This window comes from Streptomyces longisporus (assembly GCF_039532765.1).
Classification (GTDB): domain Bacteria; phylum Actinomycetota; class Actinomycetes; order Streptomycetales; family Streptomycetaceae; genus Streptomyces; species Streptomyces longisporus.
Window position 1 is genome coordinate 1 of record NZ_BAAASG010000011.1, and the last position, 55,746, is coordinate 55,746.

Sequence of the window (55,746 nt, forward strand, 5' to 3'; positions counted from 1 at the left end):
ACGCCGCACCACCCGCGGTCGACCGGCCACGAGAGGAAGGCCGCCCCATTCGCGCACCTCACCTCGAGCCGCTGACCACCGCCCCCGCGATGACTCGCGCGCACTCCAGCGACTCCATGCGCGTGGTGTCCACCTCCACGTCGTACTCCACATCCCGGTGGACCAGTTCCGCCTGCTGCTCCGCCATGCCTCGCACCCGGTCGCCCCGCGCGATCTCCCGGCCCGCGGCGACCGCGGCCTCGCAGCGGACGCCGACCCACAGGACGTCCAGACCGGCCAGGACCTTCCGCCACGCGTCCTGAGACTCGCCGCCGCCGAGGAACACGTCGTCGACGATGACCGGGGCGCCGGCGCGGGCGGTCGCCGCGACGCCCTCCCTCCACGCCGTCTCCAGCCTGCGGAACTCCGGCCCGACATTCACGGCGCCGTCCGGTGCGACGAGCGAGGCCTGCAGGGACGCGGGCATCGAGTCGACCAGTGCGTCGATCGCAAAGGCCAGCCACGGGTCCGGCAGCACCGCCTGCAGACACCGCACGATCCCGGACTTGCCGGAGCTGGAGCCGCCGTTGAGCACGATCACCCGGGTAACCATCGGGTCACCGTAGAGGAACGAGCGGAGCGCTCCCCACCCGTTTTCGGGCTGCCCGTGACCAGGGCGTCGTAGACGATGGTGCCTGCACGGAACCCGGCGGGCGGCAGTGCCGAGGCCGCCCCCACCTCACACCACGCCCCCGACGTGCACTCCGAACCCTCACACTCTCGCCGGGCCGCTGCTGAGGGCAGCGTTCCTCGCGGGAAACAGATGTGATGCTGCCGGGTAACACCGGCATCGCACGCTCCTAGACATGACCTCGAATACGCGTGTGGTGGTGATCGGCGCCGGGCTCGCGGGCGTCCGTCTCGCCCGGCGGCTCGGTGAGCTCGGCACGCCCGTGACACTGATCGGCGAGGAGGAGCACCGCCCGTACAACAGGGTGCTGCTCGCCGAAGTGCTGGCGGGACGGTACAGCCCCGAGGTGATCGCGCTGCCGGCGCCCCCGGAGCTGATCCGCGCCCGGGTCACCGGCATCGACCGCGACGAGCGGACCGTCGCGTGCGCGGACGGCTCGAAGATCGCATACGACACGCTGGTCCTGGCCACCGGCTCCAACCCGGTGCTCCCGCCCCTGCGCGGACTGTTCACCCCGGACCACGTACTGCCCGAGGGCGTGCACGCGTTCCGGACCATGGACGACTGCCTGGGCCTGTCCAAGGCCGTACGGCCGGGCGTGAAGGCGGTCGTCATCGGCGGCGGTCTCCTCGGGGTCTCCGCCGCCCGCGCGCTCGCCCGGCGCGGCGCCCAGGTCGTCCTCGCCCAGCAGGGCGAGCGGCTCATGGAGCGGCAGCTCGACCCGAACGCCTCGAAGCTCGTGCAGCGGCACCTGAGGGACCTCGGCGTCGAGATCCACACCGAGTGCCGGGTGCGCGACGTGCGCTGCGTGGGCGGCGCGGTCCGCTCGGTCGAGATGCACGACGGGTACGCCCTCGACGCGGACCTGGTGGTGCTGGCCTGCGGGGTGCACCCTCGGGTGGGCCTCGCCCAGATCGCCGGTCTGGAGGTGCGCAAGGGCATCGTCGTCGACGACGAGCTGCGCACCTCCGACCCGCACATCCGGGCCATCGGCGACTGCGTCCAGCACGACGGCGAGGTGTACGGGCTGGCCGCACCGGCCCTCGAACAGGCGGAGGTCCTGGCCGAGTTGCTGTCCGGCCGCGCGAGCGCCCGCTACACCGGCACCCGTGCCCTGACCCGGCTCACGCTCGCCGGGCACGACTCCCCCTTCGACCTCGCCGCGTTCGGCGAGACGGAGGCCCGGCCCGGCGACGACGTCGTCCAGCTGGCCGACGCCACCCGTGGCACCTACCGCAAGGTCGTCGTCCGCGACGACCGCCTGGTCGGCGGGGTCCTCGTCGGCGAACTCGGCACCGTCGGCGCACTCGCCCGCGCCTGGGAGGGGGCAGAGCCGCTCCCCGCCGACGGTGCCCCACTGCTCCACCTGCTCACCACTGATGGAGGCTCCTGATGTCCACGGACACCCCCACGATCGTGCTGATCGGCCATGGCATGGTCGGCCAGCGCTTCCTCGAAGCGCTCGCCGCGCGCGGCCTGACCGCCACGCACCGCGTGGTCGTGCTCTGTGAGGAGCCGCGTCCCGCCTACGACCGCGTGGCGCTCACCTCGTACTTCTCGGGCAAGACACCCGAGGAGCTCTCCATGACCGACATGGAGTTCATCAACGACCACGGCATCGAGCTGTACGTCGGCGACCCGGCCGAGACGATCGACCGTGAGGCGAAGAAGGTGACCGCGAAGTCCGGTCAGGTCTTCGAGTACGACACCCTCGTCCTCGCCACCGGCTCGTACCCCTTCGTGCCGCCGGTCCCGGGCAAGGACGCCGAGGGCTGTTTCGTCTACCGCACGATCGAGGACCTGCTCGCGATCGAGGAGTACGCGAAGACGAAGGCGACGACCGGTGCGGTGGTCGGCGGCGGTCTGCTCGGCCTTGAGGCGGCCGGTGCGCTGAAGGGGCTCGGACTCACCTCCCACATCGTCGAGTTCGCGCCGCGTCTGATGCCGGTGCAGGTCGACGAGGGCGGCGGCGCGGCCCTGCTGCGCACCATCGAGCAGATGGGCCTGACCGTCCACACGGGCGTCGGCACCCAGGAGATCGTCGTCGGCGAGGACGGTGCCGTCACCGGCATGAAGCTCTCCGACGGCTCCGAACTCGCCACCGACCTGGTGGTGTTCTCCGCCGGTGTCCGCCCCCGCGACCAGCTGGCCCGCGACTGCGGCCTCACCGTCGGCGAGCGCGGCGGCATCACCGTCGACGAGCAGTGCCGTACGGTCTCCGACCCGCACGTCTTCGCGATCGGCGAGTGCGCGCTGGCCTCCGACGGCCGGGTGTACGGCCTGGTCGCCCCCGGTTACGAGCAGGCCGAGACGGCCGCCGCGACGATCGCCGAGGACGAGACCGAGCAGTTGACGTTCACCGGCGCCGACCTGTCCACCAAGCTGAAGCTGCTCGGCGTGGACGTGGCCTCCTTCGGCGACGCGCACGGCGCCACCGAGGACTGCCTGGACGTCGTCTACTCCGACTCCCGCGCGGGCCTGTACAAGAAGCTGGTCATCGGGCGGGACGGCACGCTGCTCGGCGGCATCCTGGTCGGCGACGCGGAGGCCTACGGCACGCTGAAGGCCTTCACCGGTTCGGTGCCGCCGGTCTCGCCCGAGTCTCTGGTGCTGCCCGCCGGCGCCGGTGAGTCGGTGCAGCTCGGCCCGACCGCGCTGCCGGACGACGCGATCATCTGCTCCTGCAACAACGTCCGCAAGGGCACCATCCGCGCCGCGGTCACCGACCACCAGTGCACCACCGTGCCCGAGGTGAAGAAGTGCACCAAGGCCGGTACCACCTGCGGCAGTTGCGTCAAGGTGCTGGGCCAGCTGGTCACGGCCGAGCTGGAGGCGTCCGGCGTCGAGGTCGACAAGGGCCTGTGCGGCTGCTTCTCGCAGACCCGCGAGGAGCTCTACGAGATCGTCCTCGCCCTGCGCATCAACACCTACCAGGACCTGCTGGACCGCTACGGCCGCGACGAGGCCAGGGGCGGCGACGGCTGCGAGATCTGCAAGCCGGCGGTCGCCTCGATCATCGCCTCCCTCGCCCCGACGATCGGCGCGAGCGGCTATGTCCTGGACGGCGAGCAGGCCTCGCTGCAGGACAGCAACGACCACTTCCTCGCCAACCTGCAGAAGAACGGCTCGTACTCGGTCGTCCCACGCATCCCCGGCGGGGAGATCACCCCCGAGGGCCTCATCGTGATCGGTGAGATCGCCCGCGACTTCGGTCTCTACACGAAGATCACCGGCGGTCAGCGGATCGACATGTTCGGCGCCCGCGTCGAGCAACTCCCGCTGATCTGGGCCCGGTTGGTGGACGCCGGCTTCGAGTCCGGCCACGCGTACGGAAAGGCCCTGCGCACCGTCAAGTCCTGCGTGGGCCAGACCTGGTGCCGCTACGGCGTCCAGGACTCCGTCCGCATGGCGATCGACCTGGAGCTGCGCTACCGGGGCCTCAGGTCGCCGCACAAGCTCAAGTCGGCGGTCTCCGGGTGCGCCCGCGAGTGCGCCGAGGCCCAGTCGAAGGACTTCGGCGTGATCGCCACCGCGGGCGGCTGGAACCTGTACGTCGGCGGCAACGGCGGCGCCACCCCGCGCCACGCGGACCTGCTCGCCCAGGACCTCTCCGACGCCGAACTGGTCCGTCTGATCGACCGTTTCCTGATGTTCTACATCCGCACCGCCGACCGCCTGGAGCGCACCTCGACCTGGCTGGAGCGCATCCCCGGCGGCCTGGACCACGTACGCGACGTGGTGGTGGAGGACTCCCTCGGCATCTGCGAGGAGCTGGAGTCCCTGATGGCGGACCACGTGGCGAACTACGCCGACGAGTGGGCGACCACCATCAACAACCCGGACAAGCTCGCCCGGTTCGTGTCCTTCGTGAACGCGCCCGACACCCCCGACCCGGTCGTGGGCTTCGTCCCGGAGCGCGACCAGATCAAGCCCGACCTGCCGCTGCTGTCCATCGGCATGCGCCCCTCTGAAGACCTCCTGGAAGGAAGCGCCCAGCGATGACCCTGGCACCCGAGACCACCGACCTGAAGGTCGAACTGCAGCTGGACAACGACTGGTTCGCGGTCTGCGAACTCAACCAGCTGGTCCCCGGCCGCGGAGTGGCCGCGCTGCTGCCCGACGGCCGCCAGGCCGCCCTGTTCCGCGACCGCAACGGCGAGCTGTACGCCATCGACAACCGTGACCCCTTCGGCGGCGCGGCGGTCCTCTCCCGTGGCCTGACGGGCACCCACCGGGGCCGCCCGTTCGTCGCCTCGCCCCTGCTCAAGCAGCGGTTCGATCTGCTGTCGGGGCAGTGCCTGGACGACGAGTCGGTGCGGATCGCGACGTACGAGGTGCGGGCGGCGTAAGTTCCCACCCCGGGATTTCTTGACCGTTCGTTCTCGTTGGTTCTAGGCTGCGCCACGTGGCCAGGACCAAGGAGTTCGATCCCGATGCCGCGCTGCAGTCGGCCCTGGAGCTGTTCTGGCGGCGCGGCTACGAGGCGACGTCGATGTCCGACCTGGTGGACCATCTCGGTATCGGCCGCGCCAGCATCTACGCCACCTTCGGCAGCAAACACGAGCTGTATCTGAAGGCGCTGGAGCGCTACGACCGGGCCGGGCTCCCGCCGATCGTGCGGGAGCTGTCCCAGCCGGGTCCCGCCCTGCCCGCCGTACGGGCACTCGTACGGCGCTACGCCACCGAGGCGGCCGACGAGCAACTACGCCTGAACGGCTGCCTGGTCACCAACACGGCGAGCGAACTCGCCCCGCACGATGCGGCGGCCGCCCGGCGCGTCGAGCGCAACTGGGACCATCTGGAAACCGTGCTGCACTCGGCCCTGGTCCGCGCGCAGGCCCGGGGCGAACTGCCCGCCGGCCGCGATCCGCTGGCCCTCGCCCGCATGCTGCTGGTGCTGCTGCAGGGCCTGCGGGTGGTCGGCAAGGCGTCCGCCGATCCGGCCAGGGTCCGGGACGCGGCGGAGCAGGCGCTGGCCCTGCTCGACTGAGACCGCGGGAACGCCCCTTGCTCCGAGGGGCGTTTTCCACGTCCGCATACTGAACCGATCGGTCAAGAAAAGGGGAGCTCATGACCACCACCGCTCACACCACCGGCGGACGCTTCACGGACCGGACCGCGCTGGTCACCGGCGCGGGCTCCGGCATCGGACGGGCGATCGCACTCGCGTTCGCGACGGAGGGCGCCGGGGTCGTCGTAGCAGGACGCCGGAGGGAACCGCTCGACGAGACGGTCCGCCTGATCGAGGACCGGGGCGGCAAGGCGCTGGCGGTCACCGCCGACGTGTCCGCCGCCGCCGACAACCAGGCGCTGGTGGAGGCGGCCGTCGAAGCCTTCGGCTCGCTCGACGTGGCGGTCAACAACGCGGGCGTGTTCCGGGGCGGCGGTCCGCTCGCCGACCTGCCGGAGGCCGACTGGCACAGCCAGCTCGCCATCAACGTCACCGGCACGTTCCTGGCCCTGAGGGCCCAGATCCGCCGGATGCGCACCCAGCCGTCCGGCGGCGCGATCGTGAACGTCGCCTCCACCTTCGGTGCACACGCCCGCATCCCCGGGGCCGCCGCCTACGCCGCCTCCAAGGCCGCCGTCGCCGCGCTCAGCAGGGGCGCCGCCCTGGACCACATCCGGGACGGCGTCCGCATCAACGTCGTCAGCCCCGGCGCCACCGACACCCCCATGTCCCTGCGCCCCGGCGAGACGGAGACGGCCCGCACCGAACGGGTTCGCACCACCCTCCCCCTCGGCCGCCTCTCCGCCACACAGGAAGTGGCCGCCGCCGTCCTCTACCTGGCCTCCGACGACGCGGCATCGGTGGTGGGCACGGACCTGGTGGTGGACAGCGGGGCGACGGCCTGAAGGGTGGGGTCATTGGATCGCCTTGTCCAGCGCCCCCACCGAGAGGATGGAGGGACAGTTGGCCGACCGGCCCACGGGCATGACCTCCGTGGCGCGCCCGCTTTCTGTGCGCTGCTCCCCCGTTCGTGGACACGTCGGGACACGGAGGGTCAGCGCCGGGCAAAGGGCGCGCGGGGTCGGTCGCGTGGATCGACGCGTACTGCCGTGACCTGCAAGGATTCCCTTCACCAGGCCGTCGGCATCGCCTCCCGGTACACCGTCGCATCGAGCGCGGAGGCCCGCAACACGACGGCTCGCAGGTCGCGCCCGGTCACCCCTTCAACGCGTCGTACGCCACCCCGGTGAGCCGCTCGGACGCGGCCCAAAGCCGTTCTCCCGCCGCGTCGTTGAGCGTCCACGGCGCCCGCCAGGACGGGGCGGGCGCCCCGCGCCACATCATGAACGACGGTCCGGTGAAGGAGTCCGGCCGCACATCCGGCGCCGTCGCCGCGTACAGGACGGGCAGCGCGCCGGCCTCCGCGGACTGGGCGAAGACCCGGTTGCCGAGCTCCATCACCCGCCCGAGGAGCCTGCGCCCCTCCATGCGGGGCGCGGCGCCCTGCAGGTTGGTGGCCGCGTACCCGGGATGGGCCGCGGCCGCCACCACGTCCGTGCCGTGTGCCGCAAGCCGGCGGGCGAACTCGTGGACGAAGAGCAGATTGGCGGTCTTGGACCGGGCGTACGCGATCCAACGCCGGTAGCGGCGCTCACTGTTGAGGTCGTCGATGTCGATGTTGGCCACCGCGTGCATCTCACTGGAGACGCTCACGACGCGGGCGCCGGCGGTGGCGAGCAGCGTGGGCAGCAGCAGCCCGGTGAGCGCGAAGTGCCCGAGGTGGTTGACCCCGAACTGCGTCTCGAACCCGTCCGCCGTGGTCCCGTACGGCAGCGCCATCACCCCGGCGTTGTTCACCAGCAGGTCGAGGTAGTCGTAGCGGTAGGACGCCGCGAACTCCCGTACGGAGCCCAGGTCCCCGAGATCCAGCCGCGCGAACTCCGCGATCGCTCCCGGCACTTCACCCACGATCCGGTCCGCCGCCGCGTTTCCCCGTGCCTCGCTCCGGCAGGCGAGGACCACCCGCGCCCCCTTGCGCGCCAGTTCCCGCGCGACGACGTAGCCGAGCCCGCTGTTGGCCCCGGTGACGACGGCGATGCGCCCGCGCTGGTCGGGGACGGCCTTCTCGTTCCAGCCGGGCATGGGCGGGCTCCCTCCGGGTGCGGGTGCTTCCCAGCGTAGGAGAGGGGTCCGGGCATGTCGCCCGAGGGGTTGGTCGGCCGCCCGGTACAACTTTTTCCGCTGGGCACTCATCCAACAGAACGCACACATCCACCCATTCGCCCGACGGAGGCGGATATGCCATGTTTGTTCACTCTCAGCGACGATCCCGACGCGGCATAGCCGCCCTGCTGTCCGCCGGCCTCCTGGGGCTCGCGGGCGCCGGAGCGGCCTGGAGCGCGACGGCAGGGACGGCGACGGCGGCGCAGGGACTGCGTACCTGCGCCGTGAGCGACCTGTACGTCTCCATGGGGCGCAAGGAGGGCGCGGCGGGCTCGGTGTACTGGCCGATCCGGTTCACCAACACCAGTGCGACGAGCTGCACCCTGCGCGGTTATCCAGGCGTCAGCGCCCTGGACCCGGCACACCGGCAGATCGGCCCGGCGGCCACGCACAGCGGCCGGCCCTTCACCACCGTCGTCCTCGCCCCCGCCCACTCCGTCTCCGCGGTCATCCGTACGACCAACGGACCCATCGGCGGGCCCTGTCTGCGCACCGGCACCTATCTGCGGGTCTACCCACCGGCCTCGTTCCGGGCGGTCCTCGTCCCGGCTTCCTGGACGATCTGCTCGCACCTCTTCCAGGTCGGACCGGTGAACACCCAGGGCGCCCTCTGAGCAGCCCGAAGGGGCGGCACCCCCGCACAAGGTGCCGCCCCTCTTGGTGATCCGGAGCCGCCGCCCATCGGTATTGAGGGTCGGGGACGGGCGGCGGCTCCGGGGCTTTTCCGTGGCCGTAGGCCCTACCGGTGGTCGCTGCCCGCCGACTGCGTGGCGGCGCGTCCCGCCTCCAGGCGGGCCACCGGGATCCGGAACGGCGAGCAGGAGACGTAGTCGAGACCCACCTCGTGGAAGAAGTGGACGGACTCCGGGTCACCGCCGTGCTCGCCGCAGACGCCGAGCTTCAGGTCGGGACGGGTCTCGCGGCCCGCCTTCACCGCGGCGGCGACCAGTGAGCCCACGCCGTCCTTGTCGATCGTCTCGAAGGGCGACACCCCGAAGATGCCCTTCTCCAGGTAGGCGGTGAAGAACGAGGCCTCCACGTCGTCCCGGGAGAAGCCCCACACCGTCTGAGTGAGGTCGTTGGTGCCGAAGGAGAAGAACTCCGCCGCCTCCGCGATCTGACCGGCCGTGAGGGCCGCGCGCGGGAGCTCGATCATCGTGCCGATGGCCAGCTTGAGCTGGGTGCCCGTCGCCGCCTCGACCTCCGCGATGACCTGGTCGGCCTCCTCGCGGACGATCTCCAGCTCCTGGACCGTGCCGACGAGCGGGATCATGATCTCGGCACGCGGGTCGCCCTTGGCGTTCTTGCGCTCGGCCGCGGCCTCGGCGATCGCCCGTACCTGCATGGTGAACAGACCGGGGATGACCAGGCCGAGGCGTACGCCGCGCAGGCCCAGCATCGGGTTCTGCTCGTGCAGGCGGTGGACCGCCTGCAGCAGCCGCAGCTCGTTCTCGTGCGGGTCCTTGCGGGACTCGGCGAGGGCGACGCGGACCGACAGCTCGGTGATGTCCGGCAGGAACTCGTGCAGCGGCGGGTCCAGGAGGCGGACCGTGACGGGCAGGCCGTCCATCGCCGAGAACAGCTCCACGAAGTCCTGCTTCTGCAGCGGCAGCAGCTCCTTCAGGGACTCCTCGCGCTCGGCGTCGGTGTCGGCCAGGATCAGCTTCTCCACCAGCTCACGCCGGTCGCCGAGGAACATGTGCTCGGTACGGCACAGACCGATGCCCTGGGCGCCGAAGCGACGGGCGCGCAGCGCGTCCTCGGCGTTGTCCGCGTTGGCGCGCACCCGCAGCCGGCGCTTGCGGTCGGCGAACGCCATGATCCGGTGCACGGCCTCGACGAGTTCGTCGGCGTCGTTGGCGCCGGCGTGCATCCGGCCCTCGAAGTACTCGACGACCGGGGAGGGCACGACCGGGACCTCGCCCAGGTAGACCTTGCCGCTGGAGCCGTCGATGGAGATGAGGTCGCCCTCCTCCACGACACGTCCGCCGGGCACGGTCATCCGCCGCCGCTTGGTGTCGACCTCCAGCTCCTCGGCACCGCAGACACAGGTCTTGCCCATGCCGCGCGCGACGACGGCCGCGTGGGAGGTCTTGCCGCCGCGCGAGGTCAGGATGCCCTCGGCCGCGATCATGCCGTCGAGGTCGTCGGGGTTGGTCTCCCGGCGGACCAGGATGACCTTCTCGCCCGAACGCGACCACTTCACCGCGGTGTACGAGTCGAAGACGGCCTTGCCGACCGCCGCACCCGGCGAGGCCGCGATGCCCCGGCCGACCTGCTCGACCTTCGCGTCCTCGTCGAACTTCGGGAACATCAGCTGGGCGAGCTGGGCGCCGTTGACGCGCTGCAGGGCCTCGGTCTCGTCGATCAGCCCCTGGTCCACGAGCTGCGTGGCGATACGGAAGGCCGCACCCGCCGTGCGCTTGCCGACGCGGGTCTGCAGCATCCACAGCTGGCCGCGCTCGATGGTGAACTCGATGTCGCAGAGATCCTTGTAGTGGTTCTCCAGGGTCTCCATGATCTGCATCAGCTGGTCGTACGACTTCTTGTCGATCTGCTCCAGCTCGGCGAGCGGCACGGTGTTGCGGATGCCCGCGACCACGTCCTCGCCCTGCGCGTTCTGCAGGTAGTCGCCGTAGACGCCCTGGTGGCCGGAGGCGGGGTCGCGGGTGAAGGCGACGCCGGTGCCGGAGTCCGGGCCGAGGTTGCCGAAGACCATCGAACAGACGTTGACGGCGGTGCCCAGGTCGTGCGGGATGCGCTCCTGGCGGCGGTAGAGCTTGGCGCGGTCGCCGTTCCAGGAGTCGAAGACCGCCTTGATGGCGAGGTCCATCTGCTCGCGCGGGTCCTGCGGGAAGTCCCGGCCGGCCTCGGTCTTGACGATCTTCTTGAACTTGGTGACCAGCTTCTTGAGGTCGGCCGCCTCCAGCTCGGTGTCGACGGTGACCTTCTTGGCCGCCTTCGCCGCCTCCAGCGCGTCCTCGAAGAGGTCGCCCTCGACGCCGAGGACCGTCTTGCCGAACATCTGGATGAGGCGCCGGTAGGAGTCCCAGGCGAACCGCTCGTCGCCGGCCTGCTCGGCGAGGCCCTTCACGGACTTGTCGGAGAGCCCGATGTTGAGGACCGTGTCCATCATTCCGGGCATCGAGAACTTGGCGCCGGAACGGACCGAGACGAGCAGCGGGTTGTCGGCCTGGCCGAGCTTCTTGCCCATCTTCTCTTCCAGGGCCACGAGGTGTGCACTCACCTCGTCACGCAGTGCCGCCGGCTCCTCGCCGCTGTCGAGGTAGACCTTGCAGGCTTCCGTCGTGATGGTGAAGCCGGGAGGAACGGGGAGTCCCAGGTTGGTCATCTCGGCGAGGTTCGCGCCCTTGCCACCCAGGAGGTCCTTGAGGTCCTTGTTTCCCTCGGTGAAGTCGTAAACGAACTTCGCTACGTGGGGTTCTTTGTTTTCCGACACGGTCTCGTCTCCCTCGAGGACGCGGTGGCTGCCCTGACGGCGAGGAACATACCCAGATCAAAGGCGTCTGGGTACGTCTACTCGCGTGTCATGCGCCCGTAACCAGTCGTCCGCCAGCGGATCTAAAGTCAAAGCTTGGCAAGCGGTGACGGGCAGATGTTTTCACTTCTTGAACGCAAGACCGCCCATGAGCCCGGTATTCCGCTCAGATGAGCGGGCAACCTGCACGTCTGATTTCGATCGATGAACGATCAAGGGGTGGCACCGAGTGCCACCCCTTGGAGAAGTGCAGCCGCTCAAGATCCGCTCATCTGAGCGCAACCCTTATCAAGGGTGGCAAGAATCACGCTCCCACAGAGTGCCGGATTTCACCATGCGGACGCCTTCCGGGACGGAAACCGGGACCGAACGCGGACGTCACACGCCCATCGCCAGCAGCCGTTCCTCCGCCCGCTGCGGCGCGTACAGGTACTCCACGACCAGCGCACCCGCCCCCACCAGCCCGGCGCGCTCGCCGAGCCGCGAGGTGACGACGTCCAGATGAGCCGTGGAGCGCGGCAGCGCCCGCTGGTACAGCAGCTCCCGTACGCCGGTGAGGAATGCAGTTCCGGCCAGATCTCCCGCGATCATCAAGACCCCGGGGTTGAGCAGCGTCACGACGGTCGCCAGCACGTCCCCGACCTGCCGCCCCGCCTCCCGCGCGAGCCCGACCGCCTCCGGGTGCCCGGCCGCCAGCAGATCCCGCACATCCGAGCCGGACGCCGCAGGCACCCCGGCCTCCGCGAGCCGCCGCGCCACGGCGCCGCCACTCGCCACGGCCGCCAGACAGCCGTACGAGCCGCACCGGCACAGCGCCTCCGCGCCCACCCGGATGTGCCCGATGTCGCCGGCGCCCCCGTCGATGCCGCGGTAGATCGAGCCGTCGACCACGACCCCGGCGCCGATACCGGTCGACACCTTGACCAGCACGAACGCCGAGCAGTCGGGATGTCCGGTGCGCTGTTCGCCGTACGCCATGAGGTTCGCGTCGTTGTCCACCAGCACCGGCACCGGCCCTGCGCCCGTGTGCTCGGTGAAGGATCGGGCGAGGCGGCCCCTTATGTCGTAGCCGTCCCAGCCCGGCATCATCGGCGGCTGCACGACCCGCCCGGTCTCGCTGTCGACGGGCCCCGGCACCGCGAGTCCGATCCCGCAGACCGACTGTGCCCGCCGCCCGGCCTTCTCCAGCGACTCGGCGAACCAGCGGCCGAGTTCACCGAGTACGGCGTCCGGGCCGTCCTCGATGAGGAGGGTGCCGGAGTGCTCGGAGAGGATCTCGCCGGTCAGGGTGAGGACGGCGGCGCGGGCGTGGCGGGTGTCGAGGTCGGCGGCGAGGACCACGGCGTGCTCGTCGTCGAACTCCAGGGTGATGGAGGGGCGGCCGCCGAGCGGCGAGTCGACGGGGCCGCCGGCGCCCTCGCGCAGCCAGCCCGCGCGGAAGAGCCGGTCGAGGCGCTGGCCGACGGTGGCGCGGGACAGTCCGGTGGCCTGCTGGAGCGCGCCGCGTGTGGTCGCACGCCCGCTTCGCACCAGTTCGAGCAGATCTCCGGCGCTGGCCTGGCTCCGTCCGGTCATGCACACCCCCTTGTGTTTCTCAAGCTTGCATTACATCCTGGGTTTTGCGTGTTAAATAGACGTAACCCTACGGTAGCCACGACCGAACCGGTCGACCGCACGTCTTTCGGGGAGCCCCGAGTGGATCGCACTGCCCAACTCGCCAGCCGTGCCGCACAGCACCCCATTGCATACGATCCACCCGCCGCGCCGGGTTCGCTGCACGTCAGGGCCGCCCGGGTGCTGGCGGACAACTGGACGGGAGCGTCCACGGTCCCCTCGCGCAGCCTGTATCCCCACCAGTGGTCCTGGGACTCGGCCTTCATCGCGATCGGCCTCAGGCACCTGTCGCCGTTACGGGCGCAGACGGAACTGGAGACGCTGCTGGCCGCCCAGTGGGAGGACGGGCGCATCCCGCACATCGTCTTCAACCCCTCCGTGCCCCTCGACGCGTACTTCCCGAGCCCCGACTTCTGGCGCTCCTCGACCGCGGGGCGCGCTGCGGGCGCCCCGCGCACCGTACAGACCTCCGGCATCGTGCAGCCACCGGTGCACGCGCTGGCGGTCTGGCTGGTGCACTGCGCCGACCCGGGGCTGTCCCGGGCGCGCGGCTTCCTCACCCGGATGTATCCCCGGCTGGCGGCCTGGCACCGCTATCTGCTGCACCGGCGCGACCTCGGCGGCGGCGGCCTGGCGTCCGTCGTGCACCCCTGGGAGCAGGGCATGGACAACAGCCCCTGCTGGGACGCGCCCCTGGCCCGCATCACACCCGCCCCGGCCCGCTCCTTCCGCCGCGCCGACCTCGACCACGGCGCCGCCGAGGACCGGCCGACGGATCTGGACTACGGGCGGTACGTACGGCTGGCGACGGACTACCGGGACCGTGGTTACGCCGACCAGGGCGCCGAGTTCGCGGTCGAGGACCCGTCCTTCAACGCCCTGCTCATCGCCTCCGAGCACGCCCTGGCCCGGATCGCGCACGAGCTGGGCGCGCCGGGCACGGCCCGCCACACACGCGCGGAGCGGCTGACGGGCGCGCTGCTGGACAGGCTCTGGGACCCGGCGGAGGGCATGTTCTTCTGCCGGGACGTGCGCGGCGGGCAGCTGATCCGGGAGCGGAGCGTCTCGGGCCTCGTACCGCTCCTGCTGCCCACGCTTCCGCGGGGGACGACCGCCGCCCTCGTCCGCACGGCCTGCGGCCCGCACTTCGGCCTCGGCGCCGCGGCCCGCCTCGTCCCCTCCTACGACCTGCTCGGCGAGGCCTTCGACCCGCACCGCTACTGGCGGGGCCCGGCCTGGTTCAACACGAGCTGGCTGCTGGAGCGCGGGCTGCGCACACACGGCGAGCAGTCGCTGGCCGACGCGCTGCGGGAGGCCGTCCTGGACATCGCCGGCAGCTCCGGGTTCGCCGAGTACGTCGACCCGTTCACCGGCGAGGCGTGCGGCGCGAGGGGGTTCGGCTGGACCGCCGCGCTCGCGCTGGATCTGCTCCACGAGCGCCCGGGACACGGCGTGTCCCGCACGGGCACCGGCACGTTCGACACAAGTGACGTCGGCAGAGGTGACGTCGACCGAAGCGACTTCGGCAGCAGCGACTTCGGCAGCAGCGGCTGCGACGGAAGTGACTTCGCCAGGAGCGACGAGGAAGTCAGGGGAGGCGACCGGGCATGACGGACCGGCATCATCTGCTCGTGCACGGCGGGACGTTCGCGGCCGTCGGCGACAGCGGGGACATCAGCGGGGTGCGGGGGTCGGGCTCCCCCGACGGGTTGTTCGTGCGCGACGCCCGGCATCTGAGCCGCTGGCAGCTGACGGTCGACGGCGCGGTGCCGGAGTCGCTCACACCGGTCGCCGACGGCGACACGGCGCGCTGCGTCCTGGTCCCGCGCGGCGGCCGCCAGGAGCCGCCCGCGTACACGATCTTCCGCGAACAGGCCGTCGGCGACAGCGCGTTCGTCGAGTCCCTGCGGGTGACCAGCAACCGCCCGGTGCCGACCACCATCCGCCTCGCGGTCACCGCGGACGCCGACTTCACCGACCAGTTCGAGCTGCGCTCCGACCACCGCACCTACACCAAGATCGGCGCCACCCGCTCCCGCCAGGTCCTCGACGACGGCGTGGAGTTCAGCTACCAGCGCGGCGAATGGCGTTCCTGTACGACGGTGACGGCCGAGCCCGCCCCGGACGGCGTCGAGGAGACGGGCACGGGCGCCCGGCGCCTCGTCTGGACCCTGGAACTCGAGCCGCACGGCACGGCGGAACTGGCGCTGCGGGTGGCCGCCCGTCCGCACGGAGCGGTGCCGGGCCCCCGTATCCCCGACTCGCCCGCCGCCGCCAACGCCCAACTCCTCGCGCTGGAGGGCGAGTTCGCGGAGGGCGTGCCCTTCCCGACCGGCTGGCCCGAGCTGGCGGCGGCCTGCGCACGCGGTCTCGCGGACCTGGCCTCGCTGCAGGTCACGGCGGCCGGCCCGGACGGTGAGGAGCTGCGCGTACCGGCGGCCGGCGCCCCCTGGTTCCTCACCCTGCTGGGCCGCGACGCCCTGCTCACCTCCCTGTTCGCCCTCCCCTACCGCCCGCAGCTGGCCGCCGCCACGCTGCCCGCCCTCGCCGCCACCCAGGCGACCGAGACCGGTGCGGACTCCGTCTCCCAGCCCGGCAAGATCGTGCACGAGGTACGGCACGGGGAGCTGGCGCACTTCGGACAGGTGCCGTACGGGCGCTACTACGGGTCGGTGGACGCGACCCCGCTGTTCCTCGTGCTGCTCGGTGCCTACGTCGAGCAGACCGGGGACCTGGCACTCGCGCGCCGGCTGGAACCCCACGCGCGTGCGGCGATCGGCTGGATGCTGGATCACGGCGGGCTCACCTCCCGCGGCTACCTCGTCTACCGCGCCGACCAGGGCGGCCTCGCCAACCAGAACTGGAAGGACTCCCCCGGCGCGATCTGCTCCGCCGACGGGACCCGGGCGACCGGTGCCGTGATGGCGGCGGGCGCGCAGGGGTACGCCTACGACGCGCTGCGCCGCACGGCCTGGGTCGCGCGCACGGTCTGGGAGGACGAGGTGTACGCGGCCCTCCTGGAGCAGGCGGCCGGTGATCTGCGGGACCGTTTCCAGCGGGACTTCTGGATGCCGGACCGGTCCTTCCCGGCGCTGGCGCTGGACGGCGAGGGCAACCAGGTGGACGCGCTGGCCTCGGACGCCGGGCATCTGCTGTGGTCGGGGCTGCTGGACAAGGAGTACGGGGAGCTGGTGGGCCGGCGGCTGCTGGAGCCGGACTTCTTCTCGGGGTGGGGGGTGCGGACGCTGGCCGCGGGCCAGGCGGCGTACCACCCGCTGTCGTACCACCGGGGTTCGGTGTGGCCGCACGACAACGCGCTGATCGCGTTGGGGCTGGCGCGGTACGGGTTGCATGACGAGGCCCGTACGGTGGCCCACGCTCTGGTCGACGCGGCGACGGCCGCGGGGCATCGGCTGCCGGAGGTCATTGCCGGGTATGGGCGGGATACGCATGCGGAGCCGGTGCCGTATCCGCACGCGTGTGTGCGGGAGTCTCGTTCTGCGGCGGCCCCATTGGCGCTGCTCACTGCCGTGGGGGGCGCGTAAGAGCTCGGTCGGGTCGGTTGTGCGGCGGGTGCGGGGAAGTGCGCGACCAACCACGACGGCGCCGCAGCCCGACGTCACCCCGCCGCCGCACCCCGCGGAGCGCACCGCATTGACCAGGCGTTTGCCCGGTGTTTGCCTCGTCCCCCTGAACAGGCGGACGAGGCGGCCCGTACGAGATGGCGGCGGGCCAAGCGGGTCCTGAAGCTGATCCGTGTGCCTCCCCAGCGTGGCCCGCCGCCTTGTCACGGGCCACGCGCGGAAGGACCTTCGGGTGCAGCCGGACACCGTCGAGAACGTCACAGAGGGCATGTCACCCGAGGTCGAGCCGGAAGTGCCGGAGCGGACGGCGCCTGTGCGCGTCACGCTGCGGGCGCGTCTGGCCGCCCGGCGGGAGCGGCACCCCACCGCCGTACGCAACGTCCGGTGGGCCGTCACGGTGCTCGCCGCCGTGCTCGTCCTCGGTGCGCTGCTGCTGCCGAACCGGTTGACCGCGCTGCACGTCGACCGGTTCCTGCGCATACCGGTGGAGGCGATCATCGGGGCCGCCGTCGCGCTCGCGCTGCCGCGCCGTCCGCGGCTGGTGGTGGCGGTGCTGTCCGGGGCCGCGCTGGGCGCGTTGACGATCGTGAACCTCCTGGACATGGGGTTCGACGAATACCTCGGCCGTCCCTTCAACGTCGTCCTCGACTGGGAGCTGCTCCCCGACGCGCAGTCGTACATCCAGGACTCGATGGGAAGGGCGGTGGAGATCGGCGCGACGGTCGGTGCGGTGGTCCTGGTGCTCCTCTCGTTGAGCCTGATGGCCCTCGCGATGGTCCGTCTCAGCAATCTGCTGGCGCTCCACAAGCAGGTGGCGACGAGGGCGACGCTGGCCGCCACGACGGTCTGGGTGCTGTGTTCCGCGCTCGGTCTGCAGATCATGGGCGTGCCGATCGCCTCCGACCGCACCGCCGGGGCGGTGGCGATCCAGGCGGCCCGGGTGCGGGACACGCTGCGGGACGAGGCGGAGTTCCAGAAGGTCGCCAAGGTCGACGAGTTCGGCAACACACCGCCCGGACAGCTGGTGCCGGATCTGCGCGGCAAGGACATGATCTTCACGTTCATCGAGAGCTACGGCCGCAGTGCGATCGAGGACCCGGTCGAGGCGCCCGGTGTCGACGCGACACTCGACGCCCGCACCAAGGCCCTCGCGAAGGCGGGCTTCCACGCCAAGAGCGGCTGGCTGACGTCGGCGACGTACGGCGGCAGCAGCTGGCTCGGTCACTCCACCACCATGTCGGGCCTGTGGATCAGCAACCAGCAGCGCTACCGCACACTCATGGCGAGCGACCACATGAGCCTCACCGAGGCGTTCAAGAAGACGGGCGACTGGGACACGGTCGGCATCATGCCGGGTGTGCAGAAGAGCTGGCCGGAGTCGAAGTTCTACGGCCTGGACTCCTACCGCAACGCCTTCCAGATGGGCTACAAGGGCCCGAAGTTCAGCTGGTCGACGATGCCGGACCAGTACGCACTCCAGCAGTTCCAGAACCTGGAACACAGCAAGAAGCGCAGCAAGCCCCTGATGTCGCTGGTCATCCTGACCTCCAGCCACCAGCCGTGGGCGCCGATCCCGAAGATGGTCCCCTGGGACGACCTCGGTGACGGCTCGGTCTTCAACGCCATCCACAAGGCCGGCAACAAGCCCTCGGACATCATCGCCAGCTCCCCCAAATCCCAGGCGGAGTACGGCAAGTCGGTCCAGTACTCGGTGACCGCCCTCACCCAGTGGCTGGAGCGCTACGGCAACGACAACACCGTCCTGGTCTTCCTCGGCGACCACCAGCCCATCGCCCGCGTCAGCGGCAACCACGCCAGCCGTGACGTGCCGATCTCGATCGTCGCCAAGGACCCCAAGGTCCTCGACAAGATCGACAGCTGGGGCTGGTCGGACGGCCTGCGCCCGGCGCACGACGCCCCGGTCTGGAAGATGAGCGCGTTCCGCGACAGGTTCCTGACGGCATACGGCTCGACCCCGCACCCCAAGAAGGACTGAGGAGGCGGGCGGGGGTCAGCCGCCGGAGGTGTCCAGCTCCGCGTCCTCGCCGATCCCCGCGCAGTCGTACGGGTCCTTCAGCCAGCCGTCCGGCAGGACCACCCGGTTGTTGCCGGACGTGCGACCGCGGGGGCCGTCGGCGCCGGTGGGCCAGGGCTGGTCCAGGTCCAACTCGTCCAGCCCGGCGCGGAGTTCGGCCAGGGACGACGTGATCGCGAGGCGCTTGCGCATCTCGCTGCCGACCGCGAAGCCCTTCAGATACCAGGCCACGTGCTTGCGGAAGTCGACGACGCCCTTGGACTCGTCGCCGATCCACTCCCCGAGGAGGGTGGCGTGGCGGACCATGATGTCGGCGACCTCGCGCAGGGAGGGACGCGCGATGGCTTCCGTACGCCCCTCGAAGGCCGCCACCAGGTCCGCGAACAGCCACGGCCGGCCCAGGCAGCCGCGGCCCACGACCACGCCGTCGCAGCCCGTCTCCCGCACCATCCGCAGCGCGTCCTGGGCCGACCAGATGTCACCGTTGCCGAGGACGGGGATCTCCGGCACATGCTCCTTGAGGCGAGCGATCGCGTCCCAGTCCGCGGTGCCGCCGTAGTGCTGGGCGGCGGTGCGGCCGTGCAGGGCGATGGCCGTCACGCCCTCCTCCACGGCGATCCGGCCGGCGTCGAGGAAGGTGATGTGGTCGTCGTCGATGCCCTTGCGCATCTTCATGGTGACCGGGAGGTCGCCCGCACCCGAGACAGCCTCCCGCAGGATGGCGCGCAGCAGGTTGCGCTTGTAGGGCAGGGCCGAGCCGCCGCCCTTGCGCGTCACCTTCGGGACCGGGCAGCCGAAGTTCAGGTCGATGTGGTCGGCGAGGTCCTCCTCCGCGATCATGCGGACGGCCTTGCCGACGGTGGCCGGGTCGACGCCGTACAGCTGGATCGAGCGCGGCTTCTCCGTCGCGTCGAACTGGATCAGCTGCATGGTCTTCTCGTTGCGCTCGACCAGCGCCCGGGTCGTGATCATCTCGCTCACGAAAAGGCCCTTGCCACCACTGAACTCTCTGCACAGGGTGCGGAAGGGCGCGTTGGTGATCCCGGCCATCGGGGCCAGGACGACGGGCGGCTCGACGGTGTGCGGGCCGATCTGCAGCGGGGACACGGGCGTGGGCATTGGGCCATTGTCGCGCATCAGCAGTGATCATGTGGCAGCCGTCGAACTGATCATGTAGCAGCCATTAGTTAGCGGCACTATTAGTTAGACACACTATCGAAGTCGGCGTAGAGTGAAACGCATGCCCGAGCTCAGCCACCGCCGACGCTTCCTGGTCCTCGCGATCTGCTGTATGAGCCTGCTGATCGTGAGCCTGGACGTCACCGCCCTGAACGTCGCCCTGCCCTCGATGCAGCGTGACCTGCACGCGAGCACCGCCGGACTGCAGTGGACCATCGACGCGTACACGCTGGTCCTGGCCTCGCTGCTGATGCTCTCCGGCTCCACGGCCGACCGCATCGGCCGCAAGCGGGTCTTCATGGCGGGCCTGATCATCTTCACGGCGGGCTCGCTGCTGTGCTCCCTCGCCCCGAACCTCGACTCGCTCATCGCCTTCCGCATGATCCAGGCGGTCGGCGGTTCGATGCTCAACCCGGTCGCCATGTCGATCATCACCAACACCTTCACACAGCCGGCCGAGCGCGCCCGTGCGATCGGCGTCTGGGGAGGCGTCGTCGGCATCTCCATGGCCGCGGGTCCGCTGGCCGGCGGGCTGCTGGTGGAGTCGGTCGGCTGGCGCTCGATCTTCTGGGTCAACCTGCCGGTGGGTCTCGCGGCCCTGCTGCTCACCCTCCGCTACGTCCCCGAGTCCCGCGCACCCAAGGCCCGCCGCCCCGACCCCGTCGGCCAGCTCCTGGTGATCGCCCTCTTCGGCTCCCTGACGTACGCGATCATCGAGGCCCCGACCTCGGGAGCGGCCTATGTGCTGCCCTTCGTCGCGGTCGCGCTGGCCGCCCTGGCGGGCCTGCTCCGGTACGAGCCCCGTCGCGACGAACCGCTGATCGATCTGCGGTTCTTCCGGTCGGTGCCGTTCAGCGGGGCGACGGTGATCGCGATCAGTGCGTTCGCCGCGCTCGGCGGGTTCCTGTTCCTGTCCACGCTGTATCTGCAGAACGTGCGCGGGTACGACGCGCTGCACGCGGGGCTGTGGATGCTGCCGATGGCGGTGCCTACGTTCCTGTGTGCGCCGCTGTCCGGGCGGCTGGTGGGGAGCAGGGGACCGCGGCTGTCACTGCTTGTCGCCGGCGCGGCGATCACGGCGAGTGCGGTGCTGTTCGCCGGGTTCGAGGCCGAGACGTCGAACGTCACGCTGTTCGTCGCGTACCTGTTGTTCGGCATCGGGTTCGGCTTCGTGAACGCGCCGATCACCAATACGGCGGTTTCCGGTATGCCGCGCAGTCAGGCCGGCGTGGCCGCCGCCGTGGCCTCCACGAGCCGGCAGCTCGGGCAGACGCTGGGGGTTGCGGTGGTGGGGGCGGTACTGGCCTCGGGGGTCGGCTCGTCGTCGTACAAGGACGTGTTCGTTTCGGCCTCCGTGCCGGGGTGGTGGATCCTCACGGGGTGCGGGGTTGCGGTGCTGGTGCTTGGGGCGCTGAGCAGTGGGCGGTGGGCTCGGCGGAGTGCCGAGCGGACGGCTGCGCAGCTTGACTCCGCGGAGGTGCGCCAAGCGGCGGGGGTCAGTGCGTAGTTCGGCGGGTGCGGGTGCGTGGGGGCTGGTCGCGCCCACGCGGGGGAGCCGCATATTGATACAGCCCCGCGCCCCTTCAGGCCGCTGCACCTACGCCAGTTGAGACGCGCCCTTCTTGAGCGCAATCTCGTGCAACCTCTCCAGCCGCTCCCTCGACTCCTCGTCCGCCGGGACGTACGTCACCATCCGCGACCCCAATTCCGGGCCCAGCCACAGTTCGGACTGGTCCACGACCACTCGGCCCACCAGGCGGTTGAGGAACTCCTTGCGTTTGCTGTGGGCGACGACCACCTCGTGGCGCTCCCAGGCCTCGCAGAACTCCGGGTACTCGCGCAGGCGCCTAAGGAGCATCTTCCAGGCGGGTTCGGTGAGATGGCCGGCCATGGCGGCGCGCAGGCGGGCGGCCATCAGGCGGCGGGTGTCCTCCAGGTGCACGATCGAGTTGCGCCAGTCCTCGTTCGTGTAGGACAGCAGGATGCAGTTGCGGTCCTCGGGCGGTACCGCCTCCAGGTCGCACAGCAGCAGGCCGAGGGTGCGGTTGTGGGCGAGGATGTCGTACCGGCTGTTCTGGATGCTGGCGGGGTACGGCTCCAGTTGCTCCAGCATGGCCCGCAGGGCGGGTGTCACCGACGGGCACAGCAGGGCGGGGGTCGGGTCCACCGCGCCGGAGAGCTGGAAGAGGTGGGCGCGCTCGGTGGCGTCGAGCATCAGGGTGCGGGCGAGGGCGTCGAGGACCTGCACGGAGACCTGGATGTCGCGGCCCTGTTCGAGCCAGGTGTACCAGGTGACGCCGACCGCGGAGAGCTGGGCGACCTCCTCGCGGCGCAGTCCGGGCGTGCGGCGCCGGCGGCCGCGCGGGAGCCCCACCTCCTCCGGGGTGATGCGTTCGCGGCGACTGCGCAGGAAGGCCGCCAGCTCATGGCGCCGCACCTCGGCGCCCGTGCCGTGCGAGCGCGGGGCCGCCGTCTCCTGGGTCGTCACCTGAGTCATCGTCGCCATGCCTCCAGCCTGCCGCCCTGCGGACACTGTTTCCAGGTGGTTCTTCTACCAGGATAAGGAGACTCTGGTACCAGCCTGGGAGAGGGCGCACGCTCAGAGGCGTGACCGAAACCATCGCTACACGCACCGTCCGCTCGCCGGCCGCGCCACCCTCGCTCGGCGGCCTGGGACTCTTCACCGTGCTGCTGGCAGCGGCACTTCCTCTCATCGACTTCTTCATCGTCAATGTCGCCCTGCCGACCATCGGCCGGGATCTGCACGCGAGTGAGGCCGTACTCGAACTCGTCGTCGCGGGATACGGTCTCGCGTACGCCGTGCTGCTCGTCCTCGGCGGACGGCTGGGCGATCTGTTCGGGCGGCGGCGGTTCTTCCTCGGCGGAGTGGCGGCCTTCGGACTGACCTCGCTGGCCTGCGGGCTCGCGCCCAACGCCTGGGCCCTGGTCGCGGCGCGGGTCGCGCAGGGTGCGGCGTCCGCCGCGATGCTGCCGCAGGTCCTCGCCACCATCCAGGCGGCGACCTCGGGACAGCGGCGCGCGAAGGCCATGGGTCTTTACGGCGCCACGGCCGGACTGTCCATGGTGGCCGGGCAGATCCTCGGCGGGATCCTGGTCGCCGCCGACATCGCCGGCACCGGCTGGCGCTCGGTGTTCCTGGTGAACGTACCCGTGGTGATCGCGGGCCTGGTCCTCGCCGCCCGTGCCGTCCCGGAGACCCGCTCCCAGCACCCGGAGCCGGTCGACGGTCCCGGCACCGTCCTGCTCACCGCCTCGCTGCTCGCGCTGCTGGCCCCGCTCACCGAGGGCCGTTCGGCGGGCTGGCCGCTGTGGACGTGGCTGTCGCTGGCGGCGTTCCCCTTCGTCGCGGCCGCGTTCTACGCGGTGGAGCGCCGGGCCGACCGCAGGGGCCGTACACCGCTGGTCCCGCCCAGTCTGTTCGCGCTCCCTTCACTGCGCCGCGGACTGGTGATGATCGTGCCGTTCGGCGTCGGCTTCAGCGGCTTCATGTTCGTCGTCGCCGTGGCGCTGCAGCGGGGCGCGGGGCTCGGCCCGGTCCCGGCGGGGCTGGCGCTCGCGCCGATGGCCGTCGTGTTCTTCTTCGTCTCGCTCGCCGGGCCGCGGCTGGTCGCGCGGTACGGCACCCGGGTGGTCACCGCCGGTGCGCTGATCCAGGGAGCGGGCGTGGGCCTGATGGCGCTGGCCGCCTGGCGGTCCTGGCCGGACCTCGGCTTCGTCGAACTGCTCCCCGGAGCGGCTCTCGCCGGCGCCGGTCAGGCACTCCAACTCCCCATCGTCTTCCGGGTCGTGCTGTCCGAGGTGGAGCCCGCGAGGGCCGGTGTCGGCAGCGGCGTGATGATGACGACCCAGCAGTCCTCCCTGGCCCTCGGGGTGGCGGCCCTCGGCACCCTCTTCCTCTCCCTGGTCCCGGGGCTGGGCATGCGGGACGCCCTGGTCACCACGCTCCTGACCCAGTTGGGCTGTGTGGTCCTGACCGGCCTGCTCAGCCTGCGTCTGCCGCGCACCATCGGCTGACGCCCGCGCGATCCCGTGTGGAATCGGCCACGGCTTGGTCAACTCGCCGTGCGGAAGTCCCTGTTGATGTTGGTCTTGCTGCACACTCCTGTGCCGGAGGCGAGACATCATGCTGGAGATCAACACGAGCAAGGTGAGCCGCTGGGACCAGCACGGGCGCGAGCACGTCGTCCGAGTGCAGCGCAAGGGCGCGCAGCGCATGATCAGATGTGACACGTGCGGCTGGCGCAAGAGCGCGCAGTTCCTGCCCTGGCTGAAGGCGGAGGAGCATCTCGCGGAGGAGCACCAGGCGACGGTGGATCCGTCGGGGGCGTCGGAGGCGTAGGGCTCCCGGGAGCGGACGGCCCGATGACTTTCCGCCGTCCCGGGAGTCGTACTGGGGACGACCGCCCAGACCGGAAGGCCGACCGATGAGCACTCTGTACGACACCCTGCAACGGCACGTCGACGACGGCTCCGTACCCGGCGCCGTCGCCCTGGTGGCCCGCGGCGACGACGTCGAGGTGGTGACCGTCGGCTCGGTGGACACCGAAGGCACCGCACCGATGGCCCGGGACTCCCTCTTCCGCATCGCCTCCATCACCAAGCCGATCACGGCGGCGGCGGTGCTGATGCTGGTGGAGGACGGGCTGCTCGGCCTCGACTCACCGGTGGAGGAGTGGCTGCCGGAACTGGCGAAGCCGCTCGTGGTCCGCACCCCCGACGCGCCCGTCGAGGACGTGGTCCCGGCGGCCCGCCCGATCACCGTCGAGGACCTGCTCAGCTCCCGCACCGGCTGGGGCTTCCCCGCCGACTTCTCGCTCCCCGCGGTGCAGTCCCTGTTCGCGGTCCAGAAGGACGGCCGGAGCCTCCAGGACTGGCCGGACCACGACACCTGGCTGCGCCTCCTCGCCCAGGTACCGATGCTCCACCAGCCGGGCGAGGCCTGGCTCTACGGCACCTCGTCCGATCTGCAGGGCATCCTGATCGCCCGGGCGTCGGGCCGTACGCTCCCCGAATTCCTCGCGGAACGGATCTTCGAACCGCTGGGCATGCAGGACACGGCGTTCGAGGTCCCTTCGTCGAAACGGCACCGCTTCACCTCGTCCTACGCCCCGGCCGAGGACGGCACCCTCCATCCGGCGGACACCCCGGACGGCGACTGGAGCCGCGTCCCGCGCTTCCACTCCGGCGGCGGGGGCCTCGTCTCCACAGCCGACGACTGGCTCGCCTTCGCCCGTCTCCTCCTGAACACCGGCACCAGCCCCGCCGGCCACCGGCTCCTCTCCCCCACCTCCGTCAGCCGCATGACCACCAACCACCTCACGGCCGCACAGCGCGACGCCGTCCCCCTCTTCCTGGAGGGCCAGGGCTGGGGCTACGGCGGCCAGGTCGACGTCACCCCCGCAGACCCCTGGAACGTCCCCGGCCGCTACGGCTGGGTGGGCGGCACCGGCACAACGGCCCACATCATCCCGCCCACGGGGACGGTGGCGATCCTCCTGACCCAGGCCGGCATGGCAAACCCGACGCCGACACCGGTGATGCGGGACTTCTGGGGGTGCGTGGCGCAAGGCTGACGCCTGCCCAGCGGTTCGGGCGGGGGCGGTTGCCGAGCGGGGCGAGCGAAGTCCCCTGCGGTGCAGCCGCGCCCCAAAGGGGCGCGGGGAACTGCGCGACAAGCCACGACGAACCCGCAGGCGATCGACGTCCCGTCAAGGCACCCGGCGGCGCTCAGCGCCGCAGCCCCCGCACCAACAGATCCACCACCGCCTCGAACTCCGCCTCCACCCCCGGCCGTTCCCACTCCTTGGCGTAACCGGGGTCATGGAAGCGGCCCGTGGCCTGAAACAGCGCACGCGCGGCGGTCACCGGATCCGCGACAGCGAAAACCCCCGCTTCGACCCCCGCCCGCACGATCGCGGTCAGCTGCCCGGTCAGCTCGGCGATATGCCCGCTGACCACCTCCCCCGCCTCACCGGCCAGAACCGAGTACGTGGCGAACAACTCGGGATCCCCGCCCGCCTTGAGCCGCTTGGCCGCGAACAGTGCCGCGAGCCACTCCCGCACCCCGGCCTCCGGGTCCCGCCCCGCGTCCGCGGCGATACCGGCCAGCTCCTGGGTCGCACGGTCCAGCCACCGCTTGGTCACCGCCTCCCGCAGCGCCGCCTTCGTACGGAAGTGGCGGTAGACGCTGCCGTGGCTGACGCCGAGCGCGCGGGCCACGTCGACCACGGTGGCCTTGGCCGGGCCGTGGCGGCGCAGCACCTCCTCGGTCGCCTCGAGGATGCGCTCGGCGGTCAGGGTCTCGCTGGTGGCAGGCATGGCTAGACGGTACCCGGCACCGTGATCAGCGCTCGCTGTCGAGCATGGCCATCTGGGCGGGGGCGTACCGCTCGCCGGCCGCCGCGTCCGCGGGTACGGCGGACTCGATGGCGGCGAGGTCGGCAGCGTCCAGGGTCACGTCCAGGGCGCCCAGGGCCTCCCCGAGCCGCTCGCGGGTGCGGGCGCCGATCAGCGGCACGATGTCCGTGTTGTGCCGCGGGCCCTGCGACAGCACCCAGGCGATGGCGATCTGCGCGACGGACACGCCCTTCTGCTCGGCGATCTTGCGCAGCGACTCGACCAGCGTGAGGTTGTGCTGGAGGTTGTCGCCCTGGAAGCGGGGCGAGTGGGCGCGGAAGTCGTTCGCGTCGAACCCGCGGTCGGCCGAGACATGGCCGGAGATCAGCCCGCGGGAGAGCACGCCGTACGCGGTGACCGCGATGCCCAGTTCGCGCAGCGTGGGCAGGATCTCCCGCTCGGGGCCGCGGGAGATCAGCGCGTACTCGATCTGCAGGTCGGCGATCGGGGCGGTGGCGGCGGCCCGGCGGATGGTGCCCGCGCCGACCTCGCTGAGGCCGATGTGGCGGACGTACCCCTTCTCGACCAGTTCCGCGATGGCGCCGACGGTCTCCTCGACCGGCACGTCCGGGTCGAGGCGGGCGGGGCGGTAGACGTCGATGTGGTCGACGCCGAGGCGCTGGAGGGAGTACGCGGCGGAGGTCTTCACGGCGGCCGGGCTGCCGTCGAATCCGTACCACTCGCCGTCCGGGCCTCGCTGGGCGCCGAACTTCACGCTGAGCAGCGCGTTCTCCCGCAGGGCGGGCGGGGCGGTGCGCAGGGCCTCGCTGATCAGCAGTTCGTTGTGGCCCATGCCGTAGAAGTCGCCGGTGTCGAGCAGGGTGACGCCGGCTTCCAGGGCCGCGTGGATGGTGGCGATGGACTCGGCGCGGTCCGCTTCGCCGTACATGCCGGACATGCCCATGCAGCCGAGGCCGAGGGCGGAGACCTGGGGGCCGGTGGTTCCGAGGTTTCGGGTTCGCATCGTCATGCACTCCACCCTGACATGACAGCTGACAGATTTCAATATCTGTCATTCCATCTTTGCCACCCCATCTCAGGCCTCTCCTCAAGCTGGTCCAGACCTATTGACGAGAGGTCTGGACCAGAGCACTGTCATGCCTACGACACCTCGCCGACCCCCACCGGGAGGCCCGATGCTCCGCCGCACCCTGGCCCTGTTCGCCACCGCGCTCGCGACCGCCGCCGCCACCCAACTCCCCGCCGCCCCCACCGCCTCGGCAGCCGACACCTGCGCGGTCAGGTCGAGGCCCGCGGGAAAGGTCCTCCAGGGTTACTGGGAGAGCTGGGACGGCTCCGCGAACGGCGTCCACCCGCCCTTCGGCTGGACCCCGATCACCGACTCCCGCATCCCCGCGCACGGCTACAACGTGATCAATGCAGCGTTCCCGGTGATCCGTTCCGACGGAACGGCCCTCTGGGAGGACGGCATGGACTCGGGCGTGAAGGTGGCGACGCCCGCCGAGATGTGCACGGCGAAGGCGTCCGGCCAGACGATCCTGCTGTCGATCGGAGGAGCGGCCGCGGGCATCGACCTCAGCTCGTCCTCCGTGGCCGACAGGTTCGTCTCGACGATCGTCCCGATCCTGAAGAAGTACAACTTCGACGGCATCGACATAGACATCGAGACGGGCCTGGTGGGCAGCGGGAACATCACCCAACTCTCTACCTCGCAGGCCAACTTGATCCGCATCATCGACGGGATCCTGGCGCGGATGCCGTCGAACTTCGGCCTCACCATGGCCCCGGAGACGGCCTACGTCACCGGCGGCAGCATCAGCTACGGCTCCATCTGGGGCGCGTACCTGCCGATCATCAAGAAGTACGCCGACAACGGCCGACTGTGGTGGCTGAACATGCAGTACTACAACGGCAGCATGTACGGCTGCTCGGGCGACTCGTACCAGGCCGGCACGGTGGCGGGTTTCGTCGCCCAGACCGACTGCCTCAACAAGGGTCTGGTCGTGCAGGGTACGACGATCAAGGTGCCGTACGACAAGCAGGCCCCCGGCCTCCCCGCCCAGCCGGGCGCCGGCGGCGGCCACATGTCACCGTCCCTCGTCTCCCAGGCCTGGAGGCACTACGGCACCGCACTCAAGGGCCTGATGACCTGGTCGATCAACTGGGACGGCTCGAAGGGCTGGACGTTCGGCGACAACGTGAAGGCGCTGCAGGGCCGTTGAGCCCGCGGAGCGACTACCGGGCGGTCAGCGCCAGCTTGGCGCCCAGCGCCACGAACGACCCCGCAAACCCCCGCCGCAGCCAAGCCATCACCCGTGGCCGCGAGGTGACGCGGTTGCGGACCGACGCGGCGAGGATCCCGTACGCGGCGAAGACGACGAAGGTCGCCAGCATGAACACACCGCTCAGCCACAGCATCCGCGGCAGCGCCTGCGGGGCACCCGGATCCACGAACTGCGGCAGGAACGCGAAGAAGAAGATCGTCAGCTTGGGATTGAGGAGGTTGATGAGCACACCGCGGACGATCACCCGCCCCGCCGAACTCGGGGCGGCCGCCTCGTCCACCGCGATCGCCTCCTTGTCCCGCACCGTCGCCCACGCCATGTAGAGGAGATAGGCGACACCGGCGTACTTGAAGACCTGGAAGGCGGCCGCGCTCGCGTTGAGCAGCGCGGCGAGCCCGGTGACGGTGGCCAGCACATGCGGCACGATCCCGACCGTGCAGGCGAAGGCGGCGACGACACTCGCACGGCGGCCGTGCGACAGCCCGGCGGCCAGGGTGTAGACGACACCGGTACCGGGCGTGGCGACGACGACAAGGGTGGTGAGGAGAAAGGCGAGACTCATGGGGTCAGCCTCGTGACGCAGCGGCCCCCGATACAGGGCCAATGCGAGACCTGTATCGGGGGCCACCACGGATCTTTCCCAAGCGGGGGTCCGGGGAGCGGCAGCCCCCGGGAACCTAGGCGCCGACGAGCCGCCCGGCCAGGTAACCCTCGATCTGGTCGAGAGACACCCGCTCCTGCTTCATGGAGTCACGCTCACGCACCGTCACCGCATTGTCGTCCAGCGTGTCGAAGTCGACCGTCACGCAGTACGGCGTGCCGATCTCGTCCTGGCGGCGGTAGCGGCGGCCGATGGCGCCCGCGTCGTCGAACTCGATGTTCCAGTTCTGGCGCAGCGCCTGGGCGAGGCCCTTGGCCTTCGGGGACAGCTCGGGGTTGCGGGACAGCGGCAGCACCGCGACCTTCACGGGCGCCAGGCGGTGGTCCAGGCGCAGCACCGTGCGCTTCTCCATCTTGCCCTTGGCGTTGGGCGCCTCGTCCTCGACGTAGGCGTCGAGCAGGAAGGCGAGCATCGCCCGGCCGACACCGGCCGCCGGCTCGATGACGTAGGGGGTCCAGCGCTCGCCGGCCTCCTGGTCGAAGTAGAAGAGGTCCTGGCCGGAGGCCTTGGAGTGCGAGGAGAGGTCGTAGTCGGTGCGGTTGGCGACGCCCTCCAGCTCGCCCCACTCGTTGCCGCCGAACTGGAAGCGGTACTCGATGTCGGCGGTGCGCTTGGAGTAGTGGGAGAGCTTCTCCTGCGGGTGCTCGTACCAGCGCATGTTCTCCTCACGGAGACCAAGGCCCGTGTACCAGTTCCAGCGCTGCTCCATCCAGTACTCCTGCCACTTCTCGTCCTCGCCCGGCTTGACGAAGAACTCCATCTCCATCTGCTCGAACTCGCGGGTGCGGAAGATGAAGTTGCCGGGCGTGATCTCGTTGCGGAAGGACTTGCCCATCTGCGCGATGCCGAACGGGGGCTTCTTGCGCGAGGTGGTCTGCACCTGGGCGAAGTTGGTGAAGATGCCCTGGGCGGTCTCGGGGCGCAGATAGGCGATGGAGCCGGAGTCCTGCGTCGGGCCGAGGTGCGTCGACAGCAGGCCCGAGAACTGCTTGGGCTCGGTGAACTGGCCCTTGTTGCCGCAGTTCGGGCAGTTGATGTCGGCCAGGCCGTTCTCCGGGAGGTGGCCCTTCTTCGCCTCGTAGGCCTCCTCCAGGTGGTCCGCGCGGAACCGCTTGTGGCAGGAGGTGCACTCGGTGAGCGGGTCCGTGAAGGTGGCGACGTGGCCGGAGGCGACCCAGACCTCGGGGGCCAGGATCACGGACGAGTCGATACCGACCACGTCCTCGCGCGACGTCACCATGTAGCGCCACCACTGGCGCTTCAGGTTCTCCTTGAGCTCGACACCCAGCGGTCCGTAGTCCCAGGCGGCGCGCTGGCCGCCGTAGATCTCGCTGCACGGGAATACAAAGCCACGGCGCTTGCTCAGGCTGACGATGGTGTCGATCTTGTCGGCGGCCACGGTGCTCTCTTCATTACGACGACGGGCGACGAAGCGAGACGCTTCAGAGCGAATGCTTCAGGGTACCGGCGGGGGCTCCCCCTCAATCAAATCGGTTCCCACTCGGATGTTTGTTGACAACGGTTTCCATCTTTGTTGAAAATGACTGTCATGAACGTACGACGACGCCTCATATCCACCGCGGCCACGGCCGCGGTCACCGCCCTCGGCCTGACCACCCTCTCCGCCTGCTCCGGTGAGAGCGCCGCCGCGGGCACCACCGGCAAGTTCGACGTCGTCGCGTCGTTCTACCCGCTGGAGTTCCTCGCCGAGCAGATCGGCGGGAACCATGTGCACGTCACCAACCTGACCCAGCCCGGGCAGGAGCCGCACGACCTGGAGATCAGCGCCCGGCAGACCGCGCAGCTCCAGGAGTCCGACGCGGTGCTCTACCTGAAGAACCTCCAGCCGGCCGTCGACGACGCGGTGGCCCAGTCCGAGGTCAAGACGAAGATCGACGCCGGAGCGCTCACCTCGCTGGAGAAGCACGGCAACGAGGTCGGCGGTCACGCGGCCTCCCACGACAGCTCCAAGAACGAGGAGCTGGCCGGCCTCGACCCCCACATCTGGCTCGACCCGGTGAGGTACGCCCAGGTCGCCGAGGGGGTCGGCGCCGCCTTCGAGAAGGCGGACCCGGCCCACGCGGCCGACTACAAGAAGAACACCGCGGCCCTGGTCAAGAGGCTCGACGCACTCAACACCCAGTTCAGGAACGGCCTTTCGGGCTCCAGGACCAAGGTGTTCATCACCACGCACGCAGCCTTCGGCTACCTCGCCGAGCGCTACGGCCTGACCGAGGAGGCCATCAACGGCCTCGACCCCGAGTCCGAGCCGAGCGCGGCCCGGGTGAAGGACCTTGAGAAGATGGCGAAGGCCGACGGCGTCACGACCGTGTTCTACGAGACGCTCGTCAGCGACAAGACCGCGAAGACCATCGCCGCCGACGCCGGACTGAAGACGGACGTCCTCGACCCGATCGAGGGCATCACGTCGAAGTCCCGCGGCAAGGACTACTTCTCGGTCCAGGAGGCCAACCTCAAGGCGCTGCAGACGGCCCTGGGATCCAAATGACGTTTACGGAGGACGACATGGGCGTGGGTGCACCGGACGAGCCCGTCATAGCGATGCGCGGGGTCCGCGCCGACCTGGGCTCGCGCCCCGTCCTGCGCGGGATCGACCTCACCGTGGCACGCGGTGAGGTCGTCGCGCTGCTCGGCGCCAACGGCTCCGGCAAGTCGACCGCGATCCGCACGATCATCGGCCAGGTGCCGGTGAGCGCCGGCGAGGTCGAGCTGTTCGGCACGGAGCGCAAGCGGTTCCGGGACTGGGCGCGGGTGGGGTACGTGCCGCAGCGCACGACCGCCGCGGGCGGCGTACCCGCCACCGTCACCGAGATCGTGTCGTCGGGGCGGCTCAGCCGGGCCCGCTTCGGTGTGCTGCGCAAGGCGGACCATGCGGCCGTACGGCGGGCCCTGGAGCTGGTCGGCATGGCCGACAGGGCCAGGGACTCGGTGAACGCCCTCTCCGGCGGCCAGCACCAGCGTGTGCTGATCGCCCGTGCGCTCGCCGCCGAACCCGAACTGCTGATCATGGACGAGCCGATGGCGGGCGTGGACCTGGCCAGCCAGGAGGTGCTCGCGCAGACGCTGCGGGAGCAGGTCGCGGCCGGTACGACGGTCCTGCTCGTCCTGCACGAACTCGGGCCGCTCGAGCCCCTCATCGACCGCGCGGTGGTGCTCCGCGACGGCTGCGTCCTGCACGACGGACCGCCCCCACGGGCCGTCGGCCAGCACGCGCTGCCCGGTCACGACCACGTACACCCCCACGAGCACACGCCCGTGCGCACCGGCCTGCTGAGCTGATGGATCGGTAATGGACTTTCTCGACTTCGCCTTCATGCAGCGGGCCCTGCTCGCCGCCGTCCTCGTCGGCATCACCGCCCCGGCGATCGGCATCTACCTCGTGCAGCGCCGCCAGGCCCTGATGGGCGACGGCATCGGCCATGTGGCGATGACCGGCGTCGGCCTCGGCTTCCTGCTCTCCGCGTCCCCGGTCTGGATGGCGTCCCTCACCTCCGTGCTCGGCGCGGTCCTGATGGAGCTGATCCGCTGGTACGGCCGCACTCGCGGCGACATCGCCCTCGCGATGCTCTTCTACGGCGGCATGGCCGGCGGCGTGATGTTCATCAACCTCGCGCCGGGCGGTTCCAACGCCAACCTGACCTCGTACCTCTTCGGCTCGCTGTCGACCGTCTCGCAGTCGGACGTCACGGCGATCTGCCTGCTCGCGGGCTTCGTGGTGCTGGTCACCCTCGGTCTGCGCCGGCAGCTCTTCGCCGTCAGCCAGGACGAGGAGTTCGCACGGGTCACGGGCCTTCCGGTGCGCGCCCTGAACCTCCTGACCGCCGTCACGGCGGCGGTGACGGTGACGGTCGCGATGCGAGTGGTGGGTCTGCTGCTGGTGAGCGCCCTGATGGTGGTGCCCGTGGCGGCGGCACAGCAGTTGAGCCGCAGCTTCGCGGCGACCTTCGCGATCGCGGTGGCGATCGGGGTCTCCGTGACCATCGGCGGCACGATCACGTCGTACTACCAGGACGTGCCGCCCGGCGCGACGATCGTGCTGCTGACCATCGCGGCCTTCATGGCGCTGACCGCGCTGGCGGCCCCGCTGGCCCGTCGCCGCGCCCGCGCCGCAGCGGCCGCACAGCCCGCCGGCGACCCGGCGGAGTGTGCAATTCCGGCCGCGCGCACCCCCGAGGGGAAGGTCGGCGTCTGACTGCGCACCAGCCGGGCTGGCACAATGGCCCGGCAAGCGCAGACGTAGGAGGCGCGAGGAGCCGAAGGGGCGCGCCGGTGTCGAGGGCGCGACACCGGCACAAGGCGCCCCGCAGGCGATCGAGCCGAAAAGAGGAGGAACCGGTGACGACCGCTGGACCGCCCGTGAAGGGCCGCGCCACCCGGCAGCGTGCCGCTGTGGCGGCGGCGCTCGACGAGGTGGACGAGTTCCGCAGCGCGCAGGAACTCCACGACATGCTCAAGCACAAGGGGGACTCGGTCGGCCTCACCACCGTCTACCGCACCCTCCAGAACCTCGCCGACGCCGGCGAGGTCGACGTCCTGCGCACCTCCGACGGCGAGTCCGTCTACCGCCGCTGCTCCACCGGTGAGCACCACCACCACCTCGTGTGCCGTGTCTGCGGCAAGGCGGTCGAGGTGGAGGGACCCGCGGTGGAGAAGTGGGCGGAGGCGATCGCGTCGGAGCACGGGTACGTCAACGTGGCGCACACGGTGGAGATCTTCGGTACCTGTGCGGACTGCGCCTCCGCGGGGAACTGACGCTCAGACGCGGGTCAGGTTGCGGTCGAGGATCTCCCGCAGCCGGTCCGCGTCCGCGGGGCTCTGCAGGGCGCGCTTGGGCAGGACCGTGAAGCAGGTGGCGTTCTTGTCGTCGCTGAAGGTGAAGAAGGCGTCCTTGGTCTCCCGATAGCGAGGCTGCGCGGCCCAGCTGACCGACGTCGTGCTGTTGTCGGTCGTCATCGTCAGCCCGGCGTCCGTCACCGTCGCGCGGTACGTGCCGTTGCGGGCGGCGATCTTGACGACCGTGCGGGCCGTCAACTGCGGAGTGAGGAGCAGGATTCCCGCGAACAGCGGCATCCAGATCAGCGGAAACCAGTCGACGTGTCCCCCAGTGAGCGCAGCCGCGAGCTCGACGACGAAGGCCACGGCGATGAAGCCGACTGTCCACCTCTGTATCTTCCCCGCCCGGTTGAACCGTCTGCGCTCCCGCAGCGCCCCCGAGAAATCCCCCGCGACCGGCTGATACACCAGCTCGACCGCGCCCTGTTCGGCGTCCCGCCCCATGTCCATGACCATGAGGCGGGATCGTACAGGTGCTTTTCGGCGGGGCGATGATCAGCTCTACGAGGTGGCCGGGCCGCCCCGCATGTCCCGTTCCATGGCGAGCAGTTGCTCGTTCGGGACGGCGCCGCCGAAGCGGCGGTCGCGGGAGGCGAACTCGACGCAGGCCCGCCACAGGTCGCGGCGGTCGAAGTCCGGCCACAGCACGTCCTGGAAGACCATCTCGGCGTAGGCGCTCTGCCAGAGCAGGTAGTTGGAGGTGCGCTGCTCGCCGCTCGGCCGCAGGAACAGGTCCACGTCCGGCATGTCCGGGTAGTAGAGGTACTTGGCGAGGGTCTTCTCGGTGACCTTGGAGGGGTCGAGGCGCCCCGCCTTCACGTCCTCCGCCAGGGCCTGCGCGGCGTCGGCGATCTCCGCGCGACCGCCGTAGTTCATGCAGAAGTACAGCGTGAGCCTGTCGTTGTCCTTGGTCTGCTCCTGGGCGACCTGGAGCTCCTTGGCGACGGACTTCCACAGCTTGGGCATCCGGCCCACCCAGCGCACCCGGATGCCGAGTTCGTCGAGCTGGTCGCGGGTCTTGCGGATGAAGTCCCGGTTGAAGTTCATCAGGAAGCGGACCTCTTCGGGCGAGCGCTTCCAGTTCTCGGTGGAGAAGGCGTACAGCGAGATGTTGCCGACGCCCATCTCGACGGCGCCCTGCAGCACGTCCAGGACGCGCTCGGCGCCCACCTTGTGGCCCTCGGTGCGCGGCAGCCCGCGCTCCTTCGCCCACCGTCCGTTCCCGTCCATGACGATCGCCACATGGTTGGGGACCAGCTCGCCCGGCAGCTTCGGCGCGCGGGCGCCGGACGGGTGCGGCTCCGGTGCCCTGTACTCGCGGCGCTGGCGTCCCAGGATCCCGCGTACGACCATGTGCTTCTCGTCTCCTCTTCGGCTTACTTCTCTACGTAACGCAGCGAGCGCAGCCCGCGTTCCAGATGCCAGTGCAGATAGGCGGACACGAGTCCGCTCCCCTCCCTGACGTACCGCGGCTCGCACGCGTCCGCGGTCTCCCAGTCTCCCGTAAGCAGCGCGCCCAGCAGTTCCAGGGTCTGCGGCGAGGGTACGACGCTGCCGGGCACCCGGCAGTCGACGCAGACGGCTCCGCCGGAGGCCACCGAGAAGAACCGGTTCGGCCCGGGCATTCCGCACTTGGCGCAGTCGCTGAAGGTGGGGGCGTAGCCGTTGACGGCGAGGGAGCGCAGGAGGAAGGCGTCGAGGACGAGGTGCGGGGCGTGCTCGCCGCGGGCGAGGGTGCGCAGGGCGCCCACCAGCAGCAGGTACTGCTGCACCGCCGGCTCGCCCTCGTGATCGGTGAACCGCTCGGCGGTCTCCAGCATGGCGGTCCCCGCGGTGTAGCGGGCGTAGTCGGCGACGATCCCGCCGCCGTACGGCGCGATGGTCTCGCTCTGCGTGCACAACGGCAGCCCGCGCCCGACCAGCTCACTCCCGCGCGCAAAGAACTGCACGTCGACGTGGGAGAAGGGCTCGAGCCGGGCCCCGAACTTGGACTTCGTCCGCCGCACCCCACGCGCCACGGCCCGCACCCGGCCGTGCCCCCGGGTGAGCAACGTGATGATCCGGTCCGCTTCCCCGAGCTTCTGGGTGCGCAAGACGATGCCGTCGTCCCGAAACAGACTCATCGCGCACCACCGCGGGTTCGGCTGGCCGTGCGGCCCGCCGCGCGGCGGCAATCGGGCACGGTGCCCCCCGCAGTGATGCAGCATGATCCGGTCTGCTTCCCCGAGTTTGTGGGTCCGCAGCACAATGCCGTCATTCCGAACAGACTCATCGCACACCACCGCGGGTTTCCGGCTGGGCGTGCGGCCCGCCACGCAGCGGCAATCGGGCACCGCGCCCCCCGCGACGATGCAGCACGATCCGATCCGCCTCACCGAGCTTCCGGGTCCACAAGACGACACCGTCACCACCGCAGACTTCCGGCCCGCCACTCAGCCGCAATCGGGCACCATGCCCCCCGCGACGATCCAGCACGATCCGATCCGCCTCACCGAGCTTCCGGGTCCGCAAGACCACGCCGTCACCACCGCAGACTTCCGGCTGGGCGTGCGGCCCGCCGCGCAGGCGCAATCGGGCGCCGTGGCCCCCGCGACGATGCAGCACGATGCGGCCCGCCTCACCCGGCTTCTGGGGGCGCAGCACGATGCCGTCGTCGCGGAACAGGCTCATGAGGTCCATTCTCGCGTACCGCCGGGCTCAGCGGGGACGGTCGGGGTGGCTGATGGTGTCCCAGGGGGCCAGGTTCCAGGGGCTGCTCCGGTTCGCCGGGTTCAGGAGGGCGCGCAGATGGGCGTCGGCGGCGGACTGGGGGGCGGGGAAGGCCGCGTCCTGGGTGCCGCGCAGCCCGTCGCGCCACACGGTCCGCCCCAGCAGGTAGTGATCGGCGTACTCCTGCCAGGAGGCGTACGTCCCCACGACCGCCGGCACGATGTTCTTCAGGGCGGTCCAGGCCTCGGCCTCGGTGATCATTCCGCACCCGAAGCCGAGCCGGGCGATGTCGGCGTACAGGGCGGCGTCCCAGGCGAGCGGCGAGACGCCGAGGAGCTGCAGGGCCCGGGCGCGGTAGCCGCTGCGCGACAAGCCGTCCAGCCGGTCCGTCAGCTCGGCGCGCGAGGTGATCTCCCACTGCTCGGCCAGCCAGTTGCGGGCGCTGTCGTCATCGATCCGCGTGAACGGGTACAGAGTGGTCCGCGAGGCGCTGCGGTCCCGGCTGACCGGTGCGCTCAGTGACACCATCCAGAGTTGGTGTGCCGTGAGCGGGTGGGGGTAGCGCCGCGCGGCCCGCGGCCTGCGCCATCTCCGTATGCTCGACAGAGTCATGCGCCCGCACCTTACTCAAGGCACTTCCCCCCGGCTGCGGGCGTTGGCGTACGCGGTCGCCGCGCTCAGCCGCTCCGCCTGGGTGGCCCCGCGCACGGCGGCGGGATCGGCGTCCCACTCCCTGCCGCCCCCGTACGGTCTCAGTTGCACGTACGGCCCTTCGTGCCCCATGACGATTCCCACCTTTCCAGTTCGCGTGTCCACGACATGAGTGCCGACGGGCGGTTTCATTTCCTCTCCTTAACGACCGTAACGAACACGACTCATAATTGCGGGCACCGTGTTCGTTGCGCCTACAGCGTGCTCCCCTTTCCATTTGAGTTTCACGCTTTTCGTCTCCGGCGTGGGTCGCTGCGCCTACACTCGGCTGGAGTCTGTGCTCCACAAGTGCTGGCCAGGAAGAGGCGGTTGGGCCATGGCCAACGCTTCGCACGCGTCACGGCTCGCAATCCGGGAGTTCGAGCAGGCCTTTCGAAAAGCCTCAGCCCGAAATCGCGATGCGCATTGACCAGGCCCTGCAAAACCGACGGTATTTTCGAGCGGTTGACGGAGTTCGACGGGGCGCGGGGCGCGACCTGCCGCCTATATGAAGAAAGCAGTCAGTCGGCCACCCGGCGCAGCCGCCGGCGGACACTCCCCTGTTCCGGCTCGGGCTCGTGGTCCGGCTCCGTCGCCGCCCACAGCTCGTTGAACTGGTTGACGCGGTCCTCGACGTGCTCGTGCTTCATCCTCAGCATCGTCATGTCCGGCCTGACGTGGTTGTCCGGGCGAGTCTCGTAGCACAGCTCCCCGTCGAAGATGATGAAGTCCATCACCGTGCCGCCCGGATCCAGCTGCGACTGCACGCCTATACGCGCGTCGATGCCGTACCTGCGCTGCCGCGCGCAGAGCTGCTCGAGGGCTTCGGTGACCTCCTCCGGCTCGTCCACGAGGAACAGCCGCCGCACCTCCACCCCGCGGGTCTTGATCGCCTTCTCCTGCGCGCTGAGATACCGCTTCGCGGGATCGCTGGACCAGAAGTCCCGGTCGACGGTCGTGCTCGTGGCGTAGAGGGTCTTCTTGACGCACAGGGCGAGGTCGATCAGCCACTCGTGGTTCTCGAACGAGGAGTCCGCTCTGCCGCTGATGAGGTCCTCCATCAGCTCGGCGAGACGTTTCAGCTCCTCCTCGGCGAAGCTCTTGACGATCCCCGGCGCCTCGTCCCCGACCTGGGTGTACGCCTTGACCAGCCGGGTCACCTCCTCGGAGCGCAGCACGGAGCCGTCCACCTTGCTGAACAGCTCCGTCGCCTCGTTGATCTTTGCGAAGCTCTGGTCGACCGCGGTGCGCATCTCCGCGTGGTGGTTGGCCAGGCTCCGCTTCATGTCGTCGATGTGGTGACGCTGGCTCTCCTCGACGACCTCCAGGCGCTCCCCGAAGTCCACGAGGTACTGGACGATCAGCGTGGCACTGCCGAGGACGATGGACGCCACCCACTGCCAGATGTTGTTGTCGTCCCCGTTCAGGATGGTGGTCAGCAGGAAGGCGCCGCCCGCCGCCGACGCCGTGATCAGGATCTTCCAGAACAGCTTGGGTATGCCCTGCCGCTGCGGTCCCGCTCCGTTGTCCCCGGACCCTAACGACGCTCCGCTCATGTCTCTCCCCCGTCGGGTATGTGGTTGGTGCCGCCCCTCAGCTCGTGCTCAGTGCCTGGTGCAGCAGCGGTATGGCCTGGACGGCCAGTTGGTCCCGGATGCGCTGGACCAGGTTCTGCCACTGGCGTGTGAACCCCGGTTCCCGCTCCAGCACTTCCCACAGATGGACCAGCGAGCGGTCCACCTGCGCGTGCGGCATCCACAGATGCAGCAGATGGTCGACGGCCGGGCGCAGCGCCTGGACCGCGGCGCGCCCGTCCGCCGCGGCGAGCCGACTGCTGTCCAGCATGTGCACCACCGTCGTCAAAAGCCAGTCGTGCAGCGCGAGGTCCTCGCACAGACCCGCGGCCGCGGAGACCGGTGTGTCCTCCGGCAGCCGCAGCTCCACGGTCCGCAGCCCGTTCTCGGCCAGGGTGAACCGCGTCAGTTCCGCGCGCTCGCCCGCCGGGATCCGGTGGGCGGTCCACCGCAGGTGTGTGCGGCGGGACTTGAAGGGGACCTTGCGATCGAGGAGCGGGTGGCGCAGCAGCCGCGTCAGCAGGGATTCGGCGATCATCCCCAGGTCGAGTTCGCCGCGCCCGGCGCCGCGCAGCACGCCCTGAGCGGTGGCCTGTTCGGGCAGCTTCCCGAACGGCTCGACCACCCCGGGCCGTACCAGGTAGTGCCCCCAGGGGCGGCGTGTGTCGGGGCCCGCGGCCGGTGCGCTGAAGTACGCGGTGGACTGCAGCAGACGGCCCTCGGTGAGCGCCACGCGGGTGGCCACCGTGCCGACGGCCCGGACCTTGGCGCCGTTGGAGGTGGGCAGCCGGCAGTCCACCCCGGTCAGCACCTCCGGGGACAGGGCGTACAGATTGGGCCGCTCGGAGACCCGGACGTGTTCGTCGGCGCGCAGCCTGAGCAGCTGGGCGGCGGCCCTGCCGTCCAGCGCCTGGAAGGACGGCAGCAGACAGGTGCGCACCTCACCACAGACGAGGACCGGGCGCGCGGGCTGCGCGAGGGCCGTCGTCATGTCAGGGCCCCTCGACGGCAAGGGCGCCCGCGGGCTCCTCGTAGAAGACGTACGTCGCACGCTGGGCGACCGCGGCCGGGACCGCGAGCCCCTCCCGGGCCGAGCGCTCGGCGACCTGCCTGAGCGCCCCGGAGTCGACCTCCGTCTGGTCGAGGATGAGCCGTACGGCGTCCTCGACGGCCAGGAAACGGTTCGGCATCAGGGTGCAGGTGCGGTAGGCGCTGAAGGCCGCGGCCCGTGGGTTGAGCTGGAGCAGGGGCGGCAGCCGGTCCCAGTCCTGCGGGAAGTCCTCGCCGTTCCACGGGCGCGGGGCAAGCACCGGCTCGCCGAGGTGTCGTAGCAGTCCGAGCCTGGCCAGCTGCCATACGGCGGCCAGGAACGGGCAGGACCACAGCCGTCGGCCGTCCTTCTCGGACCACAGCTCGACGTCCATGAAGACGGAGTGGTTGCGGGCCGCCGTCTCCTGGGGCGGCTCCCAGCCCTTGACCTCGCCCAGGGCGGCGCGCTTCGTGGTGGGGGTGCGCTGTCCGTTGGCGAGCCAGCCGGTCTGGCTGACGGAGGGGCGGGAGCCGTAGCTGCCCGGCGGCGGTGATTCGACCAGGCGGTGCATGACGGACTCGGCGAGCTCGATCCGGTCGGCGACCGCGCAGCCCGACTCGCGGGCCAGGTAGTCGATGACCAGGCCGGCCTTCTCGGCCTCCTCAAGGACCAGCGGGACGAGTTCGGCGGGCGTGGAGAAGCGCGTGAAGTAGTCGTCGATGAGGAAACAGGTGCTGATACGGGGGCGCTTGCCGCCGGTGCGGCGGGCGGCGGAGGCGCGGGCGGCGTCCACCCACAGCCGCACCTCGGCGAAGTGCTCGCGCAGTCGCTCGGGGCCCGCCTCGAAGTCCTCCATGTAGAGATGGCCCAGCTCCAGGGAGAGGTGGGACAGCGGCACGGACTGGGTGCGGAGCTCCGCCGTGGTCTCCCGGAAGACGGCCTCGCTCACGCCTGCTCCCAGTACTTGTCGTCGGTGAGCCGGGCGGCCAGCTGGTTCAGCGCCCGCCAGGTCTCCATGTTGGCGATCTGGCTGTCGAGCACGTCCTCGTCGGTGATGAGCTGCTCACGCCACTGCAGGACCGGTTCGAGGGGAATGGCGCCGAGGACCTGGCTGTAGCCGATGCCGTGCGTGGAGGCGAGCTGCTTGAGGTCGCTGTCGGTCTTGCGCATCCACGCCGACTGGGTGGGCGAGACCTGTGACCACAGCGGTGACTCGGGATCGGGTACGGCGGCCCGGACGAAGCGGATGGCGCCGCGCAGCGCCTCCTCCTCGTGGCCGCGGTCGACACCGCCGGCGACGATGCCGCGCTCGCCGAAGACCAGGCTCGCGGCGGCCGCCACATGCTGGCGGGTCCAGCGGTGGAAGACCAGCCAGCGGGCGGTGATCTCCCGCATCTCGGGCTGTGCGGTCGCCTCCAGGACCATGTCGACGGCGTAGGAGCGGCCGGCGCTGAGGTCCACGACGACCAGGTCGAACTCGTAGTACAGCTTCATCAGCAGGTCGACGCAGAGCCGCACGTGGTCGCCGGTGGTGGCGAACTCGCCGCCGCTGACGTCACCGGGCATCAGCACCAGCCGGCCGCAACCGGGCGGCGGGTCGCGCAGCACCTGGTGCTCGGTGCTGGCCCAGACGTCGATGCGCTCCGGCTCGCCGACCTCTCCTGTCAGGTAGGAGTGCAGGCCGCGGTCCTCGACGGCCGCGCGGGCGTCGGCCACGTCGAAGACGGCCGAGGCGGTGGGCGAGCCGAAGTCGAAGTCCAGGTAGCACACGTCGTCCCCGGCCAGCGCACGGTGGTAGGCGAGGTTGGCGCTGGTGACGGAGCGGCCCGTGCCTCCCTTGTCGGAGGCGGCGAAGATCAGCACGCGGTCACCGTCCCTGGGCCGCGGCTTCGCGAGCCCGGGTGAGCGCGTCGAGCTGTCCCAGTACGTCGAGCGCCAACGCGTAGGCGGTGCCCGGCTGTTGGTCCAGGAGGCTGCGGGCGCGGCGCAGCTTGACCTCGATGTTCCTGAGTTGCATGCCGTGCCGGCCGTCGTCGCTGGGCGCGGGTTCCATCTGTTCGTTGCCCAGGAGATGGGCGGACTCGCTGAGCAACGCCCCTGCCAGCTCGGTCAGTTCGGGGCTGCGGACCGGGGGCTGCCGGTACATCTGGTGGACCTGGACCATCACCTCGGCGACCCGCTCGGTGATGTTCCAGGACACCGGCACCCGGCGCGGGACGATCTCCGCCTCGGGGTAGGCGGCGTGGACGTAGTCCCACAGTCCGGTGCCCTCGCCCTCGCGGATACGGCGGCGCCACATGTGGTCGAAGACGTCCTCGGCGAGTCTGAGCAGCCGGTCGTGCGAGTCGAGGTTGCGGGAGAGCGCACGCAGCTGGATGGTGCGCTTCAGCAGCTGCGCCGAGAAGTCGTGCAGGGACCAGGTCATCGGCGGGCCGAGCCGCTCGCTGCCCTGCAGGGGCAGTTTGACGCCCGCGTTGTGCAGCTCGAAGACCGTGCGGTCGTCGCGGGTCATACGGCTGGTGATACGGCCCCGTTCGGCGAGGCGTTCCATGACGGTGACGGTGCGGGCCAGGTCGTCGTCGGTGGCCCGGCGCCGCATCAGGTCGTGGACGAGGATGGCGGCGACGGAGAGGGAGAAGTACTCGGACTCCAGTTCCTGTCCCGTCGTACGCCAGGGGATGTCCTCCAGGGGCCAGCGCTCGGGGTCGAAGCGGGCGATGCCGGACCAGTACTGCTGGGTCAGCTCCCAGCGCAGCCGGAGCGCCTCGGCGAGCTTCTGCTGTTCGGTGTTGAGCAGGCCCAGGGTGAGGGTCCGGTCGGAGAACAGGTCCTGGATGCCGTCGAGCGCCACCACGGTGAAGTAGAGATACGGCACCGGGTCGGCGGCGCCCTTGGGCTGCGGCCCGATGGGTTCGTCGGTCTCCACCTCGGGGGCGTCCTTCACCAGGCTCCATGACCAGCCGCACTCGAAGAACTGGTTCTCGTCCTTGAGGCCCGCCTGGACGTCGATGCCGAGGGTGAGGCTCTCCACGATCGCGGCGCGCAGCGCGCGGAACCGGCTCTGGTACATGTTCAGTACCTGCCGCTGCGACAGCCGTCCCTGGCCGAGGAGTTCGACCAGGTTGCGGCCCTGGGCGGAGTCGGCGTCGAAGGCGTTGACGGTGAAGGAGCGCAGCAGGCTCACCATGGCGGCGGTGAGCCGGTTGCTGGTGGCCGAACGCAGCTCGGCGATCGTCTCCTGGATGTCGCTGCGTCTGGTCCTGGTCTCGTAGACCTTGAGGAAGCCGAGCGTGGCCAGGCAGAGGGTGATCGACATGGAGAAGGAGTCGACCACGCCGAGCTGGCGTTGTTCCTCGGTGGGCTCCCCCTGGGCCTTGTCCTGGGATCCGAAGTAGTAACCCCCGGCGAACGTGGGCCTCTTGTCCTCGCCGGTGTGGGTGCGCATGAAGTCGGACGCGGCCTTGACGAGGTTGGCCGGGAGGTCGAGCCGCCCGCCGGCCTTCCTCAGGGCCTGCTGGACGTCCTCCTGTGTGGTGTCGGGGTCGTCCAGCCGGAACGCGGGGATCTCCGTGGCCGGGTACAGCAGGCAGAGCAGCCGCTCGGCGTCGGCGACGCTGCTCTGTCCGCCCCACTCGCCCCAGGCCCACTGCTCCCGCTCGAAGGAGTGGCGGGCGATGGCCTGCCAGATGTCCAGCAAATGCTGGCGTGGCTTGATCTGCATCCCATGCCCCTCACACAGGCCGCACTGCCGTCATTTGTGGAATGACCCTTTTCTGTTGTGAAGATTTTTATGCGGCCGGAATGCCTGCGTCCGTATTCCGTCGCCACCCGTAGGCCAGGATCATTCCCGAATACCCGTCGCGCACACCTGCCGCAGACTTGAGCCGCTGCACCTCGAAGTCGCCCGCGAATGGTGCGAGACTCGCGCGCACCTCGGGTTCTCCCACGTCACAGGCGGGGAAGAACTCCTCTCCGGCGTGATAGCCCTTCGAATGTTCCATGAAGGCGGCGGCGAAGGGAGCACCGGGGGCCAGGGCGCACATGAAGCGCTCGACTCCCAGGTCGAACTCCAGCGGGGAGGTGGTCATCGACTCGGCGACGAAGAACATGGTCCCGACCGACCAGCGCCCGCCGAAGCGCTCAAGACCGAAGATGTTGCCCTGCTCGACCTTGACGACCTTGCGGAACCGCTCGCGGGGGTCCAAGTAGAGGGAGCCGTACGCCTCGTGCTCGCACAGGGCGTCCCAGAACGGGTCCCAGTTCTCGTCGTAGCCGCCCGCCTGACGTTCCAGGTACTCCACGTTCGCGAACGAGTGCTCGAAGAGGGTGATCTCGTCGCACCAGGGCAGCATGGAGAGCGCGGGATAGAGATTCGCCCCGGCGCCCACGTCGATGCCGTAAACAGGTCCGACGCCCTGCTTCCGGAAATGACCGCCGAAATGACCCCGGATGATATGCAGGATCTCCTCGTCCTCCGCCTGTAAGAAGCGGTAGTTGTGCCGAACGTAGGCGATCGGGTCGAATGATTCCCAGGGTGCGTCCGCATTCTTCACCTGGGCATCCCCCGACGATCTCAAGGTCATTTACCTACGGTACCAACACCGGAGGCCCTCCGGATCCCCCTGCGGTCAATGTCCTGAATTACGTCATGTCCCCGGCAGGGGGACGGGGCGCACTGGGGGCGCACCGTGGCGAATGCATTCGCGCGGCCTGATCCGGCCTTGAACGGCCGGATTGTCCCGCTCAAGATGGTCGGAACTCTGCCGAACACACCAGAAAGGCAGACAACAGGCGTCTCACCCGTACCACTCGTACGGGTGTCAACGCACCCTTGACTCCCAACCCGCAGGGGGCGGTATGACGGCTCTTCCAGAGAAACGTTTTCCTTCCACGGCCGACCGCACCGACCGCCCCCTGACCATGAGGGGCGTCGTCGAGGCCGACCTGCCGGAACTGCACCGCGTCGACAGGGAGGCCTTCCCCGAGGAGCCGTACCACTACTTCGAGCTGCGCCAGAGTTACGACATCCACGGCGACCGCATCCTCGTCCTCGACGACGGCCGGAGCCTGCACGGCTACGTCCTGTTCGTCACCACCTCGGACGGCTATGTGAACTGGATCAAGAGCCTCGCCGTCACCCCCGAACTGCGCGGGCGCGGGCTGGGCCGCCGGCTGATGCTGGAGGTGATACGCCGGTTGCGCACCGAGGGCGTCCACCAGGTCCGCCTGACGGTGGAACCGACGAACGCGACCGCGATCACGCTCTACCAGTCCCTGGGCTTCACCTTCGAGGGCGGGGTGCGCAAGGGCTACTTCGGGCCCGGGGAGGACCGGTTCATCATGGCGTTGGGGCTGTGAGACAGGGGGTTCGACGGGATGAGGGGGATCAGGGGGACACCAGCCCCGCCTCGTAGGCCATGATCACCAGCTGGACCCGGTCCCGCGCGTCCAGCTTGGTCAGCAGACGGGTGAGGTACGTCTTCGCCGTGGCCACGCTGATGCACAGCTCGGCGGCTATCTCGGCGTTGGACAGGCCGCTGCCGACCAAGGTGAGTACCTCGCGTTCGCGGTCCGTGATGGTCTTCAACTCCCGGCGTCCGGCGCTCTGTTCGGGACGGGAGGCGAAGTCCTGGATCAGGCGGCGGGTCACGCTCGGCGCGATCAGAGCGTCGCCTGCCGCCACCACCCGTACCGCGCCGATGATGTCGTCCAGCGCCATGTCCTTGACCAGGAAGCCCGCCGCACCGGCGCGCAGCGCCCCGTAGACGTAAGCGTCGTCGTCGAAGGTGGTCAGCACGACCACCCGCACGTCGGCCTGGGTCTCCGTGATGCGGCGGGTCGCCTCGATGCCGTCCATCCCCGGCATGCGGATGTCCATCACCACCACGTCCGGGGCGAGTTCACCGGCCAGCCGTACCGCGTCCTTGCCCGTCGCCGCCTCGCCGACGACCTCCACGTCCTCGATGTCGGCCATGACCATGCTCAGTGCGGTGCGGATGAGTTCCTGGTCGTCGACGAGGAGGACCCGGATCGTCGGGGCCGCGGTCATCGGACGGCCACCGGGAGCGGCAGGCGGGCCGTCACACGGAAGCCGCCCTCGGGGCGCGGGGCCGCCGTGAACTCGCCGTGCAGCAGGGCCACCCGTTCGCGCATCCCGGCCAGTCCGAACCCGGTGTCGGTCGCGCTGCCGCGCCCCAGGCCGTCGTCCGTGATCTCCAGGGCGAGTTCGTCCTCGCGGTAGTCGAGGGTGACCCGGCACGCGCGCGTGCCCGCATGCCGTACGACGTTGGTGACCGACTCCTGGACGATGCGGAACGCCGACAGGTCGATGTCCGGCGGGAGCCCGCGTGGCTCGCCGAGGCGGCGCACCTCCACCCGTACGCCTGCCGCCGTGGTGGTGGCCGCCAGCCGGTCGACGTCCGCCAGGCCCGCGGGGGCCAGCTCCGGGTCCCGCCCCTCGTCCGCCGCCCGCAGCGCGACCAGCATGCGCCGCAGGCCCGCCAGGGTCTCGCGGCCCTCGTGCTCGACCGCCTGCATCGCCGCCAGGGCCGCCTCGGGATGGGCGGTGGCCACCCGGGAGGCCGCGCCGGACTGGAGGGCGATGATGCTGATGCTGTGGGCGACGGTGTCGTGCATCTCCCGGGCGATGCGCAGGCGTTCGGCGGTGACCGCCTGGGCCGCGTGCTCCGCGCTGAGCCGTTCGGCGTGCACCCGGGACTGGTGGGTGGAGTTGCCGAGCAGCCAGACGATCACGGTGACGAGGGCGACGGCCAGTTCGGCGGCGGTGCCGGCGGGCCATCCGCGGGCCATCCGTACGGCTATGTACACGATCAGGGAGCCGACCGCCATGCCCAGGGCGATGAGCGCGGTGCGCCGGGGGTGGGCGACCGCGACGAAGTACAGGACCACCATGGTCGTGAGGTACTGGTTCATCGGCAGGAGGTCGACGCCGAGAGTGGTCGTCTCGAAGACTCCGGCCAGGATCGCCAGGGTGGTCGCGAGGAGCGGCCTGCGTTGCAGCAGCCGACCGGCCTGGAACGCCAACGCGGTCGACACCGCCAGGAAGGACAGGCCGTCCCAGCGGTACAACTGGGCCGCCGGCCATTGGGACGGCATCGACTCCCCGGGCAGCCGGAACGTCGTCAGCAGGGTGAACAGCGTGCTCGCGGACCACACGATCGCCGTCCATCCGGCCGGCGACACGCGTTTGACCAGGGGCGGCGGAGGAGCGGTGGCGGACATGCGGTGATCGTAGGCGCGGGTGCGGGGCGCGGTCATCGGCCCGTGGGCTTACAACCACGGTCGACAGCCGTCCGGTACGAGTGTCAGCGCCCGGCCGATGCCCCGCACCCGCCGCGCGGGCCACCGTGGTCCGCATGATCGAAGTCGAGCAGCTCACCAAGCGGTACGGCCCCACGACCGCCGTACGCGATCTGTCCTTCACCGTCCGCCCCGGCCATGTCACGGGCTTCCTCGGCCCGAACGGCGCGGGCAAGACGACGACCCTGCGGATGCTGCTCGGGCTGATCGAGCCGAGCGCCGGTACCGCCACGATCAGCGGGCACTCCTTCCGCCGGCATCCGCGCGGGCTGCGGCACGTCGGCGCCCTGATCGACGCCCATGACGTGCACGGCGGGCGCAGTGCGCGGGCGCATCTGCATGCGCTGGCCCGCAGCAACCGCATCCCGCGGGCGCGGGTCGACGAGGTGCTCGCCGAGGTGGGGCTCACCCAGGCCGCCGCCCGGCGCCGGGTCGGCTCCTTCTCGCTGGGCATGAAGCAGCGGCTCGGCATCGCGGCCGCGCTGCTCGGCGACCCGCCGGTGCTGTTGTTCGACGAGCCGCTCAACGGGCTGGATCCGGAAGGGGTGTTGTGGGTACGGGGGCTGTTCCGCAGGCTCGCGCACGAAGGCCGTACCGTCTTCGTCTCCAGCCATCTGATGTCCGAGATGGAGAACACCGCGGACGAGCTGATCGTCATCGGCCGCGGGGAGCTCATCGCGGCCGAGAGCCTTACCGAGTTCGCCGCGCGCGGTACGGCGCCGACGGTGACGGTGCGCTCGCCGCACGCCGGCGCCCTGGCCGCCGTACTGGAGTCGGCGGGTGCGGTGGTCGCCCCGTACGACGAGGAGACGCTGAAGGTGGACGGGGCGAGCGCCGTCCGGGTCGGTGAGCTGGCGCACGAACACCGCTTCCTGCTCTGGGAGTTGACCACGCAGGTGGCCTCCCTGGAGACGGCCTTCATGGAACTGACCGCCGACAGCGTCGAGTACGCGGCTGGAGAGACCCGATGACCATCCTCGCCCTGCCCGCCTCCCGCTTCACCGACCTGCTCGCCGCCGAGTGGATCAAGCTCCGTTCGCTGCGCTCCACCTACTGGGCCTTGGGCTCCGGCGCTCTGGCCGTGGTCGGCTTCAACGCGAACGCGGCCGTCGCCGACTATGTGAACTACCCGCACTACGGCGGCCCGATCCGCGACGACTTCGTGTACTGGGCGCTGCGGGACGCCTTCACCGAGGGGTCCGCCATGATCCTGGTGCTGGTGTGCGCGAGCATCGGGGCGATCACGATCGTCGGCGAGTACGCGACGGGCCTGGTCCGTACGACGTTCACCGCCGTGCCGGACCGACGGGCCCTGATGGCGGCCAAGGTGGTCGTGCTGACGGCGGTCATGACGGTGTACGGCACGCTCCTCGCGGCCGCCTCCTACGCCTCCTCGCAGGCCGTCCTCGACGGTCGGGGCCTGGGCGTGCCGATCGGCCATCCCGGCGCCTGGCGGGTGGTCGTGGCGTCGGCCCTGCTCGCCCCGGTGTGTGCACTGGTCGGCATGGGTCTGGGCGCGGTGATCCGGCACAGCGCCACGACGATGGTCCTGACGACGTTCGTCCTGCTGCTCCTGCCGTCCTTCGTCACGGACCGCTACCACTGGACGGCGTCGGTCCGCCACGCCTTTCCGTTCAACGCCTGGGTGCGGATCGTGGACGTGGGTTACGGGCAGTCTCCTTTCATCCGGGTCCCGAAGTATCCGGCGACCGTCGCGGGCGGGTGGGTCGTGTTCGCGGTGTGGGCGGCGGTGGCGGCCGTCGTGGCGGTGGTGGTCGTGGACCGGCGGGACGTATGAGAAACCCTGTGTACGGCCGGGGGTAAACCCCCCTTCCGACAAGGCAGTTGACCGGATGGGTCGGGCAGGCGGCATCCGGGAGTCTCGTATCCATGAAGGAGATCACGAAAAGCGCGGCCCTGATCGCCGCCGCCTCCGGCATCGTCTTCGGTGTCGTCACGCCCCTCAGCGCGTCCGCCGCCGAGGAACCGCTGAAGTGGAGCAGATGCGCGGGCAGCGGCCTCGACCCCCGTCAGCAGTGCGCGACCCTCGAAGTCCCCATGGACTACGCCCACCCCGGCGGCCGCACGATCGACATCGCCGTCTCCCGCATCCCCGCCGAGAAACCGTCCGCCCGCCGGGGCGCCCTGCTGCTGATCGCCGGCGGGCCGGGCGGCACCAGCCTGAACGACCCCTCGGGGAAGGGGCAGAAGCTGCCGCAGGACGTCCGCGACGCCTACGACCTGATCGGGTTCGCGCCGCGGGGCAACGCGCCCTCCACCGCGGTCGGTTGTGGCCTCGACCACGGCGATCTCGCCCTGTCGAAGCTGCGCCCCTGGCCCGCCCCGGACGGAACCGTCACCGAGAACATGCGCACCGCCCGACGGGTGGCCGCCGCCTGCGCGACCCACGGCGGCGAGCTGATGCGCCACCTCACCACCAAGGACAACGCCCGCGACATCGACCGCATCCGCGCCGCGCTCGGCGAGCGCAGGCTGTCCGCGTGGGGCGTCTCGTACGGCACGTATGTGGGCGCCGCCTACAGCGAGATGTTCCCGCAGCGCACCGACCGCATCGTGCTGGACAGCAACGACAACCCCGACCCGGTCCGGGCGGAGCGGGCCTGGGTCGCCGCGTACGAGGTGGGCGTCGAGGACAACTTCCCCGAGTTCGCCCAGTGGGCCTCCGCGCCCGGCAACCCGTACCGCCTGGCCGGCACGGTCGCCGAGGTCCGCCCGCTCTTCCTCCGCCTGGCCGCGCGTCTGGACCGCGAGCCGCTCCCCTGGCCGGGCGCCAACCCGGAGGAGCTGAACGGCAACGTGCTGCGCCAGACGATGCTGGACAGCCTCGCCGACCCCGACGACTACCCCGCCCTGGCCGAGCTGATCGCAGCCGCCCTGAAGGGCACCGTCCCGCCCGCACCGGCGGCCCCGCCGGACGCGGCCATGCAGAACCTCGTCGCGGTGAGCGCCGCCACCATCTGCAACGACGCCGCCTGGCCGCGCGATGCCGCCACCTACCGGAAGGGCGTCGCCGAGAGCCGCGCCGAGTACCCGCTGACCGCGGGCATGCCGAGGAACGCGCTGGTGTGCGCCGCCTGGCCGTGGCAGCCGAAGGAGCCTCCGGTACGGATCACCGACCGGGGCCCGTCCGACGTCCTGCTCGTCCAGAACGAGCGCGACCTCGCGACCCCCCTGAGCGGCGCCCTGAAGCTCCGCGAGGCCCTCGGCCGCCGCGCCGTCATGGTCACCAACGACGCCACCGGCCACGAGGCCTACCTCGCCCACGGCACCAGGTGCGGCGACGAGGCGGTCTCCCGCTTCCTGGCGACGGGTGAGCGGCCGCGGCAGGACATCCACTGCCCCTGACCAGGCCCCCGCCCTACAGCTTCCTCGCCATCTGGCGGACGCCGTAGACAGCGGGTGGCAACAGCACCAGCCAGTACCAGGAGCCGGTGAGGACGGCCAGGACGAGCCCGATACCCCCGGCGGCCGGAAGCACCGCACCCGCCAGAGCGGCCACCTTCCCTGCTCTGCCGGGCGCGGCCGCAACGGGCACGGGGGCTGCCGGTGACCCGGAGGAGATGGCGCCTTCCCAGTCGGGGGCGGGCAGGTCGGCGAAGAGGCCGCTCAGATCCGACTGCGAGACCGCCCGGTACGCCACGTCGATGCGGGCCTCGAACTCCTCCCGCGTCAGCCGCTCCGCAGCCATGTGCTCACTGAGAGCCGCCGCGGCACGCTCCCGCTCGGCCGTGCCGACGCGTACGTCCGGGGCTCTCTCCATGGGCAGCGTCCTCTCATCGGGCCGACGACCGGGCGACCGGTCGGCTACGGTGCCTGGCGTATGCAGGCCCTCCCATACTGGCGTGCCAGCGCGTGGAACGCCTCCTTCGGCTCCCAGTGCCAGGGCGAACGGGGGTCGTCGGGGCGGTCCTTGATGGTCTTGGTGATGCTGTAGCTCGCCATGTCGAGGTCGTAGCGCGGGTTGTCGGTGCGGTGCGGGGCGTCCGGGGTGACGAACTCGAAGGCCATCGCCGCGTACAGGCCCATCGACTCGAAGACGTCCAGCAGGCCGGTCAGACAGGCGGCTTGGGTGTGTTCGCTGCGAACGAGGTGGCCCTTGATCTCCTGTGGGTCCTTGTCGTAGTCGACGACGTCCCAGCCCATGCCGCCCGCCTCCGGGGCGCCGACGTAGGTGCAGGTCCCGAACTCGGTGATGGCGAGGGGTTTGCCCCAGCAGAGGTACCTCCTCAACTCCCGTACGTGGTCCGATCGTTGGTGGAAGTACGAGTAGTAGTCGATGCCCACGACGTCGAAGAGACGCCAGTCCACCTTGTCGTCCTGAGCGGCGGCATAGCTCAGCTTGCCGCGGAAGACGGACCGGCCCACCGCCGCCGCCCTCGCCGTGAAGCGGTCGAGGTGGCGCTGCATCCTCACCGGGTCGAAGTTGCCCTTCACCATGTTCCGCACGCGGTCCAGGACCGTCTCCCCCGGCACGATCCCGGGCACCAGCAGCCAGAACTCGCAGCCCACGCTGAAGTCGACGCTCGCGCCCTGCCGCCGCAGCCGCTCCGCGAACCGGCCGCACTCGGCCAGGTGCTCCAGGGTGTCGCGCTGCGGGGCGTCCGCAAGGGTCGGCTGGAGCCATATGTGCAGCCCCCGTTCGGCGGCCTCGGCGGCGGTGGCGGTGAGGCGTTCGACGCCGTCGCCGGTGACGTCCACGGCGTCGGCGTGCAGCCGGTCGCGGATGACACGGATGTCCCGGCGCATCCGGGCCGCACTCCACGCGGTCCCCGGCGTCTCGCCCTCGCCGACGGTGTAGACGACACCGCGGTGCCGCAGACCCCGCCCGGTCGCGGCGGCCGGGCCGGCCGGCAGCACCGCCGCCGACAGACCGAGAGCCGCAGCCCCCGCCAGGAACTGCGCCCGATTGATCCCCTTCGTCTTCTCCATGCCCCTCACTGTGGCGAGGACGCGCCCGCACCGCCGTCCACCGATGGTCTACGGCCGGGCAACCAAGGGATGACGTACGGCGTCGGTCACTGAAGAGATCGACATCCCGTACCGACCGAAGGAGACCGAGATCTTAGGCCGACGCACCCTGCTCACCGCAGGCACCGCCACCGCCGCAGCGCTCCTCACCGGCGCACCCGCCCAGGCCGCCACCGGCGACCGGCTGCGGGAGCTGGAACAGCAACACGGCGCCCGGCTGGGCGTGTTCGCGCACAACGTCCGTACGAAACAGACCGTCGGTCACCGCGCCGACGAGCTCTTCCCCATCTGCTCGCTCTTCAAGACCCTGGCCGCCGCGGCGATCCTGCGCGATCTGGACCGGCACGGCGAGGTCCTCGCGCGTCGCATCCACTACACGGAGGCCGACCTCGTCGACGGCTCGGACAAGACCAGGGAGCACCTGGCCGAGGGCATGACGATCGCCGAACTCGCCGACGTGGCCATCCGCTACAGCGACAACACCGCCGGCAACCTGCTGCTGCGGGAGCTGGGCGGCCCCACCGCGATCACCCGGTTCGCCCGCTCGATCGGCGACCCGGTGACCCGCCTGGACCGCTGGGAGACCGACCTCAACTCGGCGGAACCGTGGCGCATCACCGACACGACGACCCCGCGCGCGATCGGACGCTCGTATGCCCGCCTGGTCCTCGGCGAGGCGCTCGACCGCCGGGACCGCGGACTCCTCACCCACTGGCTGCTGGGCAACACCACCAGCGGCAACCGTCTGCGCGCGGGGCTGCCCAGCACGTGGACGGTCGCCGACAAGACCGGCGCGGGGTTCTACGGCGCCAACAACAACGCGGGCATCGCGTGGACGCCGGACGGGACGCCGATCGTGTTGGCCGTGCAGGTGACCAAGCCCGACCGGGGCGCGGCGTGGGATCACGAGCTGATCGCGGAGACCGCGGCGGTGTTGGCGAGCGCCCTCGGCTAGTCGCTCCGCGGGCTGTGCCGTCGTTCGGGGGCGTGTCCCCACCGCATCAGAACCTGCGCACGTACCGCTTCTGCCACGGCGTCTCCACCGCGTGCCGGTCGTAGTTGCGCCGTACGAAGGCCACGGCATCCTCGGGCGGTACGCCGTCCAGGATCGCCAGGCAGGCCAGTGCCGTGCCGGTTCGGCCACGGCCCCCTCCGCAGGCGATTTCCACGCGCTCGGTCACCGTCCGCTCCCAAGCGGCGGTCAGCGCGGCGCGGGCGGCCGGGCGGTCGGCCGGGAGGCGGAAGTCGGGCCAGCAGATCCAGGTGAACTCCCAGGGTACGGGCGGGGGTTGTCCGCCGAGGAGGTAGAGGGCGTACGAGGGGGCGGGCGCCCCCGGGGCCAGGGGGCGCCGCAGCCCGCGGCCGCGGACCAGTCGGCCCGACGGCAGTCGCAGCACACCGGGGTCCGCGGGATGCCAGGTGTCCGTCATCGGATCAGCGTACGGGCCTCGAAGCCGCGGAAGTCCGAGCATCCGGGGTACGAGTGCGTTGCCGAGGGGCGCCCCTCACCGCTTCTGCTGCCACCATCCTGGGGAGGAGAACCAGTCGACGCAGGACCTTGTACGCCAGAACCACCCCACGGAGCCCATATGACCATCCCCGCCCCACTGACCGGTGTCGTCCCGCCCGTCTGCACGCCGCTGACACCGGACCGCGAGGTGGACGTCCCCTCACTGCTCAGGCTGGTCGACCACCTGGTGGGTGGCGGGGTGCACGGGCTGTTCGTGCTGGGGTCGTCGTCGGAGGCGGCGTTTCTGCGGGACGGGCAGCGCAGGCTGGTGGTGGAGTCGGTGGTGGCTCATGTCGCCGGACAGCTGCCCGTCCTGGCCGGGGCGATCGACATGACGACGCCGAGGGTGCTGGATCATGTGGCGGCGGTGACGGCCGCGGGGGCGGACGCGGTGGTGGTGACGGCGCCGTTCTATGCCCTCACGCATCCGGCGGAGATCGCGCGCCACTACCGCCTGGTCGCGGCGGCGTCGCCGGTGCCGGTGGTCGCGTACGACATCCCGGCCGCCGTGCACACGAAGCTTCCGGCGGACGTCGTGCTCGATCTGGCCGCCGAGGGCGTGCTTTCGGGGCTCAAGGACTCGAGCGGTGATCTGGGGGGCTTCCGGGAGGTCGTGAGCGGCGCGCGCAACCGGTCGGACATCCGTGGCTTCAGCGTCCTGACCGGCTCGGAGCTGGTCGTCGATGCGGCACTTGCGATGGGGGCGGACGGGGCGGTGCCCGGGCTCGCCAATGTCGACCCTCATGGGTACGTCCGGCTGGACGGGCTGTGCCGGTCGGGCGACTGGGAGGGGGCTCGGGGGGAGCAGGAGCGGTTGTGCGGGCTGTTCGGGATGGTGCGGGTGGGGGACTCGGGGCGGATGGGGGGTAGTTCGTCGGCGCTGGGGGCGTTCAAGGCGGCGCTGCATGTGCGAGGCGTCATCGACTGTCCGGTGACGGCGGAGCCGCAGGTGCCGCTGTCTCCCGACGAGGTGGAACGGGTCGGCAAGTTCCTGGCGACGGCGGGGCTGCTGTAGGAGGTTTTCGCCCCCGCCGCCCCTTCCCCGTCCCGACCCGGGCGCCGGCCCCCGGACCCCCGCTCCTCAAACGCCGGAGGGGCTGAATTTTTCAGGCGGCAGGGAGTACGGCTGTCCCAGGTCGGTCACCGGCACCCTGCGGAACTCGATCCTCTCGTAGGGCGCGGAGGACCCCGTCTCGTACAGCAACCCCACCGTGCCCCGATCAACCTGCACCAGGTCGGAGTACGCGGCCGGCAACGCCGACACCGTCAGCACCTTCGTGAACGTCCCCCCGCCGTCCTCACTCCGCCACACCGCCATCGCCCGCCGAGCGGTCGGCACGGACGGCCCCGAGAACAGCAACGGCGCCTTGTGGCCCGTGAGTTGGAGGACGCTGCCCTGGACCACCGGAACGTCGTTCAGAGTGGGCTGCACCGCGTACGGGCGCTCCAGCGACTCCCCGCCGTCACCGGAATACGTGTCGAGCCGGTTGCCGAGACGCGCCCCGTTCTGGTCCCGGGCGCTGAAGTACAGCCTCCCGTCAGGGAGTTGAGCAGCCGAGGACTCGTTCGCGTTGTGCGCACCGTCGTACGAGGAGTCGACGAAGCCCAGCCGCCAGCTCCGCCCACCGTCGTCGCTGTAGAGGGCGTGCGCACCGTAGTACCGGGCCTCCTGGCCGGTGTCGGCCGAACCGGCGGGCGGGGCCGCGGAGTGGTTGGCGGGGACGACCAGGCGGCCGGCGTGCGGGCCGCGGGTCAGGGCGACGGCGTGGCCGGGCCCGGTCGCGTACCAGCGCCAGCCCGGCGGCTTCACCTCGTCCGTGATGTCCCGCGGCGGCGTGAAGTGCCGCCCGTCGTCCCGGCTGCGCTGCACGAACACCCGCCGGCCCTGCTCCTCGGTGACCTCGCCCCGCATGATCTGCGCCTCGGTGACCGCACCGCTGTTGTACGAGGTCAGCAGGACGACCGCACCGGTGCGCGGGTCGACGACGGAG

At 70.6% G+C, this 55,746-nt stretch carries 52 protein-coding genes (1 of these 52 only partly in view); 24 read left to right on the forward strand and 28 right to left on the reverse strand.

What is annotated here, in order from left to right; translation table 11 throughout:
• Positions 1-58 precede the first annotated feature (58 nt).
• Positions 59-592: a chloramphenicol phosphotransferase CPT gene (gene cpt, locus ABD355_RS22480; RefSeq protein ID WP_344402344.1), complete on the reverse strand. Its 534-nt coding sequence runs from the start codon at positions 590-592 to the stop codon at positions 59-61.
• A gap of 253 nt (positions 593-845) precedes the next feature.
• Between cpt and ABD355_RS22485 the strand changes: the two genes are divergently transcribed.
• The 5 genes from ABD355_RS22485 (at position 846) to ABD355_RS22505 (ending at position 6,526) form a co-directional block, all read left to right on the forward strand.
• Complete coding sequence (locus ABD355_RS22485) at positions 846-2,063, forward strand: NAD(P)/FAD-dependent oxidoreductase (protein WP_344402345.1); 1,218 nt, start codon at positions 846-848, stop codon at positions 2,061-2,063.
• On the forward strand, positions 2,063-4,672 hold the full coding sequence (gene nirB / locus ABD355_RS22490) for a nitrite reductase large subunit NirB (protein ID WP_344402346.1): 2,610 nt from the start codon (positions 2,063-2,065) through the stop codon (positions 4,670-4,672). The genes ABD355_RS22485 and nirB overlap by 1 nt, the downstream gene beginning before the upstream one ends.
• Positions 4,669-5,019, forward strand: coding sequence for a nitrite reductase small subunit NirD (nirD, locus tag ABD355_RS22495; protein WP_344402348.1), 351 nt, complete (start codon positions 4,669-4,671; stop codon positions 5,017-5,019). Before nirB ends, nirD begins: the two co-directional genes overlap by 4 nt.
• Positions 5,020-5,075: 56 nt before the next feature.
• The gene (locus ABD355_RS22500; protein WP_344402349.1) at positions 5,076-5,660 is read left to right on the forward strand and encodes a TetR/AcrR family transcriptional regulator; all 585 of its coding nucleotides are present in this window, start codon (positions 5,076-5,078) and stop codon (positions 5,658-5,660) included.
• 80 nt (positions 5,661-5,740) lie between these two features.
• Positions 5,741-6,526 (forward strand): SDR family NAD(P)-dependent oxidoreductase, encoded by a 786-nt coding sequence (locus tag ABD355_RS22505; RefSeq protein ID WP_344402350.1) that lies wholly within the window; start codon positions 5,741-5,743, stop codon positions 6,524-6,526.
• A gap of 310 nt (positions 6,527-6,836) precedes the next feature.
• Here ABD355_RS22505 and ABD355_RS22510 read toward each other — a convergent pair whose 3' ends face one another.
• A complete protein-coding gene (locus ABD355_RS22510) occupies positions 6,837-7,763 on the reverse strand; it encodes an oxidoreductase (RefSeq protein WP_344402351.1) in 927 nt (308 codons plus the stop codon).
• A gap of 161 nt (positions 7,764-7,924) precedes the next feature.
• On the opposite strand from ABD355_RS22510, the gene ABD355_RS22515 reads away from it, so the two are divergent.
• Positions 7,925-8,458, forward strand: coding sequence for a DUF4232 domain-containing protein (locus ABD355_RS22515; protein ID WP_344402352.1), 534 nt, complete (start codon positions 7,925-7,927; stop codon positions 8,456-8,458).
• 125 nt (positions 8,459-8,583) lie between these two features.
• Here the strand turns inward: ABD355_RS22515 and ppdK are convergent, their stop codons facing one another.
• Positions 8,584-11,304, reverse strand: coding sequence for a pyruvate, phosphate dikinase (gene ppdK / locus ABD355_RS22520; protein ID WP_344402353.1), 2,721 nt, complete (start codon positions 11,302-11,304; stop codon positions 8,584-8,586).
• Between the two features lie 417 nt (positions 11,305-11,721).
• A complete protein-coding gene (locus ABD355_RS22525) occupies positions 11,722-12,918 on the reverse strand; it encodes an ROK family protein (RefSeq protein ID WP_344402354.1) in 1,197 nt (398 codons plus the stop codon).
• 120 nt (positions 12,919-13,038) lie between these two features.
• Between ABD355_RS22525 and ABD355_RS22530 the strand changes: the two genes are divergently transcribed.
• From ABD355_RS22530 to ABD355_RS22540, 3 genes are all read left to right on the forward strand, one after another.
• Positions 13,039-14,568, forward strand: a complete 1,530-nt coding sequence (locus tag ABD355_RS22530) for an MGH1-like glycoside hydrolase domain-containing protein (RefSeq protein ID WP_344402355.1) — start codon at positions 13,039-13,041, stop codon at positions 14,566-14,568.
• Entirely contained in the window at positions 14,565-16,502 is a 1,938-nt protein-coding gene (locus ABD355_RS22535; RefSeq protein ID WP_344402356.1) for an amylo-alpha-1,6-glucosidase, read from the forward strand. Before ABD355_RS22530 ends, ABD355_RS22535 begins: the two co-directional genes overlap by 4 nt.
• Positions 16,503-16,809: 307 nt before the next feature.
• Complete coding sequence (locus tag ABD355_RS22540; RefSeq protein ID WP_344402968.1) at positions 16,810-18,537, forward strand: alkaline phosphatase family protein; 1,728 nt, start codon at positions 16,810-16,812, stop codon at positions 18,535-18,537.
• A 15-nt stretch (positions 18,538-18,552) separates the two neighbouring features.
• Here the strand turns inward: ABD355_RS22540 and dusB are convergent, their stop codons facing one another.
• Positions 18,553-19,695 (reverse strand): tRNA dihydrouridine synthase DusB, encoded by a 1,143-nt coding sequence (dusB, locus tag ABD355_RS22545; RefSeq protein ID WP_344402357.1) that lies wholly within the window; start codon positions 19,693-19,695, stop codon positions 18,553-18,555.
• Positions 19,696-19,816: 121 nt separating this feature from the next.
• Here dusB and ABD355_RS22550 point away from each other — a divergent pair, with 121 nt between their 5' ends.
• A complete protein-coding gene (locus ABD355_RS22550) occupies positions 19,817-21,262 on the forward strand; it encodes an MFS transporter (protein ID WP_344402358.1) in 1,446 nt (481 codons plus the stop codon).
• Positions 21,263-21,352: 90 nt separating this feature from the next.
• Here the strand turns inward: ABD355_RS22550 and ABD355_RS22555 are convergent, their stop codons facing one another.
• Positions 21,353-22,252: a helix-turn-helix transcriptional regulator gene (locus tag ABD355_RS22555; protein WP_344402969.1), complete on the reverse strand. Its 900-nt coding sequence runs from the start codon at positions 22,250-22,252 to the stop codon at positions 21,353-21,355.
• 110 nt (positions 22,253-22,362) lie between these two features.
• Here ABD355_RS22555 and ABD355_RS22560 point away from each other — a divergent pair, with 110 nt between their 5' ends.
• The 3 genes from ABD355_RS22560 (at position 22,363) to ABD355_RS22570 (ending at position 25,349) form a co-directional block, all read left to right on the forward strand.
• The gene (locus ABD355_RS22560) at positions 22,363-23,790 is read left to right on the forward strand and encodes an MFS transporter (protein ID WP_344402359.1); all 1,428 of its coding nucleotides are present in this window, start codon (positions 22,363-22,365) and stop codon (positions 23,788-23,790) included.
• A gap of 109 nt (positions 23,791-23,899) precedes the next feature.
• Positions 23,900-24,115 carry a hypothetical protein gene (locus ABD355_RS22565; RefSeq protein WP_344402360.1) on the forward strand — a complete coding sequence of 72 codons (216 nt, stop codon included), beginning with the start codon at positions 23,900-23,902 and terminating at the stop codon, positions 24,113-24,115.
• 85 nt (positions 24,116-24,200) lie between these two features.
• Complete coding sequence (locus ABD355_RS22570; RefSeq protein ID WP_344402361.1) at positions 24,201-25,349, forward strand: serine hydrolase domain-containing protein; 1,149 nt, start codon at positions 24,201-24,203, stop codon at positions 25,347-25,349.
• A gap of 154 nt (positions 25,350-25,503) precedes the next feature.
• Here ABD355_RS22570 and ABD355_RS22575 read toward each other — a convergent pair whose 3' ends face one another.
• The gene (locus ABD355_RS22575) at positions 25,504-26,094 is read right to left on the reverse strand and encodes a TetR/AcrR family transcriptional regulator (protein WP_344402362.1); all 591 of its coding nucleotides are present in this window, start codon (positions 26,092-26,094) and stop codon (positions 25,504-25,506) included.
• A gap of 25 nt (positions 26,095-26,119) precedes the next feature.
• A complete protein-coding gene (locus ABD355_RS22580) occupies positions 26,120-27,142 on the reverse strand; it encodes an aldo/keto reductase (RefSeq protein ID WP_344402363.1) in 1,023 nt (340 codons plus the stop codon).
• A gap of 166 nt (positions 27,143-27,308) precedes the next feature.
• On the opposite strand from ABD355_RS22580, the gene ABD355_RS22585 reads away from it, so the two are divergent.
• Entirely contained in the window at positions 27,309-28,355 is a 1,047-nt protein-coding gene (locus ABD355_RS22585) for a chitinase (protein WP_344402364.1), read from the forward strand.
• Positions 28,356-28,368: 13 nt separating this feature from the next.
• Here the strand turns inward: ABD355_RS22585 and ABD355_RS22590 are convergent, their stop codons facing one another.
• Together ABD355_RS22590 and ABD355_RS22595 are read right to left on the reverse strand one after the other, a co-directional pair.
• Positions 28,369-28,980 carry a LysE family translocator gene (locus ABD355_RS22590; RefSeq protein ID WP_344402365.1) on the reverse strand — a complete coding sequence of 204 codons (612 nt, stop codon included), beginning with the start codon at positions 28,978-28,980 and terminating at the stop codon, positions 28,369-28,371.
• 115 nt (positions 28,981-29,095) lie between these two features.
• Positions 29,096-30,478: a glycine--tRNA ligase gene (locus tag ABD355_RS22595; RefSeq protein WP_344402366.1), complete on the reverse strand. Its 1,383-nt coding sequence runs from the start codon at positions 30,476-30,478 to the stop codon at positions 29,096-29,098.
• 150 nt (positions 30,479-30,628) lie between these two features.
• On the opposite strand from ABD355_RS22595, the gene ABD355_RS22600 reads away from it, so the two are divergent.
• The 4 genes from ABD355_RS22600 (at position 30,629) to ABD355_RS22615 (ending at position 33,852) form a co-directional block, all read left to right on the forward strand.
• The gene (locus tag ABD355_RS22600) at positions 30,629-31,588 is read left to right on the forward strand and encodes a metal ABC transporter substrate-binding protein (RefSeq protein WP_344402367.1); all 960 of its coding nucleotides are present in this window, start codon (positions 30,629-30,631) and stop codon (positions 31,586-31,588) included.
• A 17-nt stretch (positions 31,589-31,605) separates the two neighbouring features.
• Positions 31,606-32,379: a metal ABC transporter ATP-binding protein gene (locus ABD355_RS22605; RefSeq protein WP_344402368.1), complete on the forward strand. Its 774-nt coding sequence runs from the start codon at positions 31,606-31,608 to the stop codon at positions 32,377-32,379.
• 10 nt (positions 32,380-32,389) lie between these two features.
• A complete protein-coding gene (locus tag ABD355_RS22610) occupies positions 32,390-33,292 on the forward strand; it encodes a metal ABC transporter permease (protein WP_344402369.1) in 903 nt (300 codons plus the stop codon).
• Between the two features lie 143 nt (positions 33,293-33,435).
• Positions 33,436-33,852: a Fur family transcriptional regulator gene (locus ABD355_RS22615; protein ID WP_344402370.1), complete on the forward strand. Its 417-nt coding sequence runs from the start codon at positions 33,436-33,438 to the stop codon at positions 33,850-33,852.
• A gap of 3 nt (positions 33,853-33,855) precedes the next feature.
• On the opposite strand, the gene ABD355_RS22620 is transcribed toward ABD355_RS22615, so the two are convergent.
• The 12 genes from ABD355_RS22620 to ABD355_RS22675 form a co-directional block, all read right to left on the reverse strand.
• On the reverse strand, positions 33,856-34,389 hold the full coding sequence (locus ABD355_RS22620; RefSeq protein WP_344402371.1) for a YcxB family protein: 534 nt from the start codon (positions 34,387-34,389) through the stop codon (positions 33,856-33,858).
• A 45-nt stretch (positions 34,390-34,434) separates the two neighbouring features.
• Positions 34,435-35,286 (reverse strand): isoprenyl transferase, encoded by an 852-nt coding sequence (locus ABD355_RS22625; RefSeq protein WP_344402373.1) that lies wholly within the window; start codon positions 35,284-35,286, stop codon positions 34,435-34,437.
• A 23-nt stretch (positions 35,287-35,309) separates the two neighbouring features.
• Positions 35,310-36,056 carry a DNA repair protein RecO gene (gene recO / locus ABD355_RS22630; RefSeq protein ID WP_344402374.1) on the reverse strand — a complete coding sequence of 249 codons (747 nt, stop codon included), beginning with the start codon at positions 36,054-36,056 and terminating at the stop codon, positions 35,310-35,312.
• 145 nt (positions 36,057-36,201) lie between these two features.
• The gene (locus ABD355_RS22635) at positions 36,202-36,603 is read right to left on the reverse strand and encodes a hypothetical protein (RefSeq protein WP_344402375.1); all 402 of its coding nucleotides are present in this window, start codon (positions 36,601-36,603) and stop codon (positions 36,202-36,204) included.
• Between the two features lie 27 nt (positions 36,604-36,630).
• Complete coding sequence (locus tag ABD355_RS22640; protein WP_344402376.1) at positions 36,631-37,254, reverse strand: DUF1266 domain-containing protein; 624 nt, start codon at positions 37,252-37,254, stop codon at positions 36,631-36,633.
• A gap of 15 nt (positions 37,255-37,269) precedes the next feature.
• Positions 37,270-37,485, reverse strand: a complete 216-nt coding sequence (locus ABD355_RS22645; protein ID WP_030933991.1) for a hypothetical protein — start codon at positions 37,483-37,485, stop codon at positions 37,270-37,272.
• A 368-nt stretch (positions 37,486-37,853) separates the two neighbouring features.
• Positions 37,854-38,888: a DUF6879 family protein gene (locus tag ABD355_RS22650; RefSeq protein ID WP_344402377.1), complete on the reverse strand. Its 1,035-nt coding sequence runs from the start codon at positions 38,886-38,888 to the stop codon at positions 37,854-37,856.
• A 37-nt stretch (positions 38,889-38,925) separates the two neighbouring features.
• Positions 38,926-39,897, reverse strand: a complete 972-nt coding sequence (locus tag ABD355_RS22655) for an SCO2521 family protein (RefSeq protein WP_344402378.1) — start codon at positions 39,895-39,897, stop codon at positions 38,926-38,928.
• A 1-nt stretch (position 39,898) separates the two neighbouring features.
• Positions 39,899-40,885 (reverse strand): SCO2522 family protein, encoded by a 987-nt coding sequence (locus tag ABD355_RS22660; protein ID WP_344402379.1) that lies wholly within the window; start codon positions 40,883-40,885, stop codon positions 39,899-39,901.
• The gene (locus ABD355_RS22665) at positions 40,882-41,799 is read right to left on the reverse strand and encodes an SCO2523 family variant P-loop protein (protein WP_344402380.1); all 918 of its coding nucleotides are present in this window, start codon (positions 41,797-41,799) and stop codon (positions 40,882-40,884) included. Before ABD355_RS22665 ends, ABD355_RS22660 begins: the two co-directional genes overlap by 4 nt.
• 4 nt (positions 41,800-41,803) lie before the next feature.
• Positions 41,804-43,657 carry an SCO2524 family protein gene (locus ABD355_RS22670; RefSeq protein WP_344402381.1) on the reverse strand — a complete coding sequence of 618 codons (1,854 nt, stop codon included), beginning with the start codon at positions 43,655-43,657 and terminating at the stop codon, positions 41,804-41,806.
• A 67-nt stretch (positions 43,658-43,724) separates the two neighbouring features.
• Entirely contained in the window at positions 43,725-44,519 is a 795-nt protein-coding gene (locus ABD355_RS22675) for an SCO2525 family SAM-dependent methyltransferase (protein ID WP_344402382.1), read from the reverse strand.
• 274 nt (positions 44,520-44,793) lie between these two features.
• Between ABD355_RS22675 and ABD355_RS22680 the strand changes: the two genes are divergently transcribed.
• Positions 44,794-45,294 carry a GNAT family N-acetyltransferase gene (locus tag ABD355_RS22680; RefSeq protein ID WP_344402383.1) on the forward strand — a complete coding sequence of 167 codons (501 nt, stop codon included), beginning with the start codon at positions 44,794-44,796 and terminating at the stop codon, positions 45,292-45,294.
• Between the two features lie 28 nt (positions 45,295-45,322).
• On the opposite strand, the gene ABD355_RS22685 is transcribed toward ABD355_RS22680, so the two are convergent.
• The gene (locus tag ABD355_RS22685) at positions 45,323-45,985 is read right to left on the reverse strand and encodes a response regulator (protein ID WP_344402384.1); all 663 of its coding nucleotides are present in this window, start codon (positions 45,983-45,985) and stop codon (positions 45,323-45,325) included.
• Complete coding sequence (locus ABD355_RS22690) at positions 45,982-47,178, reverse strand: histidine kinase (protein ID WP_344402385.1); 1,197 nt, start codon at positions 47,176-47,178, stop codon at positions 45,982-45,984. Before ABD355_RS22690 ends, ABD355_RS22685 begins: the two co-directional genes overlap by 4 nt.
• A gap of 134 nt (positions 47,179-47,312) precedes the next feature.
• Between ABD355_RS22690 and ABD355_RS22695 the strand changes: the two genes are divergently transcribed.
• The 3 genes from ABD355_RS22695 (at position 47,313) to ABD355_RS22705 (ending at position 50,622) form a co-directional block, all read left to right on the forward strand.
• A complete protein-coding gene (locus ABD355_RS22695) occupies positions 47,313-48,227 on the forward strand; it encodes an ABC transporter ATP-binding protein (protein ID WP_344402386.1) in 915 nt (304 codons plus the stop codon).
• Positions 48,224-49,054 carry an ABC transporter permease gene (locus tag ABD355_RS22700; protein WP_344402388.1) on the forward strand — a complete coding sequence of 277 codons (831 nt, stop codon included), beginning with the start codon at positions 48,224-48,226 and terminating at the stop codon, positions 49,052-49,054. Before ABD355_RS22695 ends, ABD355_RS22700 begins: the two co-directional genes overlap by 4 nt.
• 92 nt (positions 49,055-49,146) lie before the next feature.
• Positions 49,147-50,622 (forward strand): alpha/beta hydrolase, encoded by a 1,476-nt coding sequence (locus ABD355_RS22705; RefSeq protein ID WP_344402389.1) that lies wholly within the window; start codon positions 49,147-49,149, stop codon positions 50,620-50,622.
• Between the two features lie 13 nt (positions 50,623-50,635).
• Here ABD355_RS22705 and ABD355_RS22710 read toward each other — a convergent pair whose 3' ends face one another.
• Positions 50,636-51,037 (reverse strand): DUF1707 SHOCT-like domain-containing protein, encoded by a 402-nt coding sequence (locus tag ABD355_RS22710; protein ID WP_344402390.1) that lies wholly within the window; start codon positions 51,035-51,037, stop codon positions 50,636-50,638.
• Between the two features lie 44 nt (positions 51,038-51,081).
• Positions 51,082-52,206, reverse strand: a complete 1,125-nt coding sequence (locus ABD355_RS22715; protein WP_344402391.1) for a glycoside hydrolase family 113 protein — start codon at positions 52,204-52,206, stop codon at positions 51,082-51,084.
• Between the two features lie 103 nt (positions 52,207-52,309).
• On the opposite strand from ABD355_RS22715, the gene bla reads away from it, so the two are divergent.
• Entirely contained in the window at positions 52,310-53,200 is an 891-nt protein-coding gene (bla, locus tag ABD355_RS22720; protein WP_344402971.1) for a class A beta-lactamase, read from the forward strand.
• Between the two features lie 46 nt (positions 53,201-53,246).
• Here the strand turns inward: bla and ABD355_RS22725 are convergent, their stop codons facing one another.
• Positions 53,247-53,675, reverse strand: a complete 429-nt coding sequence (locus ABD355_RS22725; protein ID WP_344402392.1) for a phosphatase domain-containing protein — start codon at positions 53,673-53,675, stop codon at positions 53,247-53,249.
• A 159-nt stretch (positions 53,676-53,834) separates the two neighbouring features.
• On the opposite strand from ABD355_RS22725, the gene ABD355_RS22730 reads away from it, so the two are divergent.
• On the forward strand, positions 53,835-54,770 hold the full coding sequence (locus tag ABD355_RS22730; protein WP_344402393.1) for a dihydrodipicolinate synthase family protein: 936 nt from the start codon (positions 53,835-53,837) through the stop codon (positions 54,768-54,770).
• A 66-nt stretch (positions 54,771-54,836) separates the two neighbouring features.
• On the opposite strand, the gene ABD355_RS22735 is transcribed toward ABD355_RS22730, so the two are convergent.
• Positions 54,837-55,746, reverse strand: the 3' portion of a protein-coding gene (locus ABD355_RS22735) for a sialidase family protein (protein WP_344402394.1). Its footprint extends 323 nt past the window's final position; the window shows 910 of its 1,233 coding nt (coding positions 324-1,233); its start codon lies beyond the right edge, outside the window — the gene reads right to left on this strand; its stop codon occupies positions 54,837-54,839.

What these genes read in the sequence shown, in the direction of transcription:
- ABD355_RS22675 (WP_344402382.1), bottom strand. Translation starts at nt 44,519, where the DNA reads ATGACCTTGAGATCGTCGGGGGATGCCCAGGTGAAGAATGCGGACGCA.
- ABD355_RS22575 (WP_344402362.1), bottom strand. Translation starts at nt 26,094, where the DNA reads ATGCCTGCCACCAGCGAGACCCTGACCGCCGAGCGCATCCTCGAGGCG.
- ABD355_RS22655 (WP_344402378.1), bottom strand. Translation starts at nt 39,897, where the DNA reads ATGACGACGGCCCTCGCGCAGCCCGCGCGCCCGGTCCTCGTCTGTGGT.
- ABD355_RS22700 (WP_344402388.1), top strand. Translation starts at nt 48,224, where the DNA reads ATGACCATCCTCGCCCTGCCCGCCTCCCGCTTCACCGACCTGCTCGCC.
- ABD355_RS22485 (WP_344402345.1), top strand. Translation starts at nt 846, where the DNA reads ATGACCTCGAATACGCGTGTGGTGGTGATCGGCGCCGGGCTCGCGGGC.
- recO (WP_344402374.1), bottom strand. Translation starts at nt 36,056, where the DNA reads ATGAGTCTGTTTCGGGACGACGGCATCGTCTTGCGCACCCAGAAGCTC.
- ABD355_RS22650 (WP_344402377.1), bottom strand. Translation starts at nt 38,888, where the DNA reads ATGAGCGGAGCGTCGTTAGGGTCCGGGGACAACGGAGCGGGACCGCAG.
- cpt (WP_344402344.1), bottom strand. Translation starts at nt 592, where the DNA reads ATGGTTACCCGGGTGATCGTGCTCAACGGCGGCTCCAGCTCCGGCAAG.
- ABD355_RS22580 (WP_344402363.1), bottom strand. Translation starts at nt 27,142, where the DNA reads ATGACGATGCGAACCCGAAACCTCGGAACCACCGGCCCCCAGGTCTCC.
- ABD355_RS22605 (WP_344402368.1), top strand. Translation starts at nt 31,606, where the DNA reads ATGGGCGTGGGTGCACCGGACGAGCCCGTCATAGCGATGCGCGGGGTC.
- ABD355_RS22590 (WP_344402365.1), bottom strand. Translation starts at nt 28,980, where the DNA reads ATGAGTCTCGCCTTTCTCCTCACCACCCTTGTCGTCGTCGCCACGCCC.
- ABD355_RS22690 (WP_344402385.1), bottom strand. Translation starts at nt 47,178, where the DNA reads ATGTCCGCCACCGCTCCTCCGCCGCCCCTGGTCAAACGCGTGTCGCCG.
- ABD355_RS22695 (WP_344402386.1), top strand. Translation starts at nt 47,313, where the DNA reads ATGATCGAAGTCGAGCAGCTCACCAAGCGGTACGGCCCCACGACCGCC.
- ABD355_RS22610 (WP_344402369.1), top strand. Translation starts at nt 32,390, where the DNA reads ATGGACTTTCTCGACTTCGCCTTCATGCAGCGGGCCCTGCTCGCCGCC.
- ABD355_RS22620 (WP_344402371.1), bottom strand. Translation starts at nt 34,389, where the DNA reads ATGGTCATGGACATGGGGCGGGACGCCGAACAGGGCGCGGTCGAGCTG.
- ABD355_RS22715 (WP_344402391.1), bottom strand. Translation starts at nt 52,206, where the DNA reads ATGGAGAAGACGAAGGGGATCAATCGGGCGCAGTTCCTGGCGGGGGCT.
- nirD (WP_344402348.1), top strand. Translation starts at nt 4,669, where the DNA reads ATGACCCTGGCACCCGAGACCACCGACCTGAAGGTCGAACTGCAGCTG.
- ABD355_RS22525 (WP_344402354.1), bottom strand. Translation starts at nt 12,918, where the DNA reads ATGACCGGACGGAGCCAGGCCAGCGCCGGAGATCTGCTCGAACTGGTG.
- ABD355_RS22635 (WP_344402375.1), bottom strand. Translation starts at nt 36,603, where the DNA reads ATGAGCCTGTTCCGCGACGACGGCATCGTGCTGCGCCCCCAGAAGCCG.
- ABD355_RS22645 (WP_030933991.1), bottom strand. Translation starts at nt 37,485, where the DNA reads ATGAAACCGCCCGTCGGCACTCATGTCGTGGACACGCGAACTGGAAAG.
- ABD355_RS22550 (WP_344402358.1), top strand. Translation starts at nt 19,817, where the DNA reads ATGCCCGAGCTCAGCCACCGCCGACGCTTCCTGGTCCTCGCGATCTGC.
- ABD355_RS22505 (WP_344402350.1), top strand. Translation starts at nt 5,741, where the DNA reads ATGACCACCACCGCTCACACCACCGGCGGACGCTTCACGGACCGGACC.
- ABD355_RS22585 (WP_344402364.1), top strand. Translation starts at nt 27,309, where the DNA reads ATGCTCCGCCGCACCCTGGCCCTGTTCGCCACCGCGCTCGCGACCGCC.
- ABD355_RS22640 (WP_344402376.1), bottom strand. Translation starts at nt 37,254, where the DNA reads ATGACTCTGTCGAGCATACGGAGATGGCGCAGGCCGCGGGCCGCGCGG.
- ABD355_RS22730 (WP_344402393.1), top strand. Translation starts at nt 53,835, where the DNA reads ATGACCATCCCCGCCCCACTGACCGGTGTCGTCCCGCCCGTCTGCACG.
- ABD355_RS22565 (WP_344402360.1), top strand. Translation starts at nt 23,900, where the DNA reads ATGCTGGAGATCAACACGAGCAAGGTGAGCCGCTGGGACCAGCACGGG.
- ABD355_RS22515 (WP_344402352.1), top strand. Translation starts at nt 7,925, where the DNA reads ATGTTTGTTCACTCTCAGCGACGATCCCGACGCGGCATAGCCGCCCTG.
- ABD355_RS22555 (WP_344402969.1), bottom strand. Translation starts at nt 22,252, where the DNA reads ATGACTCAGGTGACGACCCAGGAGACGGCGGCCCCGCGCTCGCACGGC.
- dusB (WP_344402357.1), bottom strand. Translation starts at nt 19,695, where the DNA reads ATGCCCACGCCCGTGTCCCCGCTGCAGATCGGCCCGCACACCGTCGAG.
- ABD355_RS22670 (WP_344402381.1), bottom strand. Translation starts at nt 43,657, where the DNA reads ATGCAGATCAAGCCACGCCAGCATTTGCTGGACATCTGGCAGGCCATC.
- ABD355_RS22710 (WP_344402390.1), bottom strand. Translation starts at nt 51,037, where the DNA reads ATGGAGAGAGCCCCGGACGTACGCGTCGGCACGGCCGAGCGGGAGCGT.
- ABD355_RS22705 (WP_344402389.1), top strand. Translation starts at nt 49,147, where the DNA reads ATGAAGGAGATCACGAAAAGCGCGGCCCTGATCGCCGCCGCCTCCGGC.
- ABD355_RS22535 (WP_344402356.1), top strand. Translation starts at nt 14,565, where the DNA reads ATGACGGACCGGCATCATCTGCTCGTGCACGGCGGGACGTTCGCGGCC.
- ABD355_RS22570 (WP_344402361.1), top strand. Translation starts at nt 24,201, where the DNA reads ATGAGCACTCTGTACGACACCCTGCAACGGCACGTCGACGACGGCTCC.
- ABD355_RS22540 (WP_344402968.1), top strand. Translation starts at nt 16,810, where the DNA reads ATGTCACCCGAGGTCGAGCCGGAAGTGCCGGAGCGGACGGCGCCTGTG.
- ABD355_RS22600 (WP_344402367.1), top strand. Translation starts at nt 30,629, where the DNA reads ATGAACGTACGACGACGCCTCATATCCACCGCGGCCACGGCCGCGGTC.
- ABD355_RS22680 (WP_344402383.1), top strand. Translation starts at nt 44,794, where the DNA reads ATGACGGCTCTTCCAGAGAAACGTTTTCCTTCCACGGCCGACCGCACC.
- nirB (WP_344402346.1), top strand. Translation starts at nt 2,063, where the DNA reads ATGTCCACGGACACCCCCACGATCGTGCTGATCGGCCATGGCATGGTC.
- ABD355_RS22510 (WP_344402351.1), bottom strand. Translation starts at nt 7,763, where the DNA reads ATGCCCGGCTGGAACGAGAAGGCCGTCCCCGACCAGCGCGGGCGCATC.
- ABD355_RS22725 (WP_344402392.1), bottom strand. Translation starts at nt 53,675, where the DNA reads ATGACGGACACCTGGCATCCCGCGGACCCCGGTGTGCTGCGACTGCCG.
- ABD355_RS22625 (WP_344402373.1), bottom strand. Translation starts at nt 35,286, where the DNA reads ATGGTCGTACGCGGGATCCTGGGACGCCAGCGCCGCGAGTACAGGGCA.
- ABD355_RS22685 (WP_344402384.1), bottom strand. Translation starts at nt 45,985, where the DNA reads ATGACCGCGGCCCCGACGATCCGGGTCCTCCTCGTCGACGACCAGGAA.